Origin of the sequence: Paenibacillus amylolyticus (genome assembly GCF_051136285.1) — a bacterium.
GTDB lineage: Bacteria > Bacillota > Bacilli > Paenibacillales > Paenibacillaceae > Paenibacillus > Paenibacillus amylolyticus_F.
The window spans coordinates 4,381,584-4,439,254 of sequence record NZ_CP194938.1 but is presented as its reverse complement, the minus strand read 5'-3'; the positions used below and the strand labels follow the sequence as shown (position 1 = coordinate 4,439,254).

Sequence of the window (57,671 nt, the reverse complement as noted above, 5' to 3'; positions counted from 1 at the left end):
ACCACCAGTTCTGTCCCTTGCCTTCACCCAATGTGATCCGCACCGCTTCATAATCACCCGCAGGATACACCGTACCGCCATATAACTTTGTTGGAAAAGGAACCGTGCCAAGCTCCACCTGGTAATCATAGGTCAGTCCGCGTTTCGTCAACTCTTCCCCTACCCGATTCTCAATCTCGGACAGATGCTCACGAATGATATACCGAGCCTGCTCCAGACTTTGCGGATCCTCAAGCGTTCCAACCCACTCGCCCATCTGTGCAACCACCGCATCCCGAATCTCACGTTTCACGAGCTGATCTCCAGCCGTATCCGAGTTCGCCAGAATCCGCAGGCGGATCGACTGCTCCGGAATCGCTGCCGCGGCAACAGCCGCATCTGTTTTCTGACCTTCCCACATCATAATGATCATCATATGACATACAATGATAAGTCCAATTTGTTTAACCATTCGTCTGTTCATCCCGTTCTCCCCCTCGGCTCCGATATCCAGCTGCCAACTCTCTCATGTCTATCAGTATGCCCGGTAGAAGAAGGAGTAAACCTAGCACATTCACTAATCTATTAAAATTTTTCATATAATCGGAGCCTGTCCGCATCTCATATACACCTTTATAGCTATACTCCTGTGGACACACAAAAGAAGCCTAGTGTTAACTAAGCTTTCTTCGTAAACAGATTATATTTGGATTACACTTTAATCTGCATTATACAAGTAGTGAAGGATACCTTCTTGTACTTTATTATGATGTTTCATCTCAACATAAATAAGACTCAGTAACACAATGATCAGCACTAGTAACGCAGACACAATTTTCTGAAAATTATTCATTCCAATTATCCCTCCAACTAGCGAAAAACACTACTACATCGTACTGTTCTTTTTTTTCTTTTTTATCAGACTCCGAATTCGCTGCATCAAGGGCGCAGACTCTTCCTCTGGAAACAATTCATCTTCGTCCTCATCACCGTACAACTTAATGCTCATGACCAGGCCGATACAGGCCATGTTGATCAGTAAAGACGTCCCTCCATAACTGATAAATGGCAAGGTAATGCCCGTCAGTGGCATGAGGCCAAGGAACGCTCCTACATTTTCAAACACCTGATAGAGTAACATCCCGATAATGCCCACAATGATAATAGGCCCGGCTCGTTCTTTACACTCCAGCGCGATCAGTACCATCCGATGAATGAGGATAAAATATAACAGGATTAACATCGAAGCTCCCACAAAGCCGAATTCCTCCGCCACCACCACAAAGATCGAATCCGAGTACGTATAAGGCACACGTCCGCTTTGAACAGAGGTTCCTTCCAGAAACCCTTTACCCGTAATCCCACCTGATCCGATGGCAAGACCTGCGTTTTTGGTATGCCACATCGCTTTGGCTGTGGCTTTCTCGGGCACAAGCCACGGATCGATCCGTTCAGCCCAATGCTCACGTTTGATCTTTTCCAGAAAGGCAAACACTTCATCATGATAGAAGGTGTACGATTTGATGAAACCAATAAAGAATGCAGCCACAATCGTGAGCCCGATTAACGCATGTTTCAGCTTGATATTACCGATCCATAACACCGCGACCAGGATAATTACGTAACCCAGAGCGTTACCCAGGTCATTCTGTGCCATAACGAGCGCAAACGGAATAAATGTCCAGAGCCCAATCGGTACCACATCTCTCCAGAACCCCAGCTCCCCACGCTTCCGCTTCACAATGAGATGAGCGAGAAACAGAATGAGGATCATTTTGAACAATTCGGCAGGTTGAAACGAAATCGTTTCGGTGATCTTCAGCCAGCCATTTGCGTTATTCACCTTACTCCCAAGTACATTAGCCAGTATCAGGAAAACGATGCCTACACCATATACCATAAACGCGTATTTTACATACACCTTGTAGTTAATCAAACCAATTCCAATGACAGCGATAAATCCCACGATATAGAAATAGATCGTTTTCACATGATGATTCGCCAGTTTAGGATCAAAACGTGTACCGCTGTAAATGGCAAATATGCTGATAACCATTAACAACAACAAGACAAAAAGGATGATGCCATCCAGCTTTTTTACCATTTTCCACATGGTGTTTGAATATCCCCCTAAGTTCTCACATCGCGCTTTACCAATAATGATCAATATTACCATTGTACTCAATTGGGTGGGAGAATGGAAATCCGGCTTACTTCATTTTATATCAGCCATCATTCTGGTATTCTGTGTTCCTCAACAGAGCATTTTAAATAAAACAACAAAAAAAGCTTTGGAACCTATTCCCCGCAAATGCCGGAAAGATCGATTCCAAAGCTTATCTGTTTATTTACGAGCGCATCGTTATAAAAGAGCTTTAATGGGAGCTTTATGGTACACCTCAGTATAAACTTTCATGTCACTGTTCCGGTTGCTCCTGCTGCGCAGATTTACGTCTGAACAATTTCAAGATCAGTTCTGTAATACTTGGCTGCTCCACTGTACCCAGAATATCTTCATTCTCTTCAGTGTGTACCTTAATGCTCATGGCAATGCCCATACTGATCATGTTAATGACCAGCGATGTCCCCCCATAACTGATGAATGGCAAAGTAATACCTGTCAGTGGCATGAGTCCTATAAACGGTCCTATATTAACAAAGACCTGATACAGAATCATCGCGATAATCCCTACAATCAAATAAGCCCCAACGCGATCCTTACATTCCAAAGCGATTAAGACTAACCTATGGATCAGGATGAAGTACAGTAAAAGAAGTACCGAAGCACCAACAAAGCCAAACTCTTCACCAATCTGTACGAAAACCGAGTCTGCATAGGCCAAAGGTACCCGATTGGATTGAATGGTAGTACCCTCCATGTAACCCTTACCCGTAACACCACCAGAACCAATGGCAAGTTTGGCATTATACGTCTGCCACAATACGTCTCTGGACGTCAGTTCAGGCACAAGCCACGGGTCAAATCGCTCTGCCCAGTGTGCACGTTTAATATCTTTGAGGAAACCTGTAATTTCTTCATGATAATGAATATATGCCTGTATGCCAGCAACGATGGCACTTACCGCCAGTACAAAACCAATCAATGCATGTGAAAATTTGATATTGCCGATCCATAACAAACCGATCCAGATAAAAATATAACTGAGTACTGCACCCAGATCATTTTGCAGCAATACAAGCAGTAAGGGCGGCAGAACACATAAACTGACTGGAATGACATCTCGACCAAAAAACAAAGGCCTGTTCTTCTTCCTGGCGAGCAGTGTCGATAACATGACAATCAGACATAACTTGAACAGCTCCGAAGGCTGAAGACTGACTCCACCAATTGAAAGCCAGCCTTGGGCTCCGTAGTACTCATTACCAATAAACAAGACCAGAACTAACAGTAATAGGCCTAGCCCATAGATGTATAAATAATTTTTGACGATAAACTTATAGTTGATCATGGACATTCCAAAAAAAACAACAAAACCCAAAACATAAAATACGATCATATTTTTGGTGAATCCCTCTAGCTTCGGACGACCAGACGTCGTACTGTAAATGGCCATTATACAGATGACCATCAGAATCACCAATATAAAAACGATAGAGTAGTCGATCTTTTTGAATTTGTGCAGCATGTAATTATGTTCCCCCAAGCATTCAGAAAATCTTCGGCATACCCCATTGTAGAGGATTTCACGTCAAAAAGAAAACTTACGTGCCTTACATTTTTGTCACCTGTTCCGAAGGTCGAACACCCAGGACATGCCGTTCAATTCCGGCAAGGTCAGGAACGAGATTAATCTCCGGCCAATGTCCCGCCGATTCCAGCAATGCCGCCACGTCCTGAGCCTGGCCCATGCCCAGCTCAAAACCGACAATCTGCGGCGGCGCAGGCAGCAGCTTCAGCTGCTCCAGCATGATGCGGTACGGGGCGAGCCCGTCCGGACCGCCATCCAGTGCGAGGTGCGGCTCATGATCGCGCACCTCCTGCTGCAACCCGGCGATATCTCCCGCCGGGATGTAAGGAGGGTTGGACACCAGGATGTCCAACCGCTCCCCAGCGAACGGAGCAAGCAGATCGCCTTCACGGAAGTCGATCTGTACACCGTTCGCGGCCGCGTTACGCGCGGCCACGTGCAGGGCATCCGCCGAGAGGTCCCCGGCGGACACCTGCCACTGCGGGCGAAGCGAAGCCATCGTCACCGCGATGGCACCGCTGCCCGTGCCAATGTCGACGGCGCGCACGGCACCGCCGTCGCCGGCAAACACGCGGTCTGCTGCGCGTAGCACAGCTTCGACCAGCAGCTCGGTCTCCGGCCGCGGAATCAGCACGGCCGGCGTGACCTCGAACGGCAGCCCGTAGAATTCCTGGCTGCCGATAATATATTGCGCCGGCTCACCCGCAGCCTTGCGCGTGACGGCGTCTTCCCAGCGGCTGCGCAGCTCGCCGGGGAATGGCTCCGGCTGCATCATGTAGTACCGGGCGCCATAGACGCCCAGTACATGCTCCAGCAGCAGCCGTGCATTATTGTGCGGCTCGTACACGCCGCACTTCTCCAAAAAAGAGGAAGCCTCTACGAAGGCTTCCCGGCAACTCTGCTCCGGCGTCATTACAAACTGCGCGCCCGTCACAGATTATTCTCCTCTATCCATCATCTCAGTCTGCTGAGCAATCGTCAGGGCAGACAAGATATCTTCAATCTCTCCGTTCATGATCTGATCCAGCTTGTGCATCGTCAGACCAATGCGGTGATCCGTCACACGGCTTTGCGGGAAGTTGTACGTACGAATCCGCTCACTGCGGTCACCCGTTCCGACTTTGCTCTTCCGCTCAATGGAGATTTTCGCTTCCTCTTCCATACGTTTCATATCAAAGATCCGTGTACGCAATACTTGCAACGCTTTATCCTTGTTGGAGTTCTGGGATTTGCCATCCTGACACGTTGCTACGATACCTGTTGGCACGTGAGTTACACGTACCGCTGATTTCGTTGTGTTAACCGATTGTCCACCGGCACCACTGGAACAGAATGTATCTACACGAATATCTTTATCATGGATTTCGATATCAAAATCTTCCGCCTCCGGCATCACCGCAACGGTTGAAGTTGATGTATGAATCCGTCCGCCCGATTCCGTTGTTGGAATACGCTGTACACGGTGTGCACCGCTTTCGTATTTCATTTTGCTGTAAGCACCGCGTCCGTTGATCATGAATACAACCTCTTTGAATCCGCCGAGATCGTTGGTATTTACATCCATCAGCTCAACTTTCCAGCCCTGCGCATCTGCATAACGGGTATACATCCGGTACAGATCCGCTGCAAACAACGCCGCTTCATCTCCACCAGCTGCACCGCGAATTTCCACAATGACGTTTTTATCATCATTTGGATCTTTGGGCAGCATCAGCACACGAATGAGTTCATCCAGCTCTTTCTGGCGAGCAGACAGTTCATCAATTTCCATTTTGACCATCTCGCGCATCTCGTCATCCAGTTTCTCGCCTTGCATTTCCTTCGCCGCTTCCAGATCCTCACTAACCTGTTTGTACTCATTGTACGCATCGTATGTCGGCTGAAGATCGGATTGCTCCTTGGAATATTCACGCAGCTTTTTGTTATCGCTAGCTACATCCGGGTCACACAAAAGCTCGCTCAGCTTGTCATAACGATCGGCTAACGCCTGCAATTTATCCAACATGTATAGTCACCTCACGTTTTATTTTGTCCATGCACATACTGATTTCAATACAAAATCAACATGTATTATTCGCATTACATATCTATAATTCAAAAATCCACAAACCACAGTATTCTGACTGAATCCCCTGACCGCAGCATGTCATTCCATTCTCATTCTGTTATATGATCGACGTATATCTCGCTACAACGTCATCAAATCCTTTACTTTTAAAGTGATATAAAGAAATCGCCTACCTCCTGAAGCCCTCGTCTCATCTCATCGATGGAACAATCAGTTCATCATGGGTATACGACTCTTAATTATAGCATATTCTTATGCTCCTGAACAGTAACTGTTCAGGGTGCGAGCAGCTAAATTTTGCTCCAATCTTTGCCGCCTCCTCAAGAGTTTTTCTTTCTTTTTAATATATCCATCACAGGTAAACAATCCAGTGAGACCGCAATCATACAGCATAAATGATCTGATACATCTGAATAAAGATCCAAACAAAACAGATTTGCCCCTGAATAATTTTTCCCGATATATAGCATTACGTATAATTTCCACTCAATTACTGATAATACAGAGCAATACCATATCAAAGGAGAATTTTCATGTCCTTGAAACGGCACTTTCGTTCGAAAAAAATACGAAACACCAACGAAATGAGTCTCTCAAAGGATGCTCAAGGGAATCCATTACACCACACTTTGCAGCAAAACCTTCAACAAATCCAACAAGAATTAGGGCAAAGCTCGGATATTATTGTACGTACATTTCAAGTCCCCGGTGCAGATTCCCCCGTCGCTGTTGTTTATATGGAGGGTATGACGGACGCAGAAAAAATCAATGATTTTGTCAGCCATTCGTTAATGTCCGTCAACACATTAAACAATGCTCTGCCACCTGATCCAGACTCGGGAACCCTTTTTGATTTCCTTCAATCCAGAGCCTTGAGCACTGGGGATACACAAATTCTGGACCGTTGGAGCAACATGATGAACTCCATATTGTCCGGGGCATTAGTCATTCTCATTGACGGTTCCACGAACTGTATCATCGTGAATATTCAAAGTAACAATGAACGCAGCATTATGCCGCCTGAGACAGAGATTAATATCCGAGGTCCCAAGGACAGCTTCACCGAATCCATCAGTACAAACATTTCACTGATTCGACGCCGCCTCAAGAGCCCCGATCTATGGCTGGAATCTATGAACATTGGAGCTGTGACCAACACCCAAGTGGCCATGATGTACTTGCAAAATATTGCCCCGAAACAGGTTGTGGAGGAGTTAAAACAACGATTAAAAGACATCAATATTGATGCAATTCTCGAATCTGGTTATATCGAGGAATTAGTTCAAGATGATGCCATTACTCCGTTCCCGACGGTATTCAATTCAGAGCGTCCAGATGTTGTTGTTGGCAACCTGCTGGAAGGGCGAATTGCCGTCCTCGTAGACGGCTCACCAAACACATTGATCCTACCCACGACCTTCCCACAGTTTTTCAAGGCGGCTGAGGATTATTATCAGCGATTTGACTTTACCATCTTTATGCGAATCATTCGTTATTTGAGCTTTTTAATTGTCATTCTTGTACCTTCCATCTACATTGCTGTCATGGCTTATCATCATGAGATGATCCCAACGCTGCTGGTCATTAACCTGCTAGCCCAGCGAGAAGGTGTTCCTTTTCCGATCGTTATAGAAGCTGTGCTGATGGAGCTTGCTTTTGAAATCATGCGCGAGGCTGGCACTCGTATGCCCAGGGCAGTCGGTCAAGCCGTTTCGATTGTAGGTGCCGTTGTGCTGGGACAAGCTGCAGTACAGGCCGGTATCGTCACAGCCATGATGGTCATCATTGTGTCCTTGACAGGCATTGCCAGCTTCACTTTACCCGGTTACACGCTGACCAATGCTGCCAGACTGATTCGTTTTCCGCTTATGCTTGCTGCATCCACACTCGGCTTTTACGGGATCATCATCGCCATGATTATGCTGATAGCTCACATGGTCAGTCTGAAGTCTTTTGGCGTCCCATACTTGTCTCCGTTTGCACCCTTTGACTTCAAAGAGCAGAAAGATACGATCTGGCGTTCTCCAATCAAGTCGGCGGCGACACGTCCTCACATTAAAGACATGTCCTTGCCGTCCGATGCTCAAGTGAAGAGCGGGGATTCATCGTCAACGTCCTCATATCACAACGGAAGGAATGAATAACCATGGGCCGGAGAGCAAAGCTTCTGGCGTTCCCTTTTCTTTCTCTACTTCTCCTGACAGGCTGCTGGAACTACAAGGAATTGAATAATTTGGCGCTGCCCTTGGCAATCGGCATTGATAAAGCGCATGATCAGGATACCTATCGTTACTCCTTTCAAATTGTTAACGCAAGAGAGATTGCTGGCGGGAAAACGGGACAGGTTGTCCCGGTTGTCGTGTATAGCAGCGAAGGACATACTCTGCTGGAGGCTGCTCGCAAAGTTTCCAAAAAAGTCCCTCGCCGACTGAACGTACAGCATGTCAGAGATTTGATCATTGGCGAGGAGATGGCGAAAGAAGGCATTGAATCTATATTTGACTTTATGGAGCGAGATGCTGAACCTCGACTGAGAACAAGGGTTTTTATCGCGAAGAATACTGATGCAAACAGTATCCTCAAAACGCTGACCCCCATTGAGAGCATTCCGGCGAATGCCATTCTGGGAAAATTAAAAACATCAGAACGCGTTTTAGCCGAAAGTTACGAGTCAGGCATCGATGATGTTATTCGAGGACTGCTGATTAAAGGAGGAGGGCCTGTCATTAGCGGTTTAGAGATTACTGGACCACAAAATTCAGGTCATAACAAGTCTACTCTGGAGCGGACAGATATTCCTGTACAGCTTGTTATTAATGGAATGGCCCTTTTTAAAGAAGGCCGTTTACTCGGCTGGATCAACCATCAGGATGCTCGAGGAATTTCATGGATCAACAAAAAAATCCATAATACCATTGTCAGTCTGGATTGTGAAGAAAAAAAAGACGCGATCGCCATTGAAGTGTTCAAGAGCAAAATACGAACAAAAGCTACGTTCAGAGGAGGCCAACCTGTTATACACATCCGAATACGGAATGTCAGTACGGTGGGGGAGGTTACTTGTCCTTCGATTGATCCATCCAAATCAGAGGAAATCCGCAAATTGGAGTTGCAGGTGAACGCCAAGATTAAGGAGGAAGTCGTTGGGGCTATCCAAACCGTGCAAGCTATGAAAACCGATGTGCTGGGGTTTGGAGATGCGATTAACCGGGCCAATCCGAAGGCATGGAAACGATTGGAAGATAAATGGAACACCTTATTTTCTACTTGTGAATTCGAGGTACATGTCGAGTCAAAGATCCAGCGTACAGGCAAGATTACGAAACCCTATTTACATGATTTAAAGAAAGAAAAATAGCAAAGAAGAGGTGAATCCGGTGTGGAAAAAGCTAAGATCAGCCCTGGCCAGTTATTTGCCTTAGTCCTGCTTTTTGACGCAGGAACTGCAATTATACGTGTTCTTGCTACCAAAGCAGAGAAAGATGCTTGGCTAGCTGTCCTTTTTGGGGTAGCAGGAGGGCTACTTATCTTCTCGATCTACGTTTCGCTGTATCGCTTATACCCCAAGCTTCCTCTCACAGGTTATGCTAAAGCCATTTTAGGCCAAAAGGCGGGCTGGTTTGTGGGCATACTCTACATTCTCTTTTTTATTCATGGAGCAGCGAGGGATTTGCGTGAAGGCTCCGATTTGCTGATCACCTCTGTACTGGACGAAACACCTGAAGTTGTTGTCAGTGCCGTAATGATATTGTCCATTGGATATGTTCTTAGCAAGGGAATAGAGGTGTTGGCAAGAACCGCACTAATCTTTGCCTTCGTTCTTGGGGTACTCGCGGTGACCAGCAACCTTTTGATGTATGTTTCCGGAATCATCGAGGTAGACCGACTCCTTCCGATGCTCGAAAATGGTTGGCGTCCCATCTTGGACATCACGTTGAAGCAAACCTTTGAGTTCCCGTATGAAGAGTTGGTTTGTTTCACCATGCTGTTCCCGTATTTACATAACAACTCCAGGCAAGGAACACGTGCTGGCTTTGCCGCAGTAATCACCAGCGGTTTTCTTCTCAGCTACTCCAGTGCAACCAATATCGCAGTACTGGGAACACAAATATCGAATCGAGCCACCTTCCCTCTGTTGTACACCATCAGCCTAATCAATGTCGGTGATTTTGTGCAGCGTCTGGATGTTTTTGTTGTGCTTACCCTGATTGTCGGTGATTTTTTCAAAATTGCAATTTTCCTGTATGCCGGCATTATGGCTGCTACAGATCTGTTTCAGGTTTCGGACTACCGAAAATGGGTTTCACCGATTGCATTGATTGCGCTGCTGATGTCATTAATGCTCTCCGGCAATTTTGCAGAACAGATTGAAGAAGGGGATATATTGCTTGTTACCATCTTTGTTATGTTTGGCATCGGGATTCCTCTTCTCTTGTGGATGGTTGCCAAACTTCGCAAGATTATCAAGTAAAAGACCATGACCATGTCGGAGGTGCAAACAGTGGACGAAGTTAAGATCAATGCTCAACAATTGCTCGCTTTGATGGTTCTGTTCAATATGGGAACCTCGCTGGTGGTTAGTTTGGGGACAACAGCTGAGCGAGATGCCTGGATCGCAACCTTGCTCGGGAATGCTGGTGGACTCATCCTCTTCGGGGTATACGCAGCCTTGTTCCGGCTTGCTCCCAAGCTTCAGCTCATCGGTCATATTAGAGCACTGCTTGGCAAACCGATCGGTCTGATCCTGGGCATGCTCTACATTATCTTTTTTCTGTACGGTGCTTCTCGCGATCTGCGTGATGGCGGGGATTTACTCATCAATTCGGTACTGGATCAAACTCCTCTTATTGTCGTTGAAGCCGCGATGATTCTGGCGGTAGCTTATGTTTTGGATAAAGGAATTGAGGTATTAGCCCGAACTGCACAGATATTTTTGATCGTACTTCTGCTAGTCGGCCTGTTAAGCGTAGTGCTTTTACTCTGTTCCAACGTAATCGAGACAGAACGGTTATTTCCCTTGCTGGGAAACGGATGGGGAGCTGTGTTTACCCCCTTTTTGAAGCAGACCTTTGAGTTTCCTTATACCGAATTAATCTGTTTTATGGTGATTTTCCCTTCCTTGGATCAGCCCAATCAAGGCCTTCGTTTCGGATTTGTCGCAGTGTTCATTAGCGGCATTATCCTCACCATATCCAGCATGCTTCAGATTGCCGTTCTAGGTGTAGATATCACCTCACAAAGTACGTTTCCTTTGCTGGACATGATCAGCCTGATTGATGTAGGAGCCTTTGTACAGCGTTTGGATGTCTTTTTCGTTCTCTTCTTGATTGTTGGCGTGTTCTTCAAGACTGCGATTTTCTACTATGCCTGTGTGAGTTCAATTACAGATTTATTCCATATTCGGGACAAGCGGACGATGATATACCCTGTCGGACTCCTGATATTGGTGGTTTCACTGATCAACTCCAGTAACTTTGCTGAACATATTAAGGAAGGAAATATAGCACTACAAACGGTTTTTTTACCTATGGGTGGAGCAATTCCAGTCTTATTACTGATTGGAGGATGGTTGAAAAAACGCGGCCGATGGAGAGGTACATCCTGAGCCTTGAACAACAATACCGTTATTTGCGACTCAGATAATGTTGGATGACTGGTTTACCAATGACATAGAGCAACACAAAGATCAGGGTGATCCATTCATCCACCTTCATGAACAAAAAGGGAGATGTCGCATTGCTGATCGAAACGTAGAGAGGCAGACCAATCAACAAATCCATGAGGATGACAAAACTGATGCTTAGACCTAAAAGCACTAGGAAAATAAGAAGTACTCGCATGGAAAAACCTCCGTTACGTTTGAATTTTGGGGTGTCTCCTATAGTATGATAACCCGGCTATGTTTTCATTCCATTGAAGGAACTGGCAAACTTTTTATACAAGAACACGACTAACCCCCGGATTATCGTTGCCGATATCCCGGGGGCTAGAAAGAAGATATATAGACCATGCAGCACGTTCAGTTCATGCAAACTAAACTTAAACGTTGAAACGGAAGTGCATGACGTCGCCGTCATTCACCACGTACTCTTTACCTTCCAGACGCAGTTGACCACGCTCTTTGGCGCCGTTCATCGAACCTGCCGCAACCAGATCGTCATAGGAAACCACCTCTGCACGAATGAATCCACGCTCGAAGTCGGTGTGAATAACACCTGCTGCACCTGGTGCTTTGGTTCCTTTTCGGATCGTCCACGCACGAACTTCTTGCACACCTGCTGTGAAGTAGGTATACAATCCAAGCAATTTATAAGCAGCTTTGATCAACAGGTTCAGACCGGAATCCTCAATGCCGAGTTCTTCCAGGAACATTTGTTTATCTTCGCCTTCCAGTTCGGAGATTTCTTCCTCCACTTTTGCACTGATCGGCACCACTTCTGCATTTTCAGCAGCTGCGAACTCTCTTACTTTTTGCACATATGCATTGTTTGCCACATCACCGATTTCGTCCTCAGCCACGTTTGCAGCATACAGAACGGGTTTCAGCGTAAGCAAGTGCAGGTCACGTACAATCAGACGCTCTTCGTCTGTCAGCTCCATGCTACGTGCGGGCTTGTCTTCATACAGAACAGCCTTCACTTTCTCCAGCACTTCCACTTCCATAGCAGCCTGTTTGTTACCGCCCTTCAGGTTTTTCTTGGAACGGTCGATTTTTTTCTCAACACTCTCGATATCTGCCAGGATCAACTCCAGGTTAATCGTCTGAATGTCACTTACCGGATCAATCTTGCCATCGACGTGAGTGATGTTCTCGTCCACAAAACAACGAACAACATGCACAATCGCATCCACTTCACGGATATGAGCAAGGAACTTGTTGCCCAGGCCTTCGCCTTTGCTTGCTCCGCGTACCAGACCTGCGATATCAACAAACTCAAATGCGGTAGGCACTGTTTTTTTCGGTACAACGAGTTCTGTCAATTTGTCCAAACGCTCGTCTGGTACTTCTACGATCCCCACGTTCGGGTCAATCGTACAAAATGGATAGTTTGCCGACTCGGCACCTGCTTGTGTAATTGCGTTAAACAACGTAGATTTTCCGACGTTCGGAAGCCCCACTATTCCTGCTTTCAAAGCCATGTATATGACAACTCCTCATTCATTACTTGTTCGGTATGGATAATCCTATACATTATATATGACAAACCCCAAGGCATCAAGGAACTTCGCCGATTCACCCGCAACCATCCCCATCTTCAAATCCTTGGTTCATGTGTCTATCTGTGTATCCTCTTCGGGCCACTTGTTTGAAGTCGTTTACTGGACCTGAATGAATGATCCGTTTTAGATATAGGATTTACAGGATTAAAGCCTAGCCTTAGCCCTTGTTATTGATCTCCTTGTACATCGTCAAGTCCGTCACTTCATAGCCCATCTTGCGATACAGGCTGCTTGCCCGCTCATTATGTCCAAACACATGCAGCCCAATGCGATCCACCCCGAGACTCCGCGCGGTCTTTTCAAGTGCCTCCATCGTTTCTGTACCATACCCTTTGCCGCGATAGGTTTCTTCCACCACGATATCCAGCAGAAAGGCTTCTTTCCCCCGGCGATTCTCCGTAATATTAAACCAAAGGTATCCAACAATGCCGTCCACCGGGTGCACCAGATTGAACACATATGCTCCCGGGGTGTCTAACCCTTCTGGCAGATAACGTTCATACGATTCCTCTGCACGCCCTAGCGCCTCCTCCGGCGCCCACGTTCCTGCTTCTACCTTTTCCTGTGCAAAATCTGCAATTGAACGGCTGCGAAAACTCGCAAATTGTTCCGTATTCATTGGAGACAGTTCCATGTTATTTCCTCCTTATATAGGTGTGATCACTTCGATGTGAATGTTAGGATGACCTGCATATGATCTCTATGTACAGTCCAAGCACCTTTATTATTCCCTTATTGTTCTGCTCGTTCTCCTTCGTATTGTACCTTATTCATTGAACATCAACTATAAAATAATGCTCCTGCACCAACTTTTGCATGCATCCCTGCGTTTATATCTTTAATACGAGACACCCGTATACAACAATCGAATAGAAAGGACGGTTTAACCATGCACACCAAACCACGTCGTCCCATTTCCAAAATAAAACTAACGATTGTCCTTGGCCTGATCCTTGCACTAGGCACCATCGCAGTGATGAGTTTTCTAAATGCCATGGATCCGTTCCGCAAACTCAGAATTACGATTGATAATCAGTCAGACTATGACATTACTCAGATTAAGACAGGCATAACCCATTTGAAGCAACCCGTTCTCGATGCAAGCACAGCAGATAAAAAAGAGGATTCCGACCTACTCTATACCTTTAGCGAAGAAATCTTTAGCGGAAAAAAAATAAAGCATACTCCAAAATTGCATTTTTTAGGCGAAAGTTCCGTCTACGTCATATTAAAGGACAGTCGCGGCAAAACCTATACAAAAACAGCCTGTGGATATACAGAATCTGTGTCAGGAACTTCCCTCATCACGATAACTAACGAGAATATAACTGTGAAGGAAAATTGTACTTAAATTGAATGTTTCTCTTTCTACACATCCACTTATGTTAAAATAGAAGGCGAGCGACCGGCCAAAGTTTCTCGCCCAGAGGTCGATGGATTACTCCATCGGCTTTATCCTTTTAACATGATTGTACATATTAATGAGTTCATCCAGCACCATAGATTGGTGGATCACCTGAGGGTGAAGAAGCTCGCCGTACTCCTTTTTTATCTGATGGAGTCTCTCCCTCGCTTCTTCGATCCGCAGTTTGAGTTCGTCCCGATCCATAACACCCCTCCCTGCTGTACCATTGTAGGACATCCTGCTAATTAACATAAATTCAAATAAACTCCAACAGGGCTATTTCACTCTTGATATAATAGGGAAAGTTCTAAACAATAAGTGGAACACAAAAAACCCCCTTCGCAGTAGAGAAGTTACTTCTACTCAGGGAGTTGCTCAGAAGATTTATCACTCAAGACACTTGCAAACTAACCTCCAAGACCATGACTATTGGTTGTCATTCGGGTATCTGATTGATTTTCAGTACCTTCTTTTACTGGAGTTGGAACAGTTAGTATAATGACTACACTACATATTGCTATAAGAGAAACTAATTTTTTTATCATTGAGATTTTGCACCTCACTAATTAGATGTTGATACCGCATTATTAGGGAATCGGATGCATACCTTCGGTTTTTTTCAAATAACCCAACACATTTAAGCATAGATAAGCCATTGTTGATCTCAAGAGAGAAGGATAAACTATCCAGTAATGTTTTAAATCCATTTTTATAATCTTCTTTCCCAAAATAATACTCACTTATTCCCATTAACAAACGAGCGTAACGATCATTCGTAATGTGACTACTCATCTTGCCTATTCGACTAACCTGTTCCTGATATAAGAATACAGATTCGTATTTATTCAGAACATGTTCAATATCTAAGTTGAATGAATTCGCCGCAACTACAATTTCACATAAAGCTGGAAACACTTCATTTTCTTTATTGGAAATATAATTCAAGTAATCAGGAAGCACATGTACTTGTCCATCTCTTAGCATATACATAAACCGATTCGCTTCAGCCCATTCTTGGAATTGAAGCATCACAAGTTCTTCAGCTTCAGTAGGACACTGTACCCAACTATGATCTATATACTGTGTGATATATTGAAGGGCTGTCTTGTAATCTTCAAGGTAAAAGCAGGCACTTCCCATAACTAAATAAGAGTACAATACATAGAATACAATCTCTTTTTTTGTTTCCTTAGATTTTCTATTTCCGTTCAACTCATAATGAATTGTTGCTCTCACTTTGAGTTTTTCCCCTAATTCTAATAACTTATCCCATCGACGCAAGGATGCATATACATTAATAAGATCATTTAATCCATCAAGTTGATAAGGCTCATCTAAACGATCCACAAAAAATTCAAACTGTGTGGCAAGTGCTAGGTTACTCATCTGATCTTTGGAAAGTCCAATCGTAAACAACCGATACTGACTTAGCGCCAACCGTTCCGAATGCTGCATCTTCTCACTCTCAGCTACGCAACGATAGAGAGGTCTAGCTGCTATCAGCCTCCCTTCATGATATAACTGCTCTGCCAACTCAAATAAGAGAGGAGCATAAGACAGATTATCCATAATTAGGTTAACAGCTTCTTCCATATATTTAACCTTATCAAGTTCCGCACAACGATATAAAAACGGTCTTAACCTTCGCCAATCCGGGCTTGAATGCACAAAACACTCTTGTATGTATAAATCGTAAAAATAACCTTCCTCCAACCTCATACCTTCCGTAATCCGATCTAGTTGTTGCATACCGATAGGGCGGCTCCCATTCAACGTCCCGCTTAACGTACCAGAATTAACACCTGAAATTTCTGAAAATTGATTAAGAGTCATATGATTTGTTTTCAAATAAATTTCTAAATGTTCACGTATTGTGGTATTTGAGTTCAACGGGAACACCACCTTCCAATCAATAATTAAGCAACGGTCAATAAAATCATACTATAAGGTTGTGCTAATTAGCAATATTTTACTTGTAAATATTTTACTAAATATAAATGTACACTACTGATCAATCTTCAAGCTCATATCAGTCCGTTCTGGAGTCCAGAGTAGGATATCCGTAAGAAATGACAATCCATCCATTCCACTCAATCTGTTCACGATGGATTTAATCATCTCTTGTGTATTTCCTGTAACATTCTCAGCGAGAATTAATCCTCCAGTTGACCATAAATATAAAAATGCTTTAGCAAGAGAAGCGAAAGTTCGACCTAACTTGATCTATGATTTGTGCGAGGGAAAAACAAAGAGGCTTGACCTAGCTACTTTAAACAATATTGTAAACACGTTGCGATCAATGACAGGAAATGATTACTCTCTTACGGACGTGCTTGTGTACGGACCAGAAGATAAATAAACTGTATTGCACACGTAACAACGAACATGAAAAGTACTCTTTTAAACATAAAAAACACTCAAACCCATCTGATTAGATAAAAGATGGGGCTGAGTGTTTTTTATCATTTCTATGATACGGAAATCAAATGTTTCTACATTACCCTGCCTAGATCAAATCAATCCACAAGTAGTGCGACGAGGAAAGCAAGTGGCAACCCATGTGCGCTTAATCATGTCAATCCACGCACTCCATACGGAGTGCGACTTCAATGATCCCACCTTCTCCAGCCCATGCATGAATTTCAATCCACGCACTCCATACGGAGTGCGACTGAAACGGCATTCGTAACCATATCTGACCTGTATCCAATTTCAATCCACGCACTCCATACGGAGTGCGACGGTGCTTTGATAACGGAGTTACACGTGAGCAAATAATTTCAATCCACGCACTCCATACGGAGTGCGACAGCAAAAACAGACGTAGTAAAGTTGTAACATCTAATTCGCATGACGTATCTTCTTCATATTGTATCAAATAACCTTGCCAGTGACTTCAAAAACACCCCAATTTAACCACACACTGTTGCCAAAAGGTCACGAAAACATAAGAATACTGGTGCGAATCCCCCAAGGAAATCATGTGAGCTTGGGGTTCGCACCACGAAATCCCTTTCACTCGCATATTCCATTCCTACATCGAACGATCAGCGAGTGCCAGATGAGAGTCCACAAATTCTAACGATCACCAGCGACGCTATTTACCCCTTTTTGGTCACTTTGAGATTCTAACAATCACCAGAGAGCTTATTTACTTAAAAAGTCACGTTTCCTGTCCATTTCTGCAGGTTTTCGCACAAATAGCGCTTCTGGTGATCGTTAGATTTTCACAGGCTGCAGAATGCGCGAAATAAGGTTCTGTGAGATCGTTAGAGCGTCTGAACTGATACTCCCACTCCACCGCTTACTAAACTTCGATTCTGCACTCTGAGTCCTCGACTTCCATGTCAACCCAACCCCAACAACATTACCGCCGCTCAACCAGACGTTCTGTCCGCTTCACCTCTGCAACGCTGCCTGCGCCGATGCCAAACATGACGGTGCGTAGCTCGAATTCGACCTGCTCCAGCCGCTCGGACAGCGCTTCGTCGGACGTGACGGCGGATTCGAGTAGCGAGCGGCCAAAGCCTGCGAGGTCGGCACCCAGCGCAAGTGCTTTGGCGGCGTCCACGCCAGTGTGCAGCCCGCCGCTACCGATCAGCGCCCCATCGGGGTTCAGCGCGCGTACATCCTGGATGCATTCGGCAGTCGGAATGCCCCAATCGGCAAAGGCTTCCGCTGCCGCCCGGCGTACCGGGTTATTGTTACGATACTTCTCCACCTGCACCCAGCTTGTCCCCCCCGCACCAGCCACATCGATGAAGGCTACACCTGCTTCGTACAGTCGCTGTGCCGTCACACCATCGATGCCAAAACCAACTTCCTTCACACCAACAGGCACGTCCAACTCGCGGCATAATGTCTCAATTCGCTGATACAGGCCGCTGAAATTCGTATTGCCTTCGGGCTGGAATACCTCTTGCAATGTGTTCAGATGCAGCACAAGCAGATCCGCGCCAGCGATATCCACGGCACGCTGGAAATCAGCTGTGCTGAAGCCATAGTTCAGCTGAACCGCGCCCAGGTTCGCGATAACCGGGATGTCCGGTGCCCAGCGTCGGACATCAAATGTGCTCGCGAGTTCCGGCTGCTCCACGGCAGCCCGGATCGAGCCTACGCCGAGCGCCCAGCCTCTGGCGTTCGCTACACGTGCCAGGCGCTCATTGATGGCGCCTGTCGTTTTGCTTCCACCCGTCATCGAACTGATGAGCAAGGGTGTGCGCATTTTTTTGCCAAGGAACGAAGTGTCGAGACACACCTCTTCAAAATCCAGCTCCGGCAGAGGATGATGTCGAAACGCATACTTCTCCAATCCGCTCGTGATGCCTTCTCCTGCCACATTCTCTTCCAGACAGAGGCGCACGTGCTCCAGCTTCCGTTCTCCCGTTGCCACTTCGGGCAGCAGCCGTTTGCCGGCTCGCTCTTGTTCGTTCATGATGAGACCTCCTATGTGAGAATGATTTGCAGGGTAGGCTCGCCTGCGTTGTTTGCTCCCTACCCCATGATGAGTTGCTCTGTACCTCTTGTTTCTATGTAAATGCGGTGTAATGGACTGGTGGCAGTCACACATCGTTCTATCCATTCACACCTATCAAATAAATCATCCTGTGTCGTTAACCGCTCATCTTAATCATTCGGCTCTTAAACAACCTATATATGATAGCGCCCATTAATAGACAACTCCATCCAGTATACCGTTCCTCTCAGCCTAATGAAAGGACACTCCAACCCCCCATGATCTCAATCATTACCTTATCAGGGGTTCAGAGTACCCGCTCTACCTCCCCATCTCCACTGCAAGCTGCTCCCCCACGAGCTGACCAGACAGCGTAACAATCGGAGTTCCACCGCCAGGGTGGGTTGTACCGCCCACGTACCAGAGTCCCTGCACCTCTTTGCTTTGGTTACCCGGGCGCATGAAGGTTTGTTTCATCGAATTGGAGGAGATTCCATAGATCGACCCTTGATGAGCAAGCGTATCCTGTTCGATATGTTGCGGTGTATAACGGATTAACACATCCGATTGTTTCAACCCGCCAATACCACGCACCTCCAATTGCTCCAGTACCAACTTACCATAACGATATTTCTGCTCTTCCCAGCTCCACGCTTCGGACAAATATGGCGCGTTCACCAAAATGAACAAATTGCTGGCTCCTGCTGGAGCCATGCCTGCTTCGGAGTAACCGGAATAACAGATGTATATCGTTGGGTCGGAAGGCATCCTGCGGTCACGGAAAATATCATCAAACTCCGGCTTGTACTGCTCTGGGAAAAAGACCGTATGGTGCAGCAACTGATCGTATTGTCTGCGCACTCCGGCCAGGGTGACGAAACCTGAGATGGATGGTTCATATTTTGCAATCCGGGCATCACTCATTCGTTTCCGATGCTCTGGTGCCAGCAGCAATCGGTTTACACTAAGCACATCTCCATTAGCCACGATCTGATCTGCCTCCATAAAGCCCCGATCCGTATCCACACCAACCACCTTGCCATGCCGAACCGCGATCTGATGCACCTCTACCCCCGTCAGAATCTGCACCCCTTTTTCGCGCGCAAGCCGGGTCATGCCTTCAATAAGCTGATACGTTCCACCTTTGACCCCGTAGATGCCCACCTCCGCTTCCACATGTCCCATCATGGCAAAAATGGAGGGCGACAGATACGGCGATGATCCCACATATGTGGCGTATCGTCCGAACATGGCGAGTGTATGTGGATGACTGAAATACCGACGCAGTAGCTCATCCAGCTTGACCGTAGGCCGTACCCGAAGTAGACTGCGCAGCATCTGGAGGTTATATTTGTCGGATGGATTCAGCAGCAGCTTGCCGAGAAAATGGCGATTCGCCTCCGCATACAATGCAGCAGATTCATCCATAAAGGCATCATAATGCGACGCATCTTGCGGGCTGTACGCAGCGATCTGCTCCTTCATCCAGCCACGATTTCTCGACAGATCGACCACGGTTCCATCTGCAAAAATATTACGTGTTCGAGGTTCCAGCTCGTACAGCTGTACATAATTCTCCATCACCACGCCTGCCTGATCAAACACCGAGCGAAACGCATCCGGCATCGTAATCGTGCTCGGCCCGCGGTCAAAATGATACCCGTCCTGCTCGATCTGCTGCAGCTTGCCGCCCACATGCTCCTGCCGCTCCAGAATGGTCACACGTAAGCCAGCCGAAGCAAGGCGGATCGCACAGGACAGACCACCGAACCCTGCACCGATAATAATGACATCCTGTTTTAAGTTATTCCCGCTAGTGGCCTCCGCCTGGTGCCCGTTATCCATTTTCATCCCTTTTCCCAGCGGTGCACCTGTTCTTTTATTACCTTCTGTACCTTCACCGTTCCCTTGTACATTAAGCATCAGCTATACCGCCTGCCTTTCCATACATACCCTTTACCGGATCGACCCGCCTGCCATGAGGCCAGACCGATGGCAATGACACAAGCCATGCTGATCGGTTGAAAAAGAGCCAGCCACCACGGCTGACCTCCAACATGGTCGGATACTCGTTTTACCGCCATGCCAAGCAACGTGCCTATGAATCCGTACAACATTGAGGTTTCATTTCCCGTTAATAGCCCTGCCACAAAACCCAGCGGCGGAACAATATACATCATGAAGTACATCAGCATCGTACCCAGCAGCAGCACGTCTTTGCGCCCCATGCCTTCGTACATATTTTTCTTATAGCCGTTCCAGACTTCTGTCCCATTCTGATACATTCGCGTACTCGTGACGTCATGTACATCTGCGAGCATGACTGGATAACCGGCACGTTTGACCGCTTTGGCAAGACTCATGTCGTCCACCAGATGCCCTTGAATAGCTGCATGACCACCAGAAGCTTCATAACTTGTTCGATGAATAAGCAAAAAAGCCCCCGTAGCGGCGACAAACAGCGGACTGGTTGACCTGCGTATCATAAAAATAGGCAAATGACTGATGATCGTAAACATCATCATCGGCACGACAAGCTTTTCCATCCAGGTCTTCGCGACCTGATAGGGAAAGCCGGTAACCAGTCCGCCTCCCTGCGCGCACCCGGCAGAAAGGGTTTGCCGAATGGCATCGGGCTTGACCCGAACGTCTGCATCCACGAACATAAACCAGTCCCCCTGCGCTTCCTGAACCAATCGGTGACAGGCATGGGATTTACCCATCCAGCCCGCAGGTAGTTCTGCCCCCCGTAGCAAACGTATGCGTGAATCTCGATCAGCGATGGCCTGAACCAAAACGGCAGTTTCGTCTTCCGAGCGGTCGTCCAGCACCAGCACTTCCATACGAAACCCCTTCGTATCGCTGGCAAGCACACTTTCCAAACATGCTTCAATATGTATTCGTTCATTACGGGCGGGGATCAATACCGACACAAGCTGATCGGGCGGCTGTATGCTTGCTGTACGGAATGAACGAACTCTAGGCAGGCAGGAAGCGTTCCATATGGCGAATAACCACTGCACAAGCAGCCATCCAACCAGACACATCCACAGGATTTCAGCTGTATTCATACTCCCGTTCATGTTATCGGTTCACCCGCTTTCGTGCTTCATTGTACTTTTCGCTAGTGGAACGTGTACCCCTAATCAGAGGTTGTGCATCCGTTAAACTTCCTTGCCCAAGCCGAATTAGCTCTGTCCTGTGATGATCCAGCTGCTGTTCGAGCATACGACCCAGCCGCTGTGCAATCTCTTCACTCTTCCATGCTTTCCAATCTTCCATGATCGGCGGGCCAGCCTGCATGGAGATTTCCGGCAGGTCGTGCTGAACCATGCCATGACATAATGTAACCGGCACGGCAATAGCCTGCGGGAAACGGCGAAGTATTAACCCAATGCCTGGACGAAATTGAATCGGCCGAGCCTCCTGATGCAGAATTTCACCCTGCGGGAAAATCCAGACCCTTTTGCCAGCAGCCAGCAACTCATTCGTATATTGCAGAGACGCCCGCACACCAGATGCACTGTCCTTGTTGATCGAATACGCTCCGAGTTTGCGAAAAAAAGCATACTGCCGAAGCTGCCGCTCCTCCATCATCACATAATGATCACCGCGTGAAGTTTGCTTCGCCGCATGGTACAGCAGCAGACCATCCCACCACGAGCTGTGATTCATAAAATAAACGACGGGCTGATCTGGTGCCATAGATACCATCTGGCTCCCGCCGTTACCATCCATTATCTGCGGGTCGAGTGAACCCGAGAGCGTGAACGAGCGAAAACGTCTGCGCAGCAGGTAATAATGATTGTACAGCGAGAAGACTCGGTCAAACGCGTTGGACTTTACGGCGCGGATCATACAACCAGCTCCCCTCGGCAAGCAACACACCTGCGATGGCAATGATGAAGCTGCCCGTTATACCTTCTTTCAACGCGAGCAGGCCGAACAGAAGGATAAACAGCTGATACAGCCACTTTGCCCGGAGTAAGGAACGTCGATCCTTCGGCATGGCTGGCAAAAAGAGAGACAGAAATGCACCCATGATGAACCAACTGATGTAGTTTGTCCATGGGACACCATAGAACCCGCCCGGAGCCTGCCATTCCCAAAATCCCCTTGCATGAGCGACCGGGTCAAGTACGAAATCCAGCACAATCGCCCAGAATCCAGTCTTGAGCGCCCGAACAAGCTTACCGCCCCATGTTGATCCGCCGCCACTGATCAGCGCCGAATTACCAACAACCGCAATCCATGCGAACCCCAGCGTCACCGGGACACTAAACAGATGGATGCCGAAGAAGTCGGAATAGGCGTATTCGCCAAAAGGCCAGTGTGTATGTACACCGATCCACTCCACACCCATCCCGCCCAGCCAGATGATAAAGGAAGATATCCAGAGGCCGGGACGCAGCCATTTGACTGACTGGTCGGGCAGGTCAGATCGGTGATGCTGCTGATATATAAGGTCAAGCACGTACAGTGCATAGAACACAAGGAACAGTCCATTGGAGAAGGATAACACCTCAGGCACACCAATCGTAAGCATCAGGATGGCACCAATGGCGTACCATACCCAGTATACCCACTGGATCATCAGGATACCGCCATTCGGGAAGCTTGATAAGCCAGCATCGGATAACGTTTCACAATCGCACCCAGCATCTCCAGTTTCAATTCATCACTGACATACGCTCGTTTTGTATACACATCGTAGTCGTTGCGCTCCACAGCGTGCAGGATGGTTGAATAAAAAGCTGCGGCCAGTTCAATTGAAAAGGCACTCTCTGCCGGATAGGTGTCCAGACGATCCATGCCGATCCGGAACCAGTCCAGCGCTGCTGCTTTCAGATCCTGAATGATCGCAATAAATCGTTCATCGACAATGCCGTCCTCCCAGTCCTGTTCGGAGTATCCGTGTTTCTCCATGATCTCCAGTGGCACATAACGCCGCATTCTTGCCCGGTCTTCGCCCACATCCCGAATAATGTTCACAATCTGCATGCCTTTACCCAGTGCAATGCCGTTCATTGCCACTTCCGCACCGTTATCATTACGGAGCACAGGCAGCAGCATCTCACCTACGGTTCCAGCAACCAGATAACAGTAATGTTCCAGTTGTTCCAGCGTTGTATAATGAGTTACTTCCAGATCCGTTAATTGGCCTTCCATCTGACGAAAAAACGGGCCTTTGTCCAGATGAGGGAAGCTGCTGAACAACCATCTCAGTGCTGGCCAGATAAAATGTCCCTCCGCTTCTTCAAGGCGTTCAAACAAATCATGAATCTCATGAATTGTATATGTTGATTGCTCCGGCTCATCCACACTGTCATCAATCATGCGGCAAAACGCATAGATGACATATACTGCCTCACGGCGCGGACTTGGCAGCCCTTTGAATGCTTGATAAAAAGACGAGGAGCCCTTCTGCATCAACTCTTCGCATCTGCTCAATATTGCTTCATTCATTTCCCCATCTCCTTCATGAGTTGATTGACAGCCATCCTTGCACCTTGCATGACGATGGGCACTCCGCCCCCTGGATGCACCGATGCTCCAGCGGCGTATAATCCTTGTATCTTCGGAAACGGCTTGGGCTGCGGTCGATACACACCCGACTGAAACAGAACAGGTGCAATGCCGAAGCTTCCTCCACCATAAAGACCATCACGCGCGGCGTCAGCAGGTGTACGTACCTTTTTCCATTGCAGCGCTGCACGTAAACCCGGGAATCCCCTCCGCTCTGCCTCTTCCAGCACATGTTCTGCCAGCGCCTCACTCTCGTGTTCCCAGTTCACGCCTTCAGCATCCGGTACCGGAATGAGGAAATACAATACGCTCTGTCCCGGGGCTGCAGCCGTTTCGTCCACCGCAGCCGGATTGAATACGTAAAACGAAGGTTTAGCCGGAACGCGGCGCTCGTTAAAAACTTCGCGTAAACTGCCATCCAGGCTTGGAGGCAAGAAAAACTGATGCGTTGTGGCATCCTCCCACCTTTTGTCTGCTCCGGCATAGATCAGCACACACCCCGATGAAGGGCGATAAGGCTTCCGTTTCACGGGTGCTTCTGGCACTTGTTTCAGCAACCCGCTCAAGTTCGGAAAATCCCCGTTATAGATCACAGCATCCACATGTTCAGCACCGTCAGCCGTTTCAATCCCCTTACATACTCCGTTGATGATCTTTAGTCCAGTCACTTCTGTATTCAGCTTGATCTTGCCGCCGCGAGAGAGCAGTTCCTGTTCGAGAATAGCGGGCAGAGCCGCATAACCACCCTTCACCATCCAGATGCCATATTCATGCTCGGCATAAGGCAGCAAGGAATAAATCCCCGGCGTGCCAAAGGGCGATCCACCGATATACAAGCTTTGCAGCGAATAGGCATCCAGCAATTCTTCATGTTCAAAGTAATCCCCCACAGCCTTACGCACACTCTTGTGTGCACGCAGCTTGCCCATAAGTGACATGAGCGAGGGGGTGAAGAAATCCCTTTTGCGCGGAAACATCTGTTCCAGAAACGCTGCCCGGCCTGCGGGGAACAACGTGTCCATATCCTTCATAAACCTGTTGAACCCCCGGCCTTCTCCCGGGAACAACCGTTCAATCTCTGCGGTCTGCTCCTCCCGGTCTGTCATCTTGGTCATAACGCGCCCACTGTGATAATGCACCCGGTATAACGGGTCACAGCGCAGCAGCTCGACCTTGGAGCGATCCACACCTGCCTCTTCCAGAATGCCGAGCAGCATCTCCGGCAACAGTACAATGGTCGGACCTTGATCAATCCGGTAATCACCTTCCTGTTCAAAAGCAATCCGGCCACCCACGCGGGACCCTCGCTCATAGACGGTAACATCCCATCCCTGACGGTTCAGCAGCAACGCTGAGGTAAGTCCTCCAATTCCTGCACCTACAACAGCAGCCCGCTTCATGATTGTCCTCCGGCTTGGGCTGTCTTCACGTAAGAGGATGGCTTGGTACGTCTTCGTGCATCCTCTTCCTGAATCAATCTGACACTGATTCGTGCCGATTCGAAAATGGTTGGCAAACCGCTGCCCGGATGCGTACCTCCACCCACCAGCCAAACGTGTTCCAATTCCTCAAACTGATTATGTGGTCTGAGATACATCATCTGGCCCAGATTATGTGCCATATTAAACGTTGCCCCCTGGTATACATCCAGCTCATTCTGCCAATCCAGCGGTGTGAACAGCATGCATTCTTCAATCCGGCCACGAATGTCTGCCAGCTCAGGGATCGCTTCGAGCCGCTTCAACATGTCTTCCTGTACCTTCGCTCGTTCCGCCTCCCAATCGATGTCTCCTGTAAGGTTTGGTGTTGGCATCAACACATAAAGTGCAGATTTTCCTGCAGGAGCGAGTGTCGGATCGAGTCTGGATGGGTTATGAACATATAGAGACGGGTCTGCCGATAAAATTTTGTGCTTGGTAATTTCGTCTACGTTCACCCGGTAATCTTCCGGAAAATAGATCGAGTGATGCGGCAGGTCGATCTCGCCATCTACACCGAGATACAACATGGCTGTAGAACAGGAATATTTTTTTTGTTTCATTTTTTCCGGTGTATATTTTTTAAGTACGCCAGGTTCGAACAGATGGTTCACTGCATGGGCAAAATCGGCATTAAGTACCACATGGTCGGCTTCGATCCGTTCGCCATTTTCGAGCAATATACCCTCGGCGTGACCATTACGAACGAGAACCTGTTTCACCGGTGTACTGGTGTGAATACGCCCACCATTCTCCTCAACGACATCGGCCATCGCCTGGAATATACGATTCACACCGCCGATCGGATGGAAAAGCCCATATTGGTGTTCGATAAACGACAGAATCGTAAAGGTTCCCGGACAATCCCAGGCGGACATGCCCAGATATTTGGACTGGAATGTAAATGACCAGCGCAGACGTTCATCGGTAAAATAACGGGAAAGAATGCCGTAAACGGTGTTATTTATATCAAGCTTGGGCAGTGCGGTAATCGCATCTTTGCGTAAATAATCGGTAAGCTTGCCAAACGGACGGCGGAGCAGGGGCATCACTTTGCCAAACTTCACTTCCTCGTCTCGCATGTACCGCAGGTAATTCTCTTCATTGCCGGGGAACAGCTCTTTGATCTGCGCTGCTGTATCTTCCCGATTGCGTGAAGGTGTGAATACCTTATCTCCAAAGTTCAAAGCGTACAGCGGGGTCAGTTCTTTCATATCTACATAATCAGACAACTTGCGTCCAACCATATCAAACATCTCTTCAATTAACTGAGGCATCATCAAGAAGGTAGCCCCGCGGTCAAACTTGTATTCACCAAGCTCCAGACGGGAAGAACGTCCGCCAATAGCTGGTTGTTTCTCGTACACATCAACCTCATATCCCTGACCGGACAGTAACATGGCTGCTGCAAGTCCACCTGGACCTGCGCCAATGACAGCTGCACGTTTGCGTTGTTGATTCGGTATCATGCCACTCACCTTCCTATGTAGGACCATCTCTAGTTCTCAAGCCCCTAACCTATTATTAAACCGTAGCGAAACACTTCAAGCGGGTAAATCAAAAAACATTATACAAATGGTGTACAAATATTATACGACAAGTAAAACATAAAATGACCAACGGGTCAAATTAGTGTTTATTTATACGTTTTGGCCTGAACAATCAACAAAAAAACATCCCTTGATCATTGGATCAAAGGATGTCCTCTATATATGAATCTATTCCGTTAGCATTCGCTTTATGTTCAATTATTATCCTCTCGCTTGTTCGGCACTTGGAGGCATATTCGTAAAATACTCCCGTTCAATCCAGGACTGCCAGTCTGCCGAATCTTCAGGCATAATCCATTCCGGGTGACGGGCTTGCTTCGCACGTTCAAAACCTTTGCCACCCAGCACAAAACGAACATGAGGAAACTCGTCCTGAATCCGGCCAATCAACTCATCGCAGGCTTCTACAAGCCCAGGGCTCGTAATCGATAGACAGACCAGCTTGATCTTCTGTTCACGCAGAATTGGAAATATCCCTTCTTCCGGTGTATTGGCTCCGAGATACAGGACTTCCGCTCCATTTTTGCGCATGAATAAAGAGAATAACAATAAACCAACCTGATGATGCTCCCCTTCCGGACAAAGAGCCAGCACTTTAGGCAAATGCGGATAGATCGGGAACAGATGGAAAAACTGATAAAATCGTTGTGAGATCAGTTGTGTCATGAAGTGCTCCTGTGCGACCGTTGCACGCCCGGCCTCCCATGCGTCTCCAACTCGTACCAAGATTGGTACGAGCACATGATAGAACATGCTGTCATATCCATACATCGTGAAACCAAAATCAATCAAACTGTTGGCACGCTCACCTTGAAAATGATAGAGCGATTCATAGATCTGATCGGCGATCTGTGCAAAAGCCTCTTCCATCACAGGTACCGGAGGAACCATCGGTACAGGCGAAGCAGGGTCAGGATTATTATTCTTCCGAACCTTTAACCTGCGTACAGCCTCGGAGATATTGGTCTGATGCTGATCGATCTGCTCCTTCAGCCAGCGCAAGTCTGCCACATTCTCTTCTGTATACATGCGATAACCCGATTCTGTACGCTCAGGGGTGACTGCATCATATCGATTCTCCCAAGCCCGGAGCGTGACCGCCTGAATGCCTAACATGGCAGCGACTTGTTTGATGGAATACACATGATTACCTACTTTCTCTCCATAAACGTTCTACAAAAATAATACGTTCATTATACACAACGGTTTTACACCTGTCGATGAACACACTCTAAATTGTGGTGCCGGCCTGTAACATACATCCGTTCAGGTCTCCTGCGTCAACATCGCTACACCTGTGGTAATAAACGTCAGCAAGTACAGAAAGGGGGAGTCCCACGTTGTTCTCATTGCGCCGCCATACCTCTGACTGCACATCTGCCCGCGGCAAATTTCCATACATACGCACAGCAATTGCACTACTTATCCTGTGGCTCATTGCCGTGATGCTCTACCAGACCTATAAACCGCTACCACCAGGAATCTCTTATGAAAGCCCGGAATACCGGGTGCAGAACGTGGAGTTCCTGCATGACCTTACGTACCCATCAGCCGATGGACAGATGCAACATGAACAGCAAATTTTCCAGCGCATGCTTCAGGTGGTTGAAGATGCCGAGCAGTTTGTTGTGGTGGATATGTTTCTGTTCAACAACTATCAGCACAAAGGACAGAACTTTCCACCTGTCAGTCAGGAGTTTACCGATGCGCTCATTGCCAAAAAAATGAAACAGCCCGATATGAACATCTGGTTCATTACCGATGAAGTGAACACCAACTATAACTCGGCTCCCAATCCGCTGCTGGAGCAGTTGAAGCAGGCCGATATTCAAGTTGTCATCACCAATGTTGATCCACTGCGCGACTCTACTCCGGTGTATTCTGCAGTCTGGCGTACGTTCTTCCAGTGGTTTGGTCAGTCCGGTAAAGGCTGGATTCCTAACCTGATGGCATCAGATAGCCCGGATGTTACGGTGCGTTCCTATCTGAAATTGCTGAACGTAAAGGCCAATCACCGTAAGGTGGTTGTCAGCGAAAAAACAGCCATCGTCTCGTCAGGTAACATTCATGACCCTAGTGCATATCACTCGAACATTGGCTTTGAGGTTACCGGCCCAATCATTGGGGATATTATTCAATCGGAGCAAGCCGTTGTGAATATGTCCGGGGGAGGTCAGCTGCCTGTCTATAACAAACCTTCCGAGGAAGCCAATAAAAATGATAGGCCTATACGCCTGCGATATGTAACCGAAGGCAAAGTCAATGATGCCTTGCTTGATGAGCTTAGCCAGACAGGCCAGGGGGATACCATTTGGATGGGCATGTTCTACATCGCCTCACCAAAAGTGCTGGAAGCGTTACTGGATGCCTCAGAGCGAGGAACCGACATCCGGCTTGTGCTTGACCCTAACGAAAACGCCTTTGGTCAGGAGAAGATCGGTATCCCTAATCGGCCCGTGGCAGCAGAATTGCATCACAAATCAAACGGCAAAATCCAGGTTCGCTGGTATAACACAACCAAGGAGCAATATCACACCAAGATGATTTATATTGCAAAAGCTACCGGCGATCATATCGTGCTCGGCGGTTCAACCAACTTCACTCCACGGAATCTAAATGATTATAATTTGGAGAATAATGTGTGGGTTGCAGCCCCTGCAGACAATTCATTTACGATAGACGTGGCAAATTACTTCGAGCGTATATGGACAAACAAGGATGCCGAATTCACCTTGAATCTGGAAGAGTTCCAGGAGAAAACAACCTTCCTGAAAGGCATTTTGTATAAACTGCAGCTCATTCTGGGCTTCACTACCTTCTGATCGGTGCCTATATATTCGCTGAACTAAGACTTATTTACAATTTACACAGACACCTCATGACAAAATAATCTTTCAATGGCCAACCCATATTGCGAGTTCAGGTTACAACATATCCTTTATCTAATACATCCATCTGCACTCTTCCTGTGCGGCGGGTGTATTTTGTGTTTTTCGATCTTGACAGGGGATCTAATGTGTGAAAAGATATTACCTAACGACCGTTAGGAAGGTGAATATAATGACTGCTTATACCATCCGGGACGCGGCCCTGTTTCATTTTGCCAGAGACGGCTATGAAGGGGCTTCCTTGAGAGCGATAGCTGATGAAGTCGGGATTAAGAAACCCTCGATATATGCGCATTTCAGCTGTAAAGAAGACTTGTTTATGCACACGCTGGATCATGCATTTGATGAAGTACGGCGACATACCTTGGAATATTTCCGCGATCACGCCCATATGCCGCTGGAAGCACGTTTGCGGGGGATGATGACGTGGTTTGAGCAGGAGTATCAGGATCATGCCTCTGCCAGGCTGATGCTTCGAAACTGTTATTACCCACCGCCTGATCTGTACAGCCAAGTGATGGATCTGGTGTATCCATTTCTGGACGGCATGGAGCGTGCATTGTCCAGGCTGTTGCAGCGCGCGATTCGCGAAGGGGATCTTCCACCTATTCCTGCCGAGCAGGCCGCTATTGCTTTTATGACCTTTCTCGATGGCATCACGGTTGAGATTATTTACGGAAGCTCACGCAGGTATAAGAGACGGCTCGATGCTTCCTGGCCTGTCTTTTGGAATGGCATACACAGCTTGAATGAAAAGGCACACTCTGTTGTGCCAGAAGGAGATTGAACATCATGAACCGCAACTGGTTATACGTTTTTGTAGGAGGCATTATTGAGATTGTCTGGGTTAGCGGACTGAAACATGCTTCCAATGCTTGGCAATGGTCATTGACGGGACTCGCCATTATTATCAGCTTCGGCTTGATTATTGCTGCTGCCAAAAGATTACCTGTTGGTACGGTCTATGCCGTGTTTACAGGGATCGGTACAGCCGGTACGGTTTTGACCGAAATGCTGTTGTTTGGTGAGCCGTTCCGTTTGGTTAAAATGCTGCTGATCGGACTGCTGCTCTGCGGTGTCATTGGGCTGAAGCTCGTCACGGATCAGCAGGAAAACCAGAAACCACAGGTTAAAGGAGGTGCCGTCTAATGGCATGGCTTGCGATTGTAGGTGCAGGAATCTGTGAAATTTTTGGGGTCATCGGCATTAACGGGGCTTCCACACGGAAGGGCTGGCCTTATATTGTCCTGATGCTGGTATCGTTTGTATTCAGCTTCTCGCTGTTGTCTTACGCCATGACATCTATTCCTATGGGTACGGCCTATGCGGTATGGACAGGAATTGGTACAGTAGGAAGTACGGTGACAGGTATGCTTCTGTTTGGTGAACGAAAAGAAGCGAAGCGGCTGCTATTCATTGCGATGATTTTGGTAGCAGCGGTAGGGTTGAAAATCGTTACGTAACGTAATGGAGAATCAAATTCAGTCTATATCCAGAAAGGCGACTTCATACAGGGAGTCGTCTTTTTTTGCAGGTATAATTTTATATGTGATTTTTTTAGGTGATTTTTTTTGGCACATTTTTAGATTCAATAGGTACTTTGGGATATAATGTAATAGGCAACTAAACCTTGTCACTAGTTCATTGAAATGCAGGAGGGCACTTCTTGATGAAAAAATGGTTGGCACGTATCGGTGCATATACCGGATACTCGTTTTTGATAGTGTTGGCACTTTTCTATCTCGTTTTCTTGGGAGCAATCATTCTGCTTGCTATTTACGATTTCCAGGGAGGATCATAGTCTGCTCTCACTTCACTTGGATTTACTTGAATTGGATTGTTTTGTTTCGCTTTGATGTGCACTGCTTTTCTCCCTTTTTTTGCTTTGGCTTGCTATTCTATGCTTTGCTTGGATTTACATTTATTCTTTTTAGCTTTATTTTCTTTCATTGAACTGTATTATATCTTCTTTAATTTGCTCTAAAGTATTCTAATTTACATTGGATTACTTTCATTTCTTTCTGGTTGCGCTCTCCTTCGCTTTCGCCCCATTTCCCTTCTTTACTTCACTTCACTTTACTTTACTTTACTTTACTTACCCTTTCTTGTTTTGCTTGTTTTGCCTGGCTTACTTTCCTTCATTCGATATTCCTTAATTTTTTCTCTCTTTACCTTTTCGAAGTAGCGCGGTTCATGCATTTTATTTCTAACGATCACCAGTAACGCTATTTGGGCCATATTGAAGGTTTTATTTTTCTAACGATCTCAGGAGAGCTTATTTCAGGATTTTGATGCGAAAATGGACGTTTAACTTGTGTTTTCAGCAAAATAAGGTCTGTGGTGATCGTTAGAATTTCAAAAGGATGTATATTGCTCAAATAAGCTCCGCTGTAATCGTTAGAATAAATTTTCACTATGTTCTTGAGTCGTTCTTGAAGCGTTCTTGAAGCGTTCTTGATGTGTTGATGTGTTTTCGTTGCGTTTGCACCGCATGCATCTGCTGGCGCGTGGTGTAATGAGTTTGGTTCATCAAGATGATCAGTCGTGCGGCCAGGCATACATGCTTGAAGCCTTCTTGATGCGTTTGATGCGTTTTGTTGCTTTTTTCACGTTCTCCATATTCCTCCCCAAAAGTACGACGTACAGCTCTACAGCTCGATAATAAACTTTTTTCAATTCACTTTTTGATTCACTTTGCAACTCACTTTCCTGTACACTTTGCTGTTCAATTTGTTGTTCATTTCTCAACTCTTTTTGCAGTTCATTTTACCCCCTGCACCGTGCACATTTGTAATCCCTCATTCACATCGTTTATACTTAGTTTGACCGCGAAGTCAATTCGAGAACTCATGAGTTCCCAGCGAGGTGAACATAATCTTAATGAACCCGATCCATGGGATGAATGAAAAAAGAAAACTGATCATCACCACAGCGCTCAAGCTGTTTTCTGCCAAGGGTAGCGCCGCCACCTCCATGCAAGAGATTGCCGAGTTATGCGGCATGTCCAAGGGCAGCTTATATCTGATGTTCAAATCCAAAGAAGAGCTGGAAGCCAGTACCCTGGAGTATTGCTTGTACATTCTTCTGGACGAGATGTCCCAGATTGAGCATGAAACCAGCCTGACCTCCAGAGAGCGGCTACATAAACAGATTGAGGTGCTACTGACTCATGTTGCCGAATTGAAGGAATTTTTACGCGTCCAGCTGCGCAGCATGATGATGGATGATGAACAGCAGCGCAAGGAGCACTGCACACCTCAGCAAAGAGATATTGAGATTCGTACACTGCATTGGTTCAAAAGCAAACTGGAGGATCTATACGGCTCCGAGATTGAACCCTATACGATTGATCTGATCTTGCTGACGCATGGGCTTTTCCTGTCGTACGTCAAAATCTGGTTTACCGAAATGCCTTCCCTTACGGTTAATAAGATGGCAACCCATCTCTTGCAGATGATGGATTATGCAGCCCGAGGCTGCCTCCAGCATCGGCCAGAACCTCTTATTCCTCTGGATCAGTGGCCTGCCTGGATTGCCGAGCCCCAACCAGATGCAGCTATGCTGCGGCATCCCGTTCATATTCTGAAAGAAATGCAGGATATCGCTTCAAGCGAACTGCCTGCCGGTCAATCACGAAATGATGTACTTGAGACCATCGCCATACTAAGGCAGGAGATCATGGAATTCACCCCAAGACGCGCCATCATCCTTGGCATGATGCGTAACATGGAAGGTGTAACCATCCTTGAACCATTGCACTCCGAGCTTCAGCACATTATGGATACCATGTATAACCGGTTTATCCAGGCTGACTCGTCACACACATAAACAGGAGAAACCGAGAGGAGAAGAAACCAACGTATGAAAGGGATTATTAACTTTTCACTGAACAACAAGTTTGCGATTTGGATTCTGACCATCATCATCTCATTCACGGGTTTGTACAGCGGAATGACGATGAAACAGGAGACTATCCCGAACATCAATGTACCGTTTCTGAATGTCACAGCGATTGATCCGGGCGCCGCTCCGGAAGGTATTGTGGAGGATGTTACGAAGCCGCTGGAACAAAAGCTGCGCAATATTGATGGCGTGAAGACCGTCACCTCTACCTCCATGGAGAATGCAGCGTCCATCACGCTTGAATTCAACTATGGAACTGATCTGACGAACGCAACCGCTACGGTTCGTGAAGCGCTGAATGAGGTACAATTGCCTGACAGCGTGCAGAAACCAACCATCTCCAAATTCAGCATTAACTCATTCCCCGTTGTATCTCTGAGTTTGTCCGACAAGGACGGTGGAGATCTCGAAGAACTGACAAGACTTGTGGAATCAGATATCCGTCCTGCACTTGAAGATATCGACGGTGTAGCTCAAGTCCAAGTGTCCGGTCAATACGTCAAAGAAGTACAATTGAAGTTCGATCAAGCCAAAATGGCTGAACTCGGTCTAAGCGAAGATACCGTGAACGGGATCGTGAAAGGTTCATCCATTCGTGTACCTCTCGGCCTCTTCCAACTGGACAAATCTCAGAAAGCCGTTGTTGTTGACGGCAATATCATCGGCCTGGATGATCTAAAAAATCTGGCGATTCCCGTTGTCCCAGGCGGAGCTGGCGCTGGTGCAAGCCAAGGTGGCGGTGCTCAAGCCGGGCAAGCCACAGGTCAAACTGCTGATCCTTCGACTCAAGCGGGGCAAGGAGTAGCCGGTGCAGCCCAAGCGCAAGGTTCCACTCCTGCTGCCGGGCAAACTGGTAGCGGCAATGCTGCAGCGAACCCATCTGGTGCCGCAGGTGCTGCTAATGCAGCTGGAATCCCGACCGTGAAACTGAGCGACATTGCCAAGATTGAGGTCATCGGTCAAGCCGAGTCCATCTCCCGTACGAACGGCAAGGAATCCATCGGTATTTCCATCGTGAAATCCAATGATGCCAATACGGTGGACGTGGTTAAGCAGGTCAAAAGCAAAGCCGAAGAACTGCAAAAGCAATTTAAAAATGCAGAACTGACAATCCTGCTTGACCAAGGCCAGCCTATTCAGGATTCCGTGAACACGATGCTGGGCAAAGCCTTATTTGGCGCCCTGTTCGCAATTCTGATTATCCTGCTCTTCCTGCGTAACATCCGTTCAACAATCATCTCCATCATTTCGATTCCGCTCTCCTTGCTCATGGCACTGACGGCACTCAATCTGATGAACATTACGTTGAACATGATGACACTGGGAGCGATGACCGTTGCCATCGGGCGGGTTGTCGATGACTCTATCGTCGTTATCGAGAACATCTATCGCAGACTGACACTCAAAAACGAGAAGCTGAAAGGCCGTGAACTGGTTCGTGAAGCTACTCGCGAGATGTTTATTCCAATTCTCTCGTCCACCATTGTTACGATTGCAGTGTTCTTGCCGCTGGCACTCGTTAGCGGTATGGTCGGAGAGCTGTTCATGCCGTTTGCCTTGACGATGGTATTCGCCCTGCTGGCCTCCTTGCTGGTTGCGATCACTATCGTTCCGATGCTGGCACATAGCCTGTTCCGCACAGGGATCAAGAATAAACAAAATCATGAAGAGAAACCAGGCAAACTGGCTGAAAGCTACAAACGGCTGTTGAACTGGACGCTCTCTCACAAAATCATTACCGTTTTCATTGCAGTTCTCATGTTGGTCGGCAGCTTGTTCCTGTATCCATTCGTTGGTACGAGCTTCTTGCCAGAACAAAAGGATAAATTCGTAACGATCACATACAGCCCTGAAACCGGCTCACTTCGTGAAGATGTAGAAAAAGAAGCCCTGGTTGCTGAGAAATGGTTGTTGAAACAGCCAGGTTTGGAGAAAATGCAATATTCCATCGGCGGCAGTAACCCGCTCGCCAGCATGGGTGGAGGCGGCGGAAACTCTGCACTCTTCTACATTCAATATAACAAGGATACAAAAGACTTCACCGATGTGAAAAAACAGCTGGTTGAAGGTTTGCAAAAAGAAGTGACCAAAGGTAAGTGGAATGAACTGGACATGTCCGGCGGATTCGGTGGCAGCAAATTGAGCTTGTCCATCTATGGTGACAATGTGGAGCAGTTGAAACCTGTAGCCGAAGAAGTCCTGAAACTGGTTCAGGCGGAAAAGGACTCTTTTGAAAAAGCAGGTACTACCATCTCCGACACTTACGGTCAATATACTCTGGTCGCCGATCAAGAAAAGCTGAGCAAGCTCGGTCTTACGGCGGGTCAACTGGCGATGGCACTGAGTCCCGTGCGGGAACGTCCGGTTCTCACGGAAGTGGACATCGATAACAAGACTTACAAAGTCTATGTAGAAACAGACAATAAAACGTTCAGCAGTATTAAGGATATTGAAAATGAAACGGTCACGTCACCACTGGGCATCCAGGTTCCGATCAAGGATGTAGCCAAAGTCGAAGAAGGCACTTCACCGAACTCCATCATGCGTATTGATGGTAAAGTCGTTGTACAGGTGACAGCTAACATTCTGGCTTCCGATGTAACCAAAGCTTCGCAGAACCTGAAAGCAAACATCGACAAGCTGGACTTGCCGGATGGGGTTGAAGTGAAGTTTGGCGGTACAACCGAACAGATTAATGATACATTCACGCAACTCGGACTGGCGATGCTGGCAGCCATTGCGATTGTATACTTTGTGCTTGTCGTGACGTTTGGCGGCGGACTTGCACCATTCGCAATCCTGTTCTCCCTGCCGTTCACCGTGATCGGCATCATGGTTGGTTTGTTCATCGCAGGCGGTACACTCGACGTATCTGCTATGATGGGCGCGCTGATGCTGATCGGTATCGTTGTTACCAATGCCATTGTATTGATCGACCGCGTTATTCATAAGGAAAAGGAAGGACTCACAACACGTGAAGCGCTGCTCGAAGCAGGAGCTACACGTCTGCGTCCAATCCTGATGACCGCTCTGGCAACGATCGGTGCCCTGCTGCCACTGGTAACAGGACTCGAAGAAAGCGCGGGCATCATCTCGAAAGGACTCGGAATTACTGTGATCGGCGGTCTGATCAGTTCCACACTGCTCACACTTGTCATCGTGCCGATTGTGTATGAGTTCCTGATGAAATTCAAAAGAAAAAAAATCGTAGATTAATTCAGTCTATCGTGATCACCACGATTCAAATGTGATCGCGAGCAAAGATTTGCCCCTGACCAGGTACTGGAATCCGTAATGATTCCTGTGCCTGATCAGGGGCATTTTTTTATCGTATCTATGTAAAAAAGACGATCATGTATCTGATGCCACTCTGATGCCATTTAAGAAGTATGACAAAAAGATCTATTGTTTTTGTCATATAGACCAAATGAGCGTCAGGTTTAATCTCATCTAAATGCACATATACTTATCCTTAAAGCAACCTGCACTGCTATCGCATCATCGCCAGTATGAAGCAGAACGGCAATTTGAATGATTTTATTGCTGAATACCTGGGACCTCTGATTCGGTATGATTCGGAGAAGGGCCGGCAGCTGCTCCTTACACTCAAACAATATCTGACCCTTTGCTGTTCCAAGCAAGAGACAGCCAGCGCACTGTTTATCGTCAGACAGACGCTGTACCATCGTTTAGACAAAATTGAAGGGCTTTTGGGAAAAGACTGCCTCCTCCCCGAAAAACGGGTTGCCATCGAACTGGCTCTCTACGCCTACGAGTATATGCATGGATCGCTTATATAAGAGTGCATGGTCTACATGTGTTAGAGACTAGGATGGGTAATTGGCAACTAAGCCCTCCCCATCACACTCTGCACTATGAACTACGCACTTCGTTGTTCCAAAGGCTTTATCCGATGTGACGTTCCATATTGAATCCAATGAGTTTGTCTCCTTATTAGGGCCTTCCGGATGTGGTAAATCCGCAAACAGCGTATATTCATTTGTATTAATTGATGAAATATTCGGAAAATTTGACATATCCCCTCGTAATCAGATGAGATTTCATGTATAACGATGGATATAGACAGAGATTGGAATAAAGCCATGGGGGGGATACAGTTGTACCAACTATAGCTTGAATTACCACAAAATCATGGAAAACAACATGTTTGAGGGCTGTTCAAATCTTTTTAAATCCAAAATTTGGGGTGGTCATCATGTTTGATTGGCTGGGATGGAAAAAAGGGGTGCCGCTGTGGTGGTCCTATCGGTTGAACGCACACCGGAAGGAAGATGTAGAGCACATTTTTGAAGGGATCGCGGAGACACGAAGACAGTTATTGATGGATTGGGCTAATGATCAATGGAGTCATCTGGACCGATTACTTCATCAGATTGAGCTGGCTAACCTCCAAGATGTGAAACATGGTTCTTCACACGCAGAAAAGCTACAAACCTGGCTTAAGGCGAGTTACGCCCGATCTCAGGATAGCACGGAATTGTTCATACTCGATAAGCAGCACCAAGTTATTTTTTCTACATATCAGAAACATATCGGTCAACGCTACACCACTCACGATAACACATCTTTTGGACCCGGATTAAACGATGTACACAAAGGAAGCCCCGGCAGAAAGTGCTTGTATGGCCCTTATTCTGATCCACTTACACTGGAGATCGGACCTCGCTCATCTACGTTTCATGACGAAATCACCCTGATGTTCATTGCCCCTATTGTGCATCAAGGGAAATATGCAGGTGCTTTATGCAGCCGTATTCCGGGCGATGTGCTCGGTGATCTCATTCAGCGTGAATCAGGGCACGTCTATCCGGACTCAGGTGATAACTACCTGTTTATGGCTGAGTCGGTATTGCGACCTGAGCTACAGCCAGGTACTGCCCTGTCTCGCAGTCGCTTTGAGGATCGGACATTTACTCACGGGGAAAATCTGAAAGACGGTGTCACCACCGACTGGGGCATCGTGTCTGTGCAGGAGCATACGGAACTTGAATTGATGTTCACCGACCCCTCCACAGGTCAATTACATCCGGGCGTATCGAAAACGATTCGAAATGGCTCCAATCTGTTTGTTACCTATCCCGGTTATTCGGATTACCGCCATATTCCTGTTATAGGTAAAGGCATCACCTTCCAGCTTCCCCACTGTCCTGATCGCTGGGGCATGATGTGTGAAGGAGACCTGGAGGAAGTGTACCGAATACGCAGTATTGGGTGGCGGCAATCGAAACAGCACAGTATCTATATTGTGCTCTCCGCCATTCTTGCAGCTGTATTGATATTTGCTCTGACGGGCAGTGGATGGAGTGCTGCTGCCATTGCCGGCTTCAATGTAATCTTCGGATTCCTTGGTGCGTTACAGCTTCATCGTAAACATTATAACCGAGTACATGCAGACCTGCGCCGCCTGAGTCAATTCATTCGAATCAATGCAGAAGGCAAGGGTGATTTAACCCAGCGACTCGACTCTCATTCTTTTGCTCAGGACGAATCAGGTGAGCTGGCGAAATGGATTAATAACATGATCGATTCTCTCGAGAGCATCATGCTCAAAGTCCAGCGGGCTACGGAGGACGTAATGCATAATCAGCACCTGATGCGTACATCCACAGAGACCACACAGGTAACGACAGACCGCGTAAATCTCAAGCTTGGTTCCATGATTCAGGCCACCCGCACCCAGCTACAAGATCTGGATCAAGCAAAACAGGCCGCCGATCACATGCGTCTGACGCTGCAACAGCTGGAGATGTCGGCAAGTAAACAGATTGGTGTAGCTAGAGAGGAAGTAGATCGCATCGGTGATAAAATGATTCAAATCTCCGGTGCCGTGTCCGATACAAACCAGACGATTCTGTCTTTTCTCGGTACAATGAAAGAAATCTATCGCGCCCTGGCGGTGATTGATGAAATATCTGCACAGACCAATCTGCTTGCGCTAAATGCGACGATTGAAGCCGCTCGTGTCGGAGAGCATGGACGCGGATTCTCTGTCGTTGCCGAAGAGATTCGCAAGCTTGCTGACGTGTCCCGTTCATCTACGGAGGATATTCATCACATTTTGGATCGCATTTCGATTGCTGCAAGCGCAGCTTCTAAACAGATTACCGAAGGAGATCAGGTGCTTGCGGAAGGAACCACTCTGGTTCAAGCAGCCTCAGAGCTTCTTCAAAAAGCATCTGCCGAAGAAGCCGAGCGTACACAAGTCGTAGATCAGGTGGTCTTCCTGATGGAAAATATAGCTGCCATCAGCCACCAAAACCGTTCGACCTCCACCGAGGTTGAAGCCGAAATGATGGAGTTGATTCGGGATATGTTAAAAGTACAGCAATCCTCCCATGATGTGGAGGCGATCACTCTGTTCCTTCAACAAGTCGTTGGCCAATTCCAGCTGAATCAGCCTGTATAAATTGCTGTCACCGGACGTCATCATTGACGTGGATTGGAGAAATAGCTAAAATTTGATGCAACTGTTACTTTTACAAATGTCGTATCATTTTCTATAGAAGATTTCCAATCTGAACCGTTGAAAGGGTGGTCTGCATGGAATTGCTTCAGGATTCATTTGGCCGCATACATGACTACATCCGTATTTCCGTTACGGACCGCTGCAATCTGCGCTGCGTTTACTGTATGCCCGCGGAAGGCATGGAATTTGCTCCACATGATGAAATTATGAGTTATGAAGAAATAACAAAAGTGCTTAAAGTGCTCGCCCCGATGGGCATGCGCAAGGTTAGACTCACCGGGGGAGAACCTCTGGTACGCAAGGATCTGTACAAGCTTGTTGCCATGATCTCTGCCATCGATGGTATTGATGACATTGCGCTAACCACGAATGCACTGCTGCTGGACAAACAGGCTCAGGCGTTGAAGGATGCGGGATTGAACCGCATCAATATCAGTCTCGACTCGCTGCATGCCGACCGATTCTCTATGATTACCCGCGGTGGAGATGTGAAGAAGGTACTGAAAGGCATCGAGACGGCAACTGCCGTCGGCCTTGCACCCATTAAGCTGAATGTGGTGCTGATGAAAGGCATTAATGATGATGAAATCAAGGATTTCATTGCCATGACCATCGATCAGCCATTGCATGTGCGATTTATTGAATACATGCCGATCGGGCATGCTTCCGACTCCTGGCGCAAATCATATTTGCCGCTGGAGGCGGTGACAGACGTATGTGCAGAAGCTGGCTGGACGGTTGAGAACACGGAAGGCCCTGCCGGGAATGGCCCGTCTCGCAATATGAGAGTAGCTGGCTCCCAAGGCACATTTGGTCTCATCCATCCCGTAAGCGACCACTTCTGTGACAATTGTAACCGACTGCGTCTTACAGCAGATGGACATATTAAGGCTTGTCTATATTGGTCAGATGAGTACAACGTTCGCCACTATGTGAATGATCCGGATGCAATGGCCGCACTTTTCCTGAAAGCACTCGGCACCAAACCGAAGAATCATGAAATGGCGATGGCACTGGAGCAAAAGATGCAATCCCATACTCCGACGGTGCGCCGTATGTCGCAGATTGGTGGATAGTATGTCCCCAGTCGTGTTGTAATGCTAATGCATTTAATCTAATTATACGTACAGAAGCCTATTCGGCGTTTCAGGATAAATCTCTTCACAACCGAAGCTTTAATTCTAAGCAGCTGATGAGAACATCGTGTTCTTATCAGCTGCTTTTTTCTTTATATTCCCAAATATCACATAAATTAACTTTAATTATTTCAGTATTCGAAAATTTTATGTATTTTTCCTTGATCAGGGTCTTCAAACTTGTCCTCATTGTGACGATGTATAACAGATTAAGAGAACAAACTTACATGTACATAGGAGCTGACATTATTGAACATCGTAGAAGCACTCGTTGCAGCAAGCCCGTATTTTAAAATATTACTGAAAGAACAGGATATCATGATAGCAGTCAACGATACTAAGCAGGTCCGGTATTATTCCCCCAGCAATGATCTTGATCTGGGCTTAAAGCCAGGCGATCCCATTGTCCTTGAAGATCCAACAATACGCCAAGCACTTATACACGGCGAGACTTCCTCCTACCGTATAGATGCCCAACACTATGGTACACCCATCAATACGGCATCCACCCCGATTCGGGATGAGGAAGGGAATATCGTTGGCATATTTGCTATTGCTCACTCTCTTAAAAATGAAGAAAAGCTGGGGCATTTCAACGAGGTAATTGGTGGAATCAGCGGCAAATTAACAGATATGGTACAGACGGTAGCTGCCCAAGCCGAGCAATTGACGGCATCATCCACGCAAATTTTGGATAATGCCCGCTTAGCTGTGCAAAATTCTGGCGAGGTTAACAAAGTCGCCGGATTTATTCGCGAGATTTCAGAACAGACGAATCTGCTCGGTCTTAATGCTGCTATTGAAGCTGCACGAGCTGGCGAGGCAGGTGCAGGATTCGGTGTCGTTGCATCCGAGGTACGCAAACTATCTACTGGAACCAAGGAAGCTACAGTCAACATCGAACGTTCACTCAAAGATGTGCAGACCTCCATTCGGCAGATGGAACAGGAGATTACCTCTATAGCCCAGTCCAGTAATGAACAGGCCGAGCTGGTAACCGAGTTCAGCGAGATTATTGACCATCTGAACGCAACAAGCCAGGATCTTAAAATGTTTATTGAATCCATGCTACTAAAGGCCGAATAAACGAATACATCAGGCTTCCCGTGATTACCGTGGGGAGTCTTTTTTGGTACCAAGCTTTGGCACTTCCTCCTTGTTTCTATTAACCCTCTCGTGATCCGTTCTCTTCCCATCCCCCCCCTTCATACTGAAGTGAGCTGGTGCCAATCACTGCTACAGTATCCAGCAAGGCGTGCGGATTGAGCAGGGACACCGAGGCGGCAAAAGCAATCTGCCGCCCCGCGGACATCGCCACTGGAATCCCATCCGGAGAACCGGATGATTTCCATAGCCCCCAGGCCATATAGAGCAAAAACAGGCTACCCGCTCCGTATAGAATATTCGTCAATAATGGCCATTGAACCAAAATGAGGGACATGCCGCCAACGGCGACTCCGATCAGTAATGTATCACTGATTCCAGCTGTAATGACAGCCGGAAGTGCATGTTGAACTTTCTTTTGCGTTAACCCTTGATTGAAAACAAATACATTCTGTACACCCAGCGGTAATATAAGGCCAAATACCAGCACCACAGCATGAATAAAAACGTCCATTCTTCATCCCCCTTATCTCTGTCTTCACTTCAGCGTAGATGAAATCAAGACAGACGTAACCAGCCACTTGGATGGCAATGAACCCAACCAAATGATATAGTGAACGGTACATAACTTGGTGAGAGGTGAACTTATCTGATGGGACGTCAACATTCCGATGTTTCTTCCAGTCGCAGCTGGCAGCCAAACCCTGCGCTTGATATGCCATTGTTTCGTCAGATCGAAGCCTATATCCGGCAAAAAATCACAACGGGTGAGTGGTCCGCTGGAACCCGCCTCCCTTCTCAGCGAACGCTGGCAGCATCCATGGGTGTAAATCGCAGTACACTGGTCACCGCGCTGGACAACCTGACCGCAGCTGGCATGATTGAAGGACGTCATGGTGGTGGAACCTACGTCTGCGGTTCCGGGTGGCACAGCATGGCTCATGCTGCAATGCCCAACTGGATTGAAGCTGCCGAGGAAGGTTGGTATTACCCCAATCTGCCCGAGATTCAGCAGATTAATCAGGCTGAGTTCCGCCCTGGTATTATTCGGCTGGGTACAGGTGAACTCGCGCCAGAGCTGATGCCAAATGAAGCATTCAATGAAATTCTCCAGAACATGTCCAGCCGTATGCGTACTCTTAATTACATTGAACCTCAGGGTAGTCTGGAGCTTCGCGAAGCGTTGTCCGTTCACTTACAATCCAGTGGTATTCAGACCTCGCCTGATTCAATCCTGATCGTGTCCGGCTCTCTCCAGGCACTGCATCTGATCTCCGTGGGGCTGCTTCCTCGTGGTTCGGCTGTACTGCTAGAGAAACCATCGTATCTCTATTCCATTCATGCGTTTCAATCGGCAGGATTGAAGCTGAGCGGTATCGCAATGGATGAAGAAGGCTTACAACCAGGGCTTTTGGAACGCGCAATCCAATCGGTGAAAATGGAAAAAAGTGAACAGAGCAGCGAATCCTTTCCGCTGCTCTATACTATTCCAAGCTTCCATAACCCTACAGGTAGTGTCATGAGCTACAAGCGTCGGCAAGAATTGATGTCCCTTGCTCGCCGTTCCGGCATATCCATCCTGGAGGACGCCGCTTATCAAGAGCTGTGGCTGGATCATGCTCCTCCGCCTTCACTTAAGGCAACTGATCAGGAAGGCCGGGTGCTGTATATGGGCACACTCTCCAAGGCAGTCAGCCCGGGACTTCGTCTCGGCTGGCTTGTCGGCCCTGTGCCTGTGATTCGCCGTCTTGCCGATATTAAAATGCAAACGGATTACGGCACCAGTTCACTCGCTCAGGATGCTGCTGCTCTATGGTTCGCGGATGGACATCATACAAGCCATATGGAACGGCTGCGGCCCGAGTTGCGAAAACGCAGAGACTTCATACTGGAGCTGCTGCATCGTTATTTCCATGACATTGCGGAGTACACAACGCCCGAAGGTGGTTTCTATATCTGGCTACGGTTCACAGCTGAACCGTTATCTACCCGCCGGCTATTCCATGCTTGTCTGGAAAAAGACGTGCTGATCCATCCAGGTTACTTGTATGATCGTCTGGATGCGAGTCATATTCGCCTCTCTTATGCCTATGCTTCCCAAGATGAGATGGAGCGCGGACTAATAGTCCTTGCACAAGCAGCTCGCAGACTACTAACATCTAGCACCTAACTTATAGAAACGTATACGGGCAGATATTCCGTCTGCCCCATTGCCTTTGGAAAACAAACGTGATCATTCCGCAAATAAAAATAGCCTTAAACTGTTGGATATATCCGCAGTTCAAGACTATTTTAATGTACTCAATTATAAGGCAGGTTGTAACAAGATCCAGACAAAAACAAGGATTTGGGTAGCTTTTGTACACTTTTATAAGCTACACATTCTCATCAACTGTACCTCTCTCTCTCCTTCTGTACTTGTTATCCTTTTACCGCACCCTCCGCAATGCCTTCCATAATAAACTTTTGGAAGAACGCATAGATCAAGATGACCGGAATCGCAGTTAGAACCAGAGAAGAGAGAATTAACGGCCATTCTTTGTTGTACTCACCAAACAGCATATTTGTGGACAGAATGAGCGTATATTTGTTCACATCCGTCAACATCAGTAGTGGCAACAGGAAGTCATTCCAGATCCACAAGAAGTCCAGAATGGCAATGGTCACCGTGATTGGCAACAGCAGCGGGAAGATGATCTGGAAGAACGTCTGGAACTCATTACATCCATCCATCTGAGCTGACTCTTCCAGTTCACGCGGGATGGACTTCACAAACCCGTGATAGAGGAAGATCGCCATGTTTACACCAAGTCCGATATAGATCAGAGCCAGTCCGTAAGTACTTCCTTGTACCCCCATGCCCTTTGCTACACGCGTCAATGGAATCATGATCGAATGGAAAGGTACCAGCATAGAAGCAACAAACATGAAGAAGATCAGATTGCTGAGTCGACCGGAAGTCCGTGACAGCTTATAACCCGCAAGCGAAGCGCAGAACACAATTCCTCCGATGCCCAGTATAGACACGATCGCGGAGTTCAGCGAGCTGCCGAGCAGATTAATTTTGTTAAACGCATCCGTGTAGTTCTCCCAATGCAGCGTGGTTGGCAAAGCGATAAACGATTGGAACATCTCACCCTGTGTTTTGAACGAGTTCACCACAGCCATGTAGATCGGCAGCATCGCCACCAGGGAGCCGAGAATCAATAACAGCCGAATCAGATAGTTATTCAGTCGCTGCATCCTCATGCCTCCACCTCTTTTCTCTTCATGACGGTGATCTGAATGAGCGTAAAGATCAGCACAATGACGAACAGCACAACCGATTTGGCACTGGCATAACCGTATCTGAAGTTGTTGGAGAAGGCTTCCTCATAAATGTTCATGGTGATCACCTGTGTAGCACGGCCAGGGCCGCCGCCTGTCAATCCATAGACAACCTCAAACACTTTGAATGCCCCGTTCAGTGTCAGGAAGAAACAGATTGTAACAGCGTGTGTAATCATCGGCAGTACTACGTTACGCAGCACCTGAAAAGCATTGGCTCCATCAATGACAGCTGCTTCTTTAAGACTCTTCGGTACACCTTGCAATGCAGCCAGGTAGATGATCATCATATAACCCACACCGTTCCAGAGCGATACAATCAGAATCGAGTAGAAGGAAAACTTCGGATCACCGAGCCATTGCTGGTCGAGAAAAGAAATCGCCAGTTTCTCCGCGAGCTGAGGCAGCACTTGGGAAAAGATGAACGTCCACATGAATGCACTGATAATGGTACTAATCATGTTTGGCATGAAGAATAACGTTCGGAATAAGCCTTTGCTACGCGTACGTGATTCAATCAACACCGCAAGCAGCAAAGCAATTCCGTTTTGCAGAATAAGCATAAAAATAACATATTTCATCGTAAACCACAGCGATTTGAGGAAGTCAGGATCTTCTTTGAACAATTCCACGAAGTTGCCCAGACCGATAAAGCTGTAGTCGCGGTTTAATCCATTCCAATCAGTTAAGCTGTAGAACATTCCGCTGAACGTTGGATACAGCAGAAAAATCGCATAGATTACAAAGGCTGGCGCGGTGAACGCGAGCAGTGAAAGATACTTTTTGAACACATTCGTAGCCATAACTTCTCCCCCTTTTTGCACAGCGGATGAAGGTTAACGGGGGAACGAAGATCGTTCAGCCAGCCGTTTCATCTGCTTCGAGACTGCGACGAAATACAGCACCGTCCATTTGTTGACAACCCCCTCGGATCGAAACGAATCCCGTAGGGATTTTGTCAACAAACGCGGGTACTGCTTTCCTTACAGCTCATACTTGTTGATCGTTCATGCGCTTACTTGATAACCGTCCGGCTCTTATTTGTTGACTTTATTGTAAGACTTCCACGCCTTGTCGAGTGCATCAATCACCTGCTGTTGGTTCAGCTGTCCAGAGTAGTATCCTTGCAGCGCTTTACCGGACTCATCCTTAACAACTTGAGGGATCTTCGTATCTTGATAAGCTTTGCCTTCGTTAACATATTTCAAAGCATCATCTACCCATGGGAAGCTCTTGAACGTATGAATCTTGGCAACCGGATTAAACTTGAGTGCTTCGTAGAATGCACTTGAATCTTTGTCATCGAGAATGTAGTTGATGAAATCAAGTGCGACTTCTTTATTTTTACTTGTGGACGATACCGCCAGTGAAGTGGATGTGCTCAGATTGATTTTGGTATCATCAGGATTGTCGTTCAGCGGCATTGGAGCTACACCAAAATTAACGTTCGGATTGGATTTCAGAATCGTCTCCGCGTACCACGGCCCTTGAATCCACATTGCCGCTTTGCCTGTAGCATAAGCCGCTGCGCCGTCATCGGCTCCGACTTCAAGCGCTTTATCCGTTCCGTTAGCATTCACGAGATCGAATACGTCAAACAATGCTTTCATATCCGAGAAGGAAGCTTGATCCTGATTCATTTTCTCCACGAAGTCTTTGTGCTCCGTCTGTGTCAGCGCCCCTACAGTAAGCGGCAGGAACAACTGCGGAACCCATGCTTCTTTATAAGACAACTCAAACGGTGTGATGCCAGCAGCTTTCAGCTTTTCTACAACCGCTTTCATTTCTGTCAAGGTTGTTGGTACTTCAAGTCCTTGCTCCTTGAAGATATCCTTGTTGTACAAGTAACCCCATGATAAGGTTTCCAGCGGGACAGCAACCACTTTGCCACTTGCATCCGTCACAGAAGGTTTGACCGAATCAAGCAGTTTATCTACAAAAGGCTGATTGGACAAGTCTTCAAGATAACCCGCTTTGCTGAAAGGAGGAATCTCATTAACCGCATGCAGGGCGAATACATCCGGCGCATCATTGGAAGCCAGTCTTGTTTTCAGAATCTGAGGGGCATTATCTACCGGCGGCATCTCCAGCTGCACGTTCACCTCGATATTTTTGTCTGCTTTTTCTTTGGCTTTGAACTGTTCTATATATTTATCATAATGTTCCTTAAGCCTTGGCTGAGCAATGAATACTTTGAGGTTCACTGTACTGCCTGCTGCGACTTCCTTCTGTTCATTATCTGTTCCAGCATTCGAGCCACAACCCGCAAGCAGAACGCTAACCAGTGCCGCACTTACAACGCTTTTCCATACTTTCATCTCTTATGACCTCCCGGTGTGACTGGTTTATCTTTCATAGGCTCATTATACATCACGAAATGTAAGCGCTTCATTGGACAAAATTAGACTCTTCCATTGGATTATTTTAAACCTTAATCCAAGCACCATTCCCCAAATGAATCATTCGGGGAATGGTGCGGACAACCTATGCTGCCCCTTGCGCATCTCTCCAGGGGACACGCCAAAGTGCTTTTTGAACACCCGATAGAAATAAGACACATCTTCATATCCTGTCATCTCAGCGATATGTTTGAATGGAATCTGATCATCCATGACCCAATCTCTTGCTTTCGCCATACGAAGCTGTACCACGTAATCCGTCACGTTGACATCGTACTCTTTCTTGAATGCTTTACTCAGATATTCCTTGCTGACAAAAAAGATCTGAGCCAGCTGCTCCAGTGTAATCATCTCCATACAATGTTGCTCCATATATTGCTTCACGTCTTCCAGATTCAGCTTGTTCTTGTATTTACGCTGCGCAATGAGCTGCTCCAGCGCCAGACTGTAGGAATCCGATGTCCATTCCACAGTTTCCGAGATGGATTCGAGTACCGCTGCAGGTGGCAAGCCTGCTTCTTCCGAGCGATTGGGTAGCCCATTGGAAACGCACAGCTCGTCCAGCAGGTTCTGCAGTTCATAAGCAACCCGAGCGAGCTGACGAGGTCTGCGAACCTCGCTCCGTTCCAGCTTCTGCTCTAATTGCTGGAACCATTCCCGCAGACTTGGCAGGTTCAGATCGTTAAACCGCAGGCGTGCCTGCTGCTGGAACAGAGAGAATTCACCCGCGAAGGAAGCCCGATAGGCTTCCCAGACCTCTGATGCCGAGACGGCTTTTGCCAGTTCACGCGTGCATTTCGCCAACGTAGCATTTAACTCATCCGGGTTAACTGGCTTGAGCAGGTAATCTGCCGCACGATACCGCAGGGCATGTTTTGCATAATTAAAATCATCATACCCACTCACCACAACGACTTTAATCTCCGGGTACTGACTGCTCAACGTCTGTAACAGCGCTACGCCGTCCAATCCGGGCATACGCATATCGGTTATGATCAGATGAGGCTGAAGCTCCTTTACCATCTGTATCGCCTGTTCTCCATTCTCCGCTTCACCGCAAACGATGATGCCCAGTTCATCCCAATCCCCAAGGTTGCGTAGAATATCCCGATTCCAGGGTTCATCGTCCACTAGCAGTACTTTATATAACGCCTCACTCACAAAAATTCGCCTCCTGTCGTGCAGGGGATACGGATAATAACTTTCGTCCCCTGTCCATATTCACTCTCCATACGCATACCGTAATCTGGCCCAAAATGCATCACAATCCGTGAGGCTGCATTAAGCAGCCCAATGCTGGTGCCTGAGTTCCATACCCGATCCGAATGCCGTGTAATACGTTCCAGTCTGGATTGCATCTCTGCCAGTTGGCTCGGCTCCATGCCCATGCCATTATCACAAATCTGAATGGTCACCAAACCTTGCTGCGGATCGGAGACGACTTCGATGCCCAGTCTCCACTCCCCAGGTTTTTTCTCCAGCCCATGCAAAAATGCATTCTCCACAATAGGCTGCAGCGATAACTTGGGAATATAACAATCTCTAAGCTCTCCCGTAATTTCCAGCTTATATTCCAGTCTGCTTGCAAAACGCTGCTTCTGAATCAGCATATAATGCTCCAGCTGATCCAGTTCAGACTGCAGGGGCACAAGACCGTCCGGTGCTCGCACAATATAACGGAACATCTCACTTAAAGCCCGGATTACCTGGTAACTATCTGCTGGCTTTTGCGAATAGACCATGCCGCCAATCATCTGCAGTGTATTTTGTAGAAAATGAGGATGGATCTGGGATTGAAGTGCTTTCAGTTCTGCTGTCTGCTTCTCCAGATTCATCAAATAGTTATCGCGAATATGTTCCCGGATCCGGCTGGCCATACCGTGCAGATTTTTCTCCAGCAGGCCGATCTCATCCACCCGTCCGCTGCGCTCCACTTTACGATCCTTGATCAACTGGATGCCTTTCATCGAGTTCGCCAATTTGACGATAGGTTTAGAGGTTCGCCAAGCGACCAAAGCTGCCAAAGCGATAGATACCACCGTTGCCACTCCACCCACGACAAGTCCATACTTCATCGTTTCCAGTGCACTCTCGTTAATCACATGCTCTGGCACAATTTTGATCACCCGCAGTCCGGATGGCTCGATATCATGATAGAAAATATATTCCTTCGCTGTACGAATAAAACCGGCGTTGTCCTTCGTATCTGACAGCCGTTTCAAAGCTTCATCCGATGGCTGAATAGAGGCATTCTGCTGATAGACTGGATGTCCCGAACGATCTCCGATATATACACTGTAATCTCCTCTGCTATCAAGTAGCTCCAACGTCTGATTGAACTCAGCCCATTTGATCTCCAGACTGATCGCCCCAATCTGAGCCTGATCCTCAAAGCGATTCATACTACGCGTCATATGGAACTTTTGTGAATCTTTCGAATCGTTCATAATGGTGAAGTCTTTATGCTCTGCAAAAAGCTTATGGTACCCTTGGGGAATATCCGCAACCGTCTTAATTCGGGTTACCATGGAATTGATGATGAATAAGGTATCCTGCTCTTTCAAGTACAACTCCACGCCGAACACATAATTGCCAGCGGAATAGAACACACTGTTTAGCATATTAAACACTGCCTTCTGTTCGTCAAAGCGAGTAGCAGCGGGTGCTTCCCGATTCAATGCCAAATACTGATGCAGCTCATCACTAATCTGAATGGAATAAATAATATTATTCATACGGGTAAACTGTTCTCCCAGATAGATAGAGGCCCAATTCATATTGACCTGGTTTGTGTCCATTATCTCGGCTTCCATGGAGGAACGTGCATTCTCAGCGGCTACAGCAGTCATCACAATGACCGGCAGTACAGCGACCAAGGTCATCGTCAGTATCAATTTATTGCGAATGCTGCGCTTGAAAGGGTCTATCAGCCTGCGGTAGAGTTCGTTAAACAGAGCGCATCCACTCCTAAGCTAAAATAAGACAAACGCCCCAGCATCAGAGCTGAAGGCGCCATAGTCTTTTATTCTTTTCGGAAAATATATATCAAATTTAAATCTATATGAGTCGAACTAAAAATTTTACACAGGCCACTTCGATGACAGAATAACCAGTTAATATTCAACAATTTAAAATCTTCTATTTTCCTTTGGTAATTTAAAAATTCCCTATTATTCCCTAGTTTTGTTCGATAATGCGGATACCCCAACGCTCCAGCTCGATCTTCTGGCCTGCAGCAATCACATCTCCTGATAACAACTCTGTCCCTTCGCCTTGCGGATTGTGGAAGGAAACCGGTTCATCCGAATAGTTGAAGTAATAGCGAATGGTCTGTCCCTGATCGTTCACACCGCTCTTCACAATGAGTGGAAAAGCAAGCTCCTGATCCGCTCCCCACACACCTGCATCCTTCATGACACGCTCCAACACATTGCGAATGACGGCAGCGCTCGTATAACAGCCAACATATGTCGCTTTGCCTTTGCCGTAATTGTTCTGAGTGATGGCTGCATATTCCCCCCAATGAGGATGATCATACCAGGCAAGCACCTCCGCAGTTGTCGGTGTAATCAGCTCCATCCAGGTGTGCACCTGATTATGCTCCTCACCTACACCAAACGGATCATCCCGCAGCGCGACATGTTTCGGCTCCACAAACAGGTTGTAGCTAATTCCACATGCTTCACTAATCAGTCCCGGCTGACGCGTAGAGCGCACCTTGATGTGCTCATTGGCAAAGCCGCTTTTGAACGAGTACACGATATGCCCGCCATCCTGTACAAATTGATTCAGTTTTTCGAGTAACGCATCTGAAGCTGCATATAGGGCAGGCACCACGAGCACATCATAACCTGTGTAACTCTCAACGGAAGGATCGATCAGATCGCAGCCAATGTTCATTTTATACAGTTCATCATACATCCAGCGCACCACGTCGTTGTAATTCTTGTCACTGGTGAAGTTAAAGCCAAACCACTTGATGGAAGTCAACGCCTCATTGCTGAACAATACAGCTACACGGTTCGTTTTCTTCAGGTTCACCAGTTTTGGACTCAGGCGGGCGAAATCCCGGCCAATCGTCTTCGCCTCGTTATACACCGGATTCGGTTCGAAATCATGGCTTAACAGACCTTTCCAATACGTCTCAAACGAGTTGTGCAGCGAATGCCAATGCCAATAGGCCACCATGTTTGCACCTGAAGCCAGATGACTGAATGCCTGTAAACGCAGCTGTCCCGGATAGGGAACCCAGTGCCAGAATGCCTGCGCCTCAGTCTCCAGTACAAGGTAATTGGTTTGTTTAGTGGAACGCGCCACGTCACCCCCGAACGAAATTTCAATTCCCGTCAGCTCGTCTTGGGAAGGATGATAGATATCTACACTGGTGATGTCAAAAGGTTGGGATGCCGCAAAATGATCCACATCCCCCTGAATGCCGTACGAATATCCGCGCCATTCAAAGTCAAAGTTCTGGGTAACAAACTGGCCTTCCTGTTTGTACTCATTCACAATCCCGACCTGCCACGCCAGGAAATCCGTGACCAACTGCCGCTGGAACTTGGCAAACTCAGCTCCAAGACTACCGTTAATCGTACCAACGACGGAAGGGAAGTCTTCCCAGCTGTTGATCCGGTTACTCCAGTAATCCAGTCCAAATTCTTTGTTCAACTCATCCAGAGAACTGAACTTGTTGCGCATATATTTAACAAACTGTAACTGCACATTGTCTCCAGCCGTGTTGTAATGTTTCGTTTCATTGTCTGTCTGATATCCGATGACTGCCGGATGTTTGCTTACCCGTGAGATCAGCTTGCGAATGATGCGCTCTGCATAAAACAGATAAGTCGGATGGGTAATGTCCATTATCTGTCTTGCCCCGTATTTCCCCGGCCCCTGTACGGTGGTTGCCAAAACATCCGGGTGTTCCTTCACCATCCACGTTGGAACAGCATACGTTGGGGTGCCTACAATGACATGAATTCCCGCCGCATGCATGGCATCCAACACTCGATCCACGGAAGTGAAATCAAAGACACCGTTTTGCGGTTCATGGGTGCTCCACGTAGATTCAGCTATGCGCACCACATTGATTCCGACGTCTTTCATCATCTGAATGTCCTTGTCCAGTCTTTCGTATGGCATATATTCATCGTAATAGGCTACACCGTATAATAATTTGTCCATGATAAAGTCTCCTTTGAGTAGGGTTTATATAAGTTGTTTAACTTATATAACGTTGTTGGCATTTGGATAGTTGACATGTTCCCACTCTTAATGGTAGCGTTTACATTAGTGTTTTTATAGATGGTATCTTTTGTTCAGTATCTGTTGATTTCACCTGGTTACCCTTGATATTAGGATGTCGGTGTTAAACTGATTATAATGAAGTACATGCAGAGTGCCGATGGCACAAAGCGAGTATTTTTTACCCTTTTCCGAGGTGAATATCATGGATATCCGTTCGCAGCTTCGAGAGATGCCATACCATACGCTGGCACACTGGCTCCCGATTATCGATTGTAACATCAAATTTTATGGTGCTCATAGCCAACAAGTTCCCTATGGCTGGGCTATGCCTGAGGAGACACATCCCGGCTTTGAGATTATTCTGATCATTCAAGGTACACAGGAGAGCACCATTCATGGATACACTTATACGGTGAACGAAGGGTCCATCCTGCTTATTCCGCCCGGCTTCAGACATACAAATCAATGTGTCTCTGCAGGTGGCATGACGTATTTTAGTGCTCATTTTAATGTAGATGATCCGGTGTTCACCTTAAAGCTGATATCTCAGCGCAGCAGAATCTATGCCGCAGGTACGGGAGATAATATGAGAATAAGGGCTGTTCTGGAGAGCTGGATGGGCATGATAAAAACAGCCGAGGTTTATACTTCCACAGATAAACTGCTCATGCAAGCCCGTATGTTCGAACTGTTTGCTCTGTTGTCTCAAGCAGCCGACGATGCACCGGAATCTGTTATTTCTGTTGCTGCCGCCCAGGCCCCTGCCCCAACAGCCATGCATTACGCAGGAGCGATAGCTGAGGCGATCAAACAAGCCTTTCATGCCCAGCTTCGATCAAGGGACGGCAATGTATCTTTGGTCAGAGTGGAGCAGATTATTGCGTCATTTGGCATCAGTCCGGGTTACGGTTTGCAGGTCTTTCGCAAGGTATTTGGTCATTCTCCGCGTGCCTACCTGTCCAACCTGAAGCTGCAAGAAGCCAAAATGCTGATCGAGCAGCCCGATCTGTCGCTCGGGGAGATTGCTTTAAAGTTAGGTTACACCCATTTGTCTCATTTCAGCAGACAATTCAAACGCTGGACAGGCCAAAGCCCTCTTCTCTATCGGAATCACCATACAGAGGACAGCCATGATCCCGCTTCTCAACGCTCTGAAGATAGGCCGGAACGCTGAAGACGGATGCGCATATTATCGAATTCATCCGGGGTATTTATATTGCTCAATTGCAGCGCGGTCTGCTCAACACCCGCTTGCTCCAGTTCGTCTGCTTCGACATAGCGGCAGCCGATCTCTTCCAGCCAGCGAATGACACGCAGCCTGTCATGAATTAGACACTGCTCTAGCTCGGGCAGTATACGTCTGTGATATGCTCCTGCAAGCGGATGAATGCGTCCCTCCACACGTGGAACGATGGCGCTATATGTTGGGTATTGTTCTGTGAGCCTCTTCAAACCATTGAAAAAAGAAGTTTGCAGAAGTGGCATATCGCAGGCACTCACCAGATTCCAATCTGTATGGGAGGCAAGAAGTGCTGTATGAAGTCCGGCAAGCGGCCCCTTGCCAGGATACACATCTTCTACACATTCACAATTACAACCTTCATCTCGTATTGTGTTATAGATCGCTTGGTTCAATCCTGCTGCAATAACCATTCGGGATACGGCGGGTCTGATTGCTTCCGCAATATGAGTCAGTACGGTTGCACCGTTCAGTTCAAGCAGTGCCTTGTTCGTGCCCATTCGGCTGGATTGTCCTCCTGCCAATATCAGGCCTGTCCATTTTTCATCGGCCATATGTAATATCAAAACCTCCTCTTCCCCGTAAGAAACTGAGTTTTAGATTCGTGTTTACGAGTCTAGCCACATTATGAAACACGTATCAATAGTATAAATTTGCCGCACCCGTCAGGGTTGGTACATACCGTTAATTCATATATTCTATACGTTGAATCCACTTTCAACAAATGATACATTGAACAAGAGATTCGACTCGGAAAGGAATGGCTCAATTGGACAGATCTGCACCTGTGAGAGGCACATCCTCGCTGACCTCTCTGAAACTATATAACTTTTTCATCTACGGAGCCATTTCGATCTTCGCCGGGTTCCTGCAGCTCTATCTTCAAGAGATTGGTATGACCAAGCTGGAGATTGGCAGTCTGATGGCAATTGGCCCTTTCGTTTCGTTATTTGCCAACCCGTTCTGGGGGTTCTGGAGTGATAAATCGCGAAATATTCGCATTGTGTTAATGATGATGATGGGAGGCACCTTTGTGCTTGCACAAGGTGTATTTTACGCACCCACTTATACATGGATATACATAGCCATGATTTTATTTTATTTTTTTCAAAGTCCATTATTTGCTCAGACGAACAGTCTCATTCTAGGTTATATTGATGGCACGGGGCAGAAATTCGGCACCTTTCGGTTATGGGGTTCACTTGGTTGGGCGCTAACGGCAGTTGCTGCCGGGCCGGTTATTGACCGTTTTGGCGTGAGCAGTGTGTCTATTATATTTGCATGTATGATTGCTACGGCGTTTATATTATCTGTATTCCTGCCAAGGCAACCCATTGCTTCCGATACCCCGATTGTTACGTTTCGGCGGTTCGGCAAAGTCATGTTTAACCCGTATTTTATGATTTTTATCGGGCTCGGTGTGCTCGTATCGGTACCTAATGCCATGAACAGTACATTTATGTCGCTCTATATTGTCGAGATGGGCGGCGACAAACAGATGGTTGGCTGGGCCATCTTCACATCTTCCATTCTTGAAGTCGGTGTATTCCTGCTGCTTGATCGGCTGCTGAAACGCAAAATGAGCATGCTGCTGGGCTCTCTGATCTTGATTAGTCTGTTGTTTGCTCTTCGCTGGCAACTCATGGCTCTGGCTAACAACCCGTTAGAGGTTGTGTTTATTCAGCTCATGCACTCGGTCACCTTTGGCGGTTATTTCTACGTGGGCACACAACTCACGATGCTGTTTATCCCGCGACCTTATCGCTCCTCCGGGCAAGCCGTGTATACGATGGCTTGGGGCGGTCTTTCCGGCGTCATTGCCGGTCTGTTGGGTGGATGGTTGTTCCAGAGCTTCGGTGCAGAGGTGATGTATAGTATCGGTGTGTTCTTCTCACTCGTCGGCGCGGTGGGTTTTGCCATTATGTGGCTGTGGAACCGTCGTAATGGATACCAGCCGACGGTGCTGACAGAGATGGGCAATATGGAATGAGGATAAGTAACCTGGATATGTCATTATAACGAGAATCAAGTAATGATTATGAGTAGATTATGAGTGGGTTATGAGTAGAAGTTATGTACGAGGGAAGTAATCGGTAAAGAGAAAAGTACTACCATAGAGGACAAGCAGGCTAACGATATGAAGGACAAGCAAGTTAATGCTATAAAGGACACCATATTGACTAGAACACGGTTCTATAGCTGTATAACTTTACGGCTCTGCGGTCGTTTTACGGCTAACGATCACCAGAAACCTTATTTGGGCGATTTCTAGACGTTTCACATTCTAACGATCACCAGAGGGCTTATTTTCGCCCAAACCGAGTAAAATAGGGTGAAAAGACTGCATTTTCAAGAAATAAGCTCCGTACGGATCGTTAGAATTCAAAAGCGCCGAAAAACAGGTGAATAGCGTTCCCTGTGATCGTTAGAATATCTCGCATATTAAAAGGATGGGTGGGCGACGTGTTAATTGTCGGTGCAGATCGCTACTCTATTTCGGAAAATCACAAAAAAGCGTCCCGTCATCTTAAGGATGAAGGAACGCCT

At 47.1% G+C, this 57,671-nt stretch carries 50 protein-coding genes and 1 pseudogene (1 of these 51 only partly in view); 20 read left to right on the top strand and 31 right to left on the bottom strand.

Annotated elements, in window-relative coordinates; all coding sequences use genetic code 11:
- The 3 genes from spoIIR to ACR8BL_RS19465 form a co-directional block, all read right to left on the bottom strand.
- A protein-coding gene (gene spoIIR / locus ACR8BL_RS19475; protein WP_434749146.1) for a stage II sporulation protein R crosses the window boundary here: on the bottom strand, positions 1-463 show its 5' portion. Its footprint begins 197 nt before the window's first position; only the first 463 of its 660 coding nucleotides appear in the window; its start codon is at positions 461-463; the stop codon falls past the left edge of the window.
- Positions 464-697: 234 nt separating this feature from the next.
- Positions 698-832, bottom strand: a complete 135-nt coding sequence (locus ACR8BL_RS19470; RefSeq protein WP_434749145.1) for a hypothetical protein — start codon at positions 830-832, stop codon at positions 698-700.
- Between the two features lie 33 nt (positions 833-865).
- Positions 866-2,092 (bottom strand): FtsW/RodA/SpoVE family cell cycle protein, encoded by a 1,227-nt coding sequence (locus ACR8BL_RS19465; protein WP_434749144.1) that lies wholly within the window; start codon positions 2,090-2,092, stop codon positions 866-868.
- Here ACR8BL_RS19465 and ACR8BL_RS19460 point away from each other — a divergent pair.
- Positions 2,091-2,387, top strand: coding sequence for a hypothetical protein (locus ACR8BL_RS19460; protein ID WP_434756407.1), 297 nt, complete (start codon positions 2,091-2,093; stop codon positions 2,385-2,387). The genes ACR8BL_RS19465 and ACR8BL_RS19460 overlap by 2 nt on opposite strands.
- 9 nt (positions 2,388-2,396) lie before the next feature.
- On the opposite strand, the gene ACR8BL_RS19455 is transcribed toward ACR8BL_RS19460, so the two are convergent.
- The 3 genes from ACR8BL_RS19455 to prfA all read right to left on the bottom strand — a co-directional run bounded on the left by ACR8BL_RS19455 (position 2,397) and on the right by prfA (position 5,694).
- On the bottom strand, positions 2,397-3,626 hold the full coding sequence (locus ACR8BL_RS19455; protein WP_434749143.1) for an FtsW/RodA/SpoVE family cell cycle protein: 1,230 nt from the start codon (positions 3,624-3,626) through the stop codon (positions 2,397-2,399).
- Between the two features lie 85 nt (positions 3,627-3,711).
- Positions 3,712-4,602: a peptide chain release factor N(5)-glutamine methyltransferase gene (gene prmC / locus ACR8BL_RS19450; RefSeq protein WP_434753178.1), complete on the bottom strand. Its 891-nt coding sequence runs from the start codon at positions 4,600-4,602 to the stop codon at positions 3,712-3,714.
- Between the two features lie 24 nt (positions 4,603-4,626).
- Positions 4,627-5,694, bottom strand: a complete 1,068-nt coding sequence (gene prfA / locus ACR8BL_RS19445) for a peptide chain release factor 1 (RefSeq protein WP_434749142.1) — start codon at positions 5,692-5,694, stop codon at positions 4,627-4,629.
- 596 nt (positions 5,695-6,290) lie between these two features.
- On the opposite strand from prfA, the gene ACR8BL_RS19440 reads away from it, so the two are divergent.
- Genes ACR8BL_RS19440 through ACR8BL_RS19425 form a run of 4 tightly spaced genes read left to right on the top strand, consistent with a single transcriptional unit; the run spans position 6,291 to position 11,362 of the window.
- On the top strand, positions 6,291-7,901 hold the full coding sequence (locus ACR8BL_RS19440) for a spore germination protein (protein WP_434758265.1): 1,611 nt from the start codon (positions 6,291-6,293) through the stop codon (positions 7,899-7,901).
- Positions 7,902-7,903: 2 nt separating this feature from the next.
- Positions 7,904-9,115, top strand: coding sequence for a Ger(x)C family spore germination protein (locus ACR8BL_RS19435; RefSeq protein WP_434749140.1), 1,212 nt, complete (start codon positions 7,904-7,906; stop codon positions 9,113-9,115).
- 21 nt (positions 9,116-9,136) lie between these two features.
- The gene (locus ACR8BL_RS19430; RefSeq protein ID WP_434749139.1) at positions 9,137-10,228 is read left to right on the top strand and encodes a GerAB/ArcD/ProY family transporter; all 1,092 of its coding nucleotides are present in this window, start codon (positions 9,137-9,139) and stop codon (positions 10,226-10,228) included.
- A 30-nt stretch (positions 10,229-10,258) separates the two neighbouring features.
- On the top strand, positions 10,259-11,362 hold the full coding sequence (locus ACR8BL_RS19425) for a GerAB/ArcD/ProY family transporter (protein ID WP_434749138.1): 1,104 nt from the start codon (positions 10,259-10,261) through the stop codon (positions 11,360-11,362).
- Between the two features lie 19 nt (positions 11,363-11,381).
- Here the strand turns inward: ACR8BL_RS19425 and ACR8BL_RS19420 are convergent, their stop codons facing one another.
- The 3 genes from ACR8BL_RS19420 to ACR8BL_RS19410 form a co-directional block, all read right to left on the bottom strand.
- Positions 11,382-11,597 (bottom strand): hypothetical protein, encoded by a 216-nt coding sequence (locus ACR8BL_RS19420; RefSeq protein WP_434749137.1) that lies wholly within the window; start codon positions 11,595-11,597, stop codon positions 11,382-11,384.
- Positions 11,598-11,796: 199 nt separating this feature from the next.
- The gene (ychF, locus tag ACR8BL_RS19415; RefSeq protein WP_434749136.1) at positions 11,797-12,897 is read right to left on the bottom strand and encodes a redox-regulated ATPase YchF; all 1,101 of its coding nucleotides are present in this window, start codon (positions 12,895-12,897) and stop codon (positions 11,797-11,799) included.
- Positions 12,898-13,135: 238 nt separating this feature from the next.
- Entirely contained in the window at positions 13,136-13,612 is a 477-nt protein-coding gene (locus tag ACR8BL_RS19410; protein WP_434749135.1) for a GNAT family N-acetyltransferase, read from the bottom strand.
- 255 nt (positions 13,613-13,867) lie between these two features.
- Here ACR8BL_RS19410 and ACR8BL_RS19405 point away from each other — a divergent pair, with 255 nt between their 5' ends.
- Positions 13,868-14,329 carry a hypothetical protein gene (locus tag ACR8BL_RS19405; RefSeq protein WP_434749134.1) on the top strand — a complete coding sequence of 154 codons (462 nt, stop codon included), beginning with the start codon at positions 13,868-13,870 and terminating at the stop codon, positions 14,327-14,329.
- An 87-nt stretch (positions 14,330-14,416) separates the two neighbouring features.
- On the opposite strand, the gene ACR8BL_RS19400 is transcribed toward ACR8BL_RS19405, so the two are convergent.
- The 12 genes from ACR8BL_RS19400 to ACR8BL_RS19345 form a co-directional block, all read right to left on the bottom strand.
- Positions 14,417-14,587, bottom strand: coding sequence for a Spo0E family sporulation regulatory protein-aspartic acid phosphatase (locus ACR8BL_RS19400; protein WP_434749133.1), 171 nt, complete (start codon positions 14,585-14,587; stop codon positions 14,417-14,419).
- 303 nt (positions 14,588-14,890) lie between these two features.
- Positions 14,891-16,273 (bottom strand): transcriptional regulator, encoded by a 1,383-nt coding sequence (locus ACR8BL_RS19395; RefSeq protein WP_434756406.1) that lies wholly within the window; start codon positions 16,271-16,273, stop codon positions 14,891-14,893.
- Positions 16,274-16,958: 685 nt separating this feature from the next.
- Positions 16,959-17,099: a hypothetical protein gene (locus ACR8BL_RS19390; RefSeq protein ID WP_434749131.1), complete on the bottom strand. Its 141-nt coding sequence runs from the start codon at positions 17,097-17,099 to the stop codon at positions 16,959-16,961.
- Between the two features lie 651 nt (positions 17,100-17,750).
- A complete protein-coding gene (fni, locus tag ACR8BL_RS19385) occupies positions 17,751-18,818 on the bottom strand; it encodes a type 2 isopentenyl-diphosphate Delta-isomerase (RefSeq protein WP_434753177.1) in 1,068 nt (355 codons plus the stop codon).
- A 342-nt stretch (positions 18,819-19,160) separates the two neighbouring features.
- A complete protein-coding gene (locus ACR8BL_RS19380) occupies positions 19,161-20,684 on the bottom strand; it encodes a phytoene desaturase family protein (RefSeq protein WP_434753176.1) in 1,524 nt (507 codons plus the stop codon).
- A 77-nt stretch (positions 20,685-20,761) separates the two neighbouring features.
- Entirely contained in the window at positions 20,762-21,922 is a 1,161-nt protein-coding gene (locus tag ACR8BL_RS19375; protein ID WP_434758264.1) for a glycosyltransferase, read from the bottom strand.
- Position 21,923: 1 nt separating this feature from the next.
- On the bottom strand, positions 21,924-22,697 hold the full coding sequence (locus ACR8BL_RS19370) for a lysophospholipid acyltransferase family protein (protein ID WP_434749129.1): 774 nt from the start codon (positions 22,695-22,697) through the stop codon (positions 21,924-21,926).
- Positions 22,666-23,433, bottom strand: a complete 768-nt coding sequence (locus ACR8BL_RS19365) for a carotenoid biosynthesis protein (RefSeq protein ID WP_434749128.1) — start codon at positions 23,431-23,433, stop codon at positions 22,666-22,668. Before ACR8BL_RS19365 ends, ACR8BL_RS19370 begins: the two co-directional genes overlap by 32 nt.
- On the bottom strand, positions 23,433-24,305 hold the full coding sequence (locus tag ACR8BL_RS19360; RefSeq protein ID WP_434749127.1) for a phytoene/squalene synthase family protein: 873 nt from the start codon (positions 24,303-24,305) through the stop codon (positions 23,433-23,435). Before ACR8BL_RS19360 ends, ACR8BL_RS19365 begins: the two co-directional genes overlap by 1 nt.
- Positions 24,302-25,765 carry a phytoene desaturase family protein gene (locus ACR8BL_RS19355; protein WP_434749126.1) on the bottom strand — a complete coding sequence of 488 codons (1,464 nt, stop codon included), beginning with the start codon at positions 25,763-25,765 and terminating at the stop codon, positions 24,302-24,304. Before ACR8BL_RS19355 ends, ACR8BL_RS19360 begins: the two co-directional genes overlap by 4 nt.
- Entirely contained in the window at positions 25,762-27,312 is a 1,551-nt protein-coding gene (locus tag ACR8BL_RS19350) for a phytoene desaturase family protein (protein ID WP_434749125.1), read from the bottom strand. Before ACR8BL_RS19350 ends, ACR8BL_RS19355 begins: the two co-directional genes overlap by 4 nt.
- A gap of 282 nt (positions 27,313-27,594) precedes the next feature.
- The gene (locus ACR8BL_RS19345; RefSeq protein ID WP_434749124.1) at positions 27,595-28,536 is read right to left on the bottom strand and encodes a MerR family transcriptional regulator; all 942 of its coding nucleotides are present in this window, start codon (positions 28,534-28,536) and stop codon (positions 27,595-27,597) included.
- 197 nt (positions 28,537-28,733) lie between these two features.
- Between ACR8BL_RS19345 and ACR8BL_RS19340 the strand changes: the two genes are divergently transcribed.
- From ACR8BL_RS19340 to ACR8BL_RS19320, 5 genes are all read left to right on the top strand, one after another.
- Entirely contained in the window at positions 28,734-30,215 is a 1,482-nt protein-coding gene (locus tag ACR8BL_RS19340) for a phospholipase D family protein (protein ID WP_434758263.1), read from the top strand.
- A gap of 238 nt (positions 30,216-30,453) precedes the next feature.
- On the top strand, positions 30,454-31,068 hold the full coding sequence (locus tag ACR8BL_RS19335) for a TetR/AcrR family transcriptional regulator (protein ID WP_434749123.1): 615 nt from the start codon (positions 30,454-30,456) through the stop codon (positions 31,066-31,068).
- A gap of 5 nt (positions 31,069-31,073) precedes the next feature.
- Positions 31,074-31,430: a DMT family transporter gene (locus ACR8BL_RS19330; protein WP_434749122.1), complete on the top strand. Its 357-nt coding sequence runs from the start codon at positions 31,074-31,076 to the stop codon at positions 31,428-31,430.
- A complete protein-coding gene (locus ACR8BL_RS19325; protein ID WP_434749121.1) occupies positions 31,430-31,744 on the top strand; it encodes a DMT family transporter in 315 nt (104 codons plus the stop codon). The genes ACR8BL_RS19330 and ACR8BL_RS19325 overlap by 1 nt, the downstream gene beginning before the upstream one ends.
- 206 nt (positions 31,745-31,950) lie before the next feature.
- Complete coding sequence (locus tag ACR8BL_RS19320; RefSeq protein ID WP_434749120.1) at positions 31,951-32,082, top strand: hypothetical protein; 132 nt, start codon at positions 31,951-31,953, stop codon at positions 32,080-32,082.
- Between the two features lie 424 nt (positions 32,083-32,506).
- Here the strand turns inward: ACR8BL_RS19320 and ACR8BL_RS19315 are convergent, their stop codons facing one another.
- Positions 32,507-32,839 (bottom strand): hypothetical protein, encoded by a 333-nt coding sequence (locus ACR8BL_RS19315; protein WP_434749119.1) that lies wholly within the window; start codon positions 32,837-32,839, stop codon positions 32,507-32,509.
- Positions 32,820-33,029 (bottom strand): hypothetical protein, encoded by a 210-nt coding sequence (locus ACR8BL_RS19310; protein ID WP_434749118.1) that lies wholly within the window; start codon positions 33,027-33,029, stop codon positions 32,820-32,822. The genes ACR8BL_RS19315 and ACR8BL_RS19310 overlap by 20 nt, the downstream gene beginning before the upstream one ends.
- Positions 33,030-33,179: 150 nt before the next feature.
- On the opposite strand from ACR8BL_RS19310, the gene ACR8BL_RS19305 reads away from it, so the two are divergent.
- The 6 genes from ACR8BL_RS19305 to ACR8BL_RS19280 all read left to right on the top strand — a co-directional run bounded on the left by ACR8BL_RS19305 (position 33,180) and on the right by ACR8BL_RS19280 (position 42,893).
- Positions 33,180-34,109, top strand: a complete 930-nt coding sequence (locus tag ACR8BL_RS19305; RefSeq protein WP_434756405.1) for a TetR/AcrR family transcriptional regulator — start codon at positions 33,180-33,182, stop codon at positions 34,107-34,109.
- A gap of 33 nt (positions 34,110-34,142) precedes the next feature.
- Positions 34,143-37,400 carry an efflux RND transporter permease subunit gene (locus tag ACR8BL_RS19300; protein ID WP_434749116.1) on the top strand — a complete coding sequence of 1,086 codons (3,258 nt, stop codon included), beginning with the start codon at positions 34,143-34,145 and terminating at the stop codon, positions 37,398-37,400.
- 293 nt (positions 37,401-37,693) lie between these two features.
- Entirely contained in the window at positions 37,694-37,984 is a 291-nt protein-coding gene (locus ACR8BL_RS19295; protein ID WP_434749115.1) for a helix-turn-helix domain-containing protein, read from the top strand.
- A 416-nt stretch (positions 37,985-38,400) separates the two neighbouring features.
- The gene (locus ACR8BL_RS19290; protein ID WP_434749114.1) at positions 38,401-40,611 is read left to right on the top strand and encodes a methyl-accepting chemotaxis protein; all 2,211 of its coding nucleotides are present in this window, start codon (positions 38,401-38,403) and stop codon (positions 40,609-40,611) included.
- Between the two features lie 134 nt (positions 40,612-40,745).
- Positions 40,746-41,747: a GTP 3',8-cyclase MoaA gene (gene moaA, locus ACR8BL_RS19285; RefSeq protein ID WP_434749113.1), complete on the top strand. Its 1,002-nt coding sequence runs from the start codon at positions 40,746-40,748 to the stop codon at positions 41,745-41,747.
- A gap of 309 nt (positions 41,748-42,056) precedes the next feature.
- Positions 42,057-42,893, top strand: coding sequence for a methyl-accepting chemotaxis protein (locus ACR8BL_RS19280; RefSeq protein ID WP_434749112.1), 837 nt, complete (start codon positions 42,057-42,059; stop codon positions 42,891-42,893).
- Between the two features lie 112 nt (positions 42,894-43,005).
- On the opposite strand, the pseudogene ACR8BL_RS19275 reads toward ACR8BL_RS19280, so the two are convergent.
- Positions 43,006-43,425 (bottom strand): annotated as a pseudogene (locus tag ACR8BL_RS19275) (LysE/ArgO family amino acid transporter); the annotation flags it as partial.
- Between the two features lie 138 nt (positions 43,426-43,563).
- On the opposite strand from ACR8BL_RS19275, the gene ACR8BL_RS19270 reads away from it, so the two are divergent.
- Positions 43,564-45,081, top strand: a complete 1,518-nt coding sequence (locus ACR8BL_RS19270; RefSeq protein WP_434749110.1) for a PLP-dependent aminotransferase family protein — start codon at positions 43,564-43,566, stop codon at positions 45,079-45,081.
- A gap of 251 nt (positions 45,082-45,332) precedes the next feature.
- On the opposite strand, the gene ACR8BL_RS19265 is transcribed toward ACR8BL_RS19270, so the two are convergent.
- The 6 genes from ACR8BL_RS19265 to ACR8BL_RS19240 form a co-directional block, all read right to left on the bottom strand.
- Entirely contained in the window at positions 45,333-46,160 is an 828-nt protein-coding gene (locus ACR8BL_RS19265) for a carbohydrate ABC transporter permease (RefSeq protein ID WP_434749109.1), read from the bottom strand.
- Positions 46,157-47,041 carry a carbohydrate ABC transporter permease gene (locus tag ACR8BL_RS19260; RefSeq protein WP_434749108.1) on the bottom strand — a complete coding sequence of 295 codons (885 nt, stop codon included), beginning with the start codon at positions 47,039-47,041 and terminating at the stop codon, positions 46,157-46,159. The genes ACR8BL_RS19265 and ACR8BL_RS19260 overlap by 4 nt, the downstream gene beginning before the upstream one ends.
- Before the next feature lie 234 nt (positions 47,042-47,275).
- On the bottom strand, positions 47,276-48,556 hold the full coding sequence (locus ACR8BL_RS19255; protein ID WP_434749107.1) for an ABC transporter substrate-binding protein: 1,281 nt from the start codon (positions 48,554-48,556) through the stop codon (positions 47,276-47,278).
- 141 nt (positions 48,557-48,697) lie between these two features.
- Positions 48,698-49,798 (bottom strand): response regulator transcription factor, encoded by a 1,101-nt coding sequence (locus ACR8BL_RS19250; RefSeq protein ID WP_434749106.1) that lies wholly within the window; start codon positions 49,796-49,798, stop codon positions 48,698-48,700.
- The gene (locus tag ACR8BL_RS19245) at positions 49,795-51,519 is read right to left on the bottom strand and encodes a sensor histidine kinase (protein WP_434749105.1); all 1,725 of its coding nucleotides are present in this window, start codon (positions 51,517-51,519) and stop codon (positions 49,795-49,797) included. Before ACR8BL_RS19245 ends, ACR8BL_RS19250 begins: the two co-directional genes overlap by 4 nt.
- Before the next feature lie 295 nt (positions 51,520-51,814).
- A complete protein-coding gene (locus ACR8BL_RS19240) occupies positions 51,815-53,821 on the bottom strand; it encodes a beta-galactosidase (protein ID WP_434749104.1) in 2,007 nt (668 codons plus the stop codon).
- Between the two features lie 265 nt (positions 53,822-54,086).
- Here ACR8BL_RS19240 and ACR8BL_RS19235 point away from each other — a divergent pair, with 265 nt between their 5' ends.
- A complete protein-coding gene (locus ACR8BL_RS19235) occupies positions 54,087-55,058 on the top strand; it encodes an AraC family transcriptional regulator (protein WP_434749103.1) in 972 nt (323 codons plus the stop codon).
- On the opposite strand, the gene ACR8BL_RS19230 is transcribed toward ACR8BL_RS19235, so the two are convergent.
- Entirely contained in the window at positions 55,028-55,678 is a 651-nt protein-coding gene (locus tag ACR8BL_RS19230; RefSeq protein WP_434749102.1) for a molybdenum cofactor guanylyltransferase, read from the bottom strand. The two genes, ACR8BL_RS19235 and ACR8BL_RS19230, sit on opposite strands and share 31 nt — an antisense overlap.
- 206 nt (positions 55,679-55,884) lie before the next feature.
- Between ACR8BL_RS19230 and ACR8BL_RS19225 the strand changes: the two genes are divergently transcribed.
- Positions 55,885-57,114 (top strand): MFS transporter, encoded by a 1,230-nt coding sequence (locus ACR8BL_RS19225; protein ID WP_434749101.1) that lies wholly within the window; start codon positions 55,885-55,887, stop codon positions 57,112-57,114.
- The last annotated feature ends 557 nt before the right edge of the window (positions 57,115-57,671 follow it).

Bases quoted from the DNA above. Each gene is read 5' to 3' on its own strand.
- ACR8BL_RS19470 (WP_434749145.1), bottom strand. From the start codon at position 832: ATGAATAATTTTCAGAAAATTGTGTCTGCGTTACTAGTGCTGATCATT.
- ACR8BL_RS19460 (WP_434756407.1), top strand. From the start codon at position 2,091: ATGGTGTTTGAATATCCCCCTAAGTTCTCACATCGCGCTTTACCAATA.
- ACR8BL_RS19465 (WP_434749144.1), bottom strand. From the start codon at position 2,092: ATGTGGAAAATGGTAAAAAAGCTGGATGGCATCATCCTTTTTGTCTTG.
- ACR8BL_RS19455 (WP_434749143.1), bottom strand. From the start codon at position 3,626: ATGCTGCACAAATTCAAAAAGATCGACTACTCTATCGTTTTTATATTG.
- prmC (WP_434753178.1), bottom strand. From the start codon at position 4,602: ATGACGCCGGAGCAGAGTTGCCGGGAAGCCTTCGTAGAGGCTTCCTCT.
- prfA (WP_434749142.1), bottom strand. From the start codon at position 5,694: ATGTTGGATAAATTGCAGGCGTTAGCCGATCGTTATGACAAGCTGAGC.
- ACR8BL_RS19440 (WP_434758265.1), top strand. From the start codon at position 6,291: ATGTCCTTGAAACGGCACTTTCGTTCGAAAAAAATACGAAACACCAAC.
- ACR8BL_RS19435 (WP_434749140.1), top strand. From the start codon at position 7,904: ATGGGCCGGAGAGCAAAGCTTCTGGCGTTCCCTTTTCTTTCTCTACTT.
- ACR8BL_RS19420 (WP_434749137.1), bottom strand. From the start codon at position 11,597: ATGCGAGTACTTCTTATTTTCCTAGTGCTTTTAGGTCTAAGCATCAGT.
- ychF (WP_434749136.1), bottom strand. From the start codon at position 12,897: ATGGCTTTGAAAGCAGGAATAGTGGGGCTTCCGAACGTCGGAAAATCT.
- ACR8BL_RS19410 (WP_434749135.1), bottom strand. From the start codon at position 13,612: ATGGAACTGTCTCCAATGAATACGGAACAATTTGCGAGTTTTCGCAGC.
- ACR8BL_RS19405 (WP_434749134.1), top strand. From the start codon at position 13,868: ATGCACACCAAACCACGTCGTCCCATTTCCAAAATAAAACTAACGATT.
- ACR8BL_RS19400 (WP_434749133.1), bottom strand. From the start codon at position 14,587: ATGGATCGGGACGAACTCAAACTGCGGATCGAAGAAGCGAGGGAGAGA.
- fni (WP_434753177.1), bottom strand. From the start codon at position 18,818: ATGAACGAACAAGAGCGAGCCGGCAAACGGCTGCTGCCCGAAGTGGCA.
- ACR8BL_RS19380 (WP_434753176.1), bottom strand. From the start codon at position 20,684: ATGGATAACGGGCACCAGGCGGAGGCCACTAGCGGGAATAACTTAAAA.
- ACR8BL_RS19375 (WP_434758264.1), bottom strand. From the start codon at position 21,922: ATGAACGGGAGTATGAATACAGCTGAAATCCTGTGGATGTGTCTGGTT.
- ACR8BL_RS19370 (WP_434749129.1), bottom strand. From the start codon at position 22,697: ATGATCCGCGCCGTAAAGTCCAACGCGTTTGACCGAGTCTTCTCGCTG.
- ACR8BL_RS19365 (WP_434749128.1), bottom strand. From the start codon at position 23,433: ATGATCCAGTGGGTATACTGGGTATGGTACGCCATTGGTGCCATCCTG.
- ACR8BL_RS19360 (WP_434749127.1), bottom strand. From the start codon at position 24,305: ATGAATGAAGCAATATTGAGCAGATGCGAAGAGTTGATGCAGAAGGGC.
- ACR8BL_RS19355 (WP_434749126.1), bottom strand. From the start codon at position 25,765: ATGAAGCGGGCTGCTGTTGTAGGTGCAGGAATTGGAGGACTTACCTCA.
- ACR8BL_RS19350 (WP_434749125.1), bottom strand. From the start codon at position 27,312: ATGATACCGAATCAACAACGCAAACGTGCAGCTGTCATTGGCGCAGGT.
- ACR8BL_RS19335 (WP_434749123.1), top strand. From the start codon at position 30,454: ATGACTGCTTATACCATCCGGGACGCGGCCCTGTTTCATTTTGCCAGA.
- ACR8BL_RS19330 (WP_434749122.1), top strand. From the start codon at position 31,074: ATGAACCGCAACTGGTTATACGTTTTTGTAGGAGGCATTATTGAGATT.
- ACR8BL_RS19325 (WP_434749121.1), top strand. From the start codon at position 31,430: ATGGCATGGCTTGCGATTGTAGGTGCAGGAATCTGTGAAATTTTTGGG.
- ACR8BL_RS19320 (WP_434749120.1), top strand. From the start codon at position 31,951: ATGAAAAAATGGTTGGCACGTATCGGTGCATATACCGGATACTCGTTT.
- ACR8BL_RS19315 (WP_434749119.1), bottom strand. From the start codon at position 32,839: ATGCCTGGCCGCACGACTGATCATCTTGATGAACCAAACTCATTACAC.
- ACR8BL_RS19305 (WP_434756405.1), top strand. From the start codon at position 33,180: ATGAATGAAAAAAGAAAACTGATCATCACCACAGCGCTCAAGCTGTTT.
- ACR8BL_RS19300 (WP_434749116.1), top strand. From the start codon at position 34,143: ATGAAAGGGATTATTAACTTTTCACTGAACAACAAGTTTGCGATTTGG.
- ACR8BL_RS19295 (WP_434749115.1), top strand. From the start codon at position 37,694: ATGAAGCAGAACGGCAATTTGAATGATTTTATTGCTGAATACCTGGGA.
- ACR8BL_RS19290 (WP_434749114.1), top strand. From the start codon at position 38,401: ATGTTTGATTGGCTGGGATGGAAAAAAGGGGTGCCGCTGTGGTGGTCC.
- moaA (WP_434749113.1), top strand. From the start codon at position 40,746: ATGGAATTGCTTCAGGATTCATTTGGCCGCATACATGACTACATCCGT.
- ACR8BL_RS19270 (WP_434749110.1), top strand. From the start codon at position 43,564: ATGGGACGTCAACATTCCGATGTTTCTTCCAGTCGCAGCTGGCAGCCA.
- ACR8BL_RS19265 (WP_434749109.1), bottom strand. From the start codon at position 46,160: ATGAGGATGCAGCGACTGAATAACTATCTGATTCGGCTGTTATTGATT.
- ACR8BL_RS19260 (WP_434749108.1), bottom strand. From the start codon at position 47,041: ATGGCTACGAATGTGTTCAAAAAGTATCTTTCACTGCTCGCGTTCACC.
- ACR8BL_RS19255 (WP_434749107.1), bottom strand. From the start codon at position 48,556: ATGAAAGTATGGAAAAGCGTTGTAAGTGCGGCACTGGTTAGCGTTCTG.
- ACR8BL_RS19245 (WP_434749105.1), bottom strand. From the start codon at position 51,519: ATGACCTTGGTCGCTGTACTGCCGGTCATTGTGATGACTGCTGTAGCC.
- ACR8BL_RS19240 (WP_434749104.1), bottom strand. From the start codon at position 53,821: ATGGACAAATTATTATACGGTGTAGCCTATTACGATGAATATATGCCA.
- ACR8BL_RS19235 (WP_434749103.1), top strand. From the start codon at position 54,087: ATGGATATCCGTTCGCAGCTTCGAGAGATGCCATACCATACGCTGGCA.
- ACR8BL_RS19230 (WP_434749102.1), bottom strand. From the start codon at position 55,678: ATGGCCGATGAAAAATGGACAGGCCTGATATTGGCAGGAGGACAATCC.
- ACR8BL_RS19225 (WP_434749101.1), top strand. From the start codon at position 55,885: ATGGCTCAATTGGACAGATCTGCACCTGTGAGAGGCACATCCTCGCTG.